Source organism: Gemmatimonadaceae bacterium, assembly GCA_020846935.1.
Taxonomy (GTDB): domain Bacteria; phylum Gemmatimonadota; class Gemmatimonadetes; order Gemmatimonadales; family Gemmatimonadaceae; genus RBC101.
On sequence record JADLCY010000002.1, the window covers coordinates 1 to 56,517 of the forward strand.

The following is a 56,517-nucleotide window of genomic DNA, read 5'->3' on the forward strand; positions in this document are numbered from 1 at the left end:
CACGACCAGCCCGGCCCCGTCGCGGACACGAACGCCAGACCCGCGGGCAGCAGGTCGGTGACCGTGGTGGGCCCGGTGGTCGGGTTCGCCGACGGGTTGCTCACCGTCAGCGTGTAGCTCGCGTTGGAACCTACCGTGAAGGAGCCGGTGGCGACCTTGGCGATCGCGAGATCCGGATTGCCCGGAGGAGGGCCGGGGCTGACGGGCACGGTCACCGATGACGTGTCGTTCAGCGGATTCTCGTCGCGCTTCGTCGACACACGCGCGCGGTTGCGTACCGAGGGCACGGCCGCTGGCCCGACGTTGACGGTGAGGATCACCGACGACGTGACGCCAAGCGGGATCGGGGTGGTCGTCGAGCAGGTCACGATGTTCCCCGCCGCGGAACAGCTCCAGCCCGCACCTGTTGCCGATTGGTAGGTGAGGCCCGGGGGCAGCGTATCTCGCACCGTGACCGTGGCGCCGGTGCGCACCGTGCGGTTCTGCACGGCGAGCGTATACGACGCGGTGCTCCCCACGGCGAACGGGCCGTTTGCCGTCTTGGTGATGCCGACGTCGGCCACGATCTCGACCGCTCCCGCATCCACCGCGTGGTCATTCGACGGAACGCCGTCGCCCGGCATGCTCACGTGCGCCCGATTGGTCACCGCGGGCGCGGCCGGAAGGTCCACGTAGACAACAAGCGAAATGGAACTCGAGGCCCGGGCACCCAGCGGCGTGGAACGCTGGCAGGTCACCACCTGCCCCGTGGCACTGCAGGTCCAGCCGCTCCCGGTGGCGCTCACGAATCGGAGTCCAGCTGGGAGTGTGTCGACGACCGTGATCGGGGCCGGCGTCGGCGACGCGGTGGTGTTCGTGACACGCAACCGGTAGGTCTTGTTCCGGAACGTCACGAGGTTGCCGCTGTGCGACTTGTCGATCGCAACGTCGGGCACCGGGCCCTGGAGCGGCGGAACGATATTGGCGGCCGGTTCGGCGCCAGCCGCGGGCGCGAGCGCCACGACAGCCAGCAGCAGTTGGACGAAACGGCGGAGCGAGCGGGACATTGAGGCGGTCGACGAGACGAAGGTGCGGCACGGTCGCGGATCTCCGCGCTGGCCGAACTCGGCCCCCCTGTTCGGAGGGTACCGCCGATCACCTGAGGAAAGTCTCGTGCCACACGCTCGGTGCGGCCGTGCCCGTCAAACGGTCAACGTGCCCGGTCAGAGCGTCCCTGGGACCTGCGCAATGAGGCCGAATGCCGGTGAGCACGCTCCAATCGCTGCGCGCCCACCGACGTCCCACGCTGCCTGCTGCCTCTATGCTGCGAGGGCCAGCGACACGGCTCGGCGCGCGCCGCGCTTGAGGGCCCGATGAACAGCCCGCGCGTACCGCACAAAGTTGGCGCCGGCCCACGGGTATCGGAAAAAGAACTCGATGGGCAGCAGGTCGCCCTTCAGTCGATTGCAGCGGGCGCACGCCGAGACCAGGTTGCCGGGCGCGCTCGTCCCTCCGTGCGCGAGCGGATGGACGTGGTCGAGCGTTGCGACGTCGAGGGCGAGGCAGGTACCGCAGTAGACGCATCGCCGGCCGCAGTCGCGCATGGTGGCGTGCTTCAGCGCGCGCTTGTGGTCACGGAGTCGCACGTGGTGGGGGGTGGTCGCACGCGCGCGCTTGGCGCGCGGGGGCCGTGGGCGGAAGACCCGCAGGACACCGCGCTGGGACATGGCACCTCACGTGAAACGACGACACCCCGCACCGGGCAGGCCGGAGCGGGGTGTTGGGAGGAGGGGAGGCGATGCCACGGCCGCCTGGTGGCGGCAGTCGACGAGGGGCGTGGATGTGTCGATCCGACGCGTGCATTCGCCTCCGGTTGCCTGACGACCCCGTTAGGTGCCTGACGCGCACCACGGAGCCTGCTTAGTTATGCAGTCAACCTCCGGATTGCGCAAGGGCATGTTGCATCCGCGTTATGCACCGGCGGGCGCGTGTTCGCGCGAGCCCCGCTTCACGGGATCGTGCAGCTCCCCGATGATGCGGGCCGCCATCGCGTCCAGCAGGGTGCGATCGGGCATCTCTGAGCCGGCGAATGGCAGCGGCACGTCAAAGCCGTCGTCGGGGCGCCGCGGAATCAGATGCACGTGATAGTGAAAGACGTTCTGCCCGGCCGCTTCGCCGGAGTTCACCACCACGTTCAGGTCGTGCGATCGGGACAAACGCCGCACCACCGGGCCAAGGCGGAGCGCCACATCGAAGAGGTGCATCGCGAGCGCGTGCGGCACGTCATTCAGCGACTCGTAGTGCTCTCGCGGGACGATGAGCACGTGCCCGGGGTTCACGGGCTGGATGTCCATGAACGCAATGGCGCGATCGTCCTCGTAGCAGATACTGGCTTCACCGGCCCCGTGGACGATCTCGCAGAAGATGCAGTGGCGTGTGGCAGTGACGACTCCCATCGGGCCCTCGAAGGCAACGGATACGTGGATGGTGCATTCATGGATGGTGCCAGGCGACCCGGCACCGCGAACCCCATCAAGCAATTGCGCTGACGGGCTTTACGTTCGGCCGATGCGCCTCCCCGCGGCGCTGGTGCCACAACAAGGGCCCACCCTGTGGGAACCGAACCACGAGCGCCGGTCGCACGAGCCCCGACAATAAAGGTTCCACGGGCCCACGATCAGGGATGCCCATGGCTATACTTACCTCCGCCGCCCGATGTCCGCGCGCCCCCTCTCCCCGTCCCCGTGGCCACTCAGACCAATCCCGAGCGCAGCACCACCGCCGGCCTCGACCGTGACCAGCTCGTCAATGCCTACCGCGTCATGTACCTCTCGCGACGCATCGATGACAAGGAGATCCAGCTCAAGCGACAGAACAAGATCTTCTTCCAGATCTCGGGCGCGGGCCACGAAGCGGTGCTGGCGGCGGCTGGCCTGGTCCTGCGCCCGACCTACGACTGGTTCTACACTTACTACCGCGACAGAGCCCTCTGCCTCTCCCTCGGGATGACGCCCGAGGAAATGCTGTACGAGGCGGTTGGCGCCGCCGTGGACCCGAATTCGGGTGGCCGACAGATGCCATCGCACTTCGGGCACAAGGCGCTCAACATCGTGAGCGCGTCGTCGCCAACCGGTACACAGTTCCTCCAGGCAGTTGGCTGCGCTGAAGCCATCCATCGCGCCGCCTCGCTTGGCATGTCCGAGGGCTTCCGTGGCGACGAGATCGTCTACGTCTCCTCCGGCGATGGCACCACGAGCGAAGGCGAGTTCTGGGAGTCGCTCAACACGGCGTGCAATCTCCAGCTCCCCGTCATTTACGTCATCCAGGACAACCAGTACGCGATTTCGGTCCCCGTCGAGGTGAACACGGCGGGAAGCTCGATCTCGAAGCTGGTCGCGTCGTTCCCGGGCCTCTTCATCCAGGAGGTCGACGGGTGTGACTTCCTGGCGTCCTACGAGGTGATGCAGCGCGCCGTGCAACACGTGCGCGACCGAAAGGGGCCGGCCTTCGTGCACGCCCACGTGATTCGGCCGTATTCGCACTCGCTCTCCGACGACGAGGTGCTGTACCGGCCCGCCGAGGAGCGCGAGGCGGACGCCAGGCGCGATCCGCTGACGACTTACCCTGCCTGGCTCGTGGCCAACGGCCACGCGACCGAGGCCCAGCTTGCCGCGCTCCGCGAGGAGGTGGACGCGCAGGTCATGGCCGCCACCGATGACGCGCTCGCCCAACCGCAACCGGACGAGAGCACCGTCTACTTTGGCGTGTATTCGCCGGACGTGGATCCGACGAGCGAGCAATTCGACACCGAAGACGATCCGCAGTTCTCGGGCAACGAGACGACCATGGTCGACCTGCTCAACGCCTGCATGAAGGACGAAATGCGCCGAGACCCGCGCATCGTGGTCTTTGGGCAGGACGTTGCCGATGTCTCGCGCGAGCAGTACCTGGGCAAGGTCAAGGGCAAGGGCGGCGTCTTCAAGGTGACGCACGGCCTGCAGAAGGAGTTTGGCTCGGATCGCGTCTACAACACGCCGCTCGCGGAAGCCAACATCGTCGGACGGGCGATCGGCATGGCGCAACGCGGCTTTGTACCGGTGGTCGAGATCCAGTTCTTCGACTACATCTGGCCGGCCTTCATGCAGATCCGCGACGAGCTGGCCACGATGCGCTGGCGGTCGAACAACAACTTCGCCGCCCCGGTCGTCATCCGCACCACCTACGGCGGCTACATCCGCGGGGCGATCTACCACTCGCAGACCGGCGCCTCGCTCTTCACGCACAACCCCGGGCTCCGCGTCGTCTGCCCCGCCACCGCCCTCGATGCCAATGGGCTGCTTCGCACGGCGATCCGCTGCGAGGATCCGGTGATCTTTCTCGAGCACAAGCACCTGTACCGACAGACCTACAACAAGGCCGCATATCCGGGCGCGAATTTCATGATCCCGTTCGGCAAAGCGCGCATCGTGCGCGCCGGGACCGACGTGACGCTCGTGACCTATGGGGCCACGCTGCAGCGCGCGTTTGCCGCGGCCAACCAGATCGCCGACGAGGGCATCTCCGTCGAAGTCATCGACCTGCGCACGCTGTCGCCATGGGACCAGGAGACGGTGTACGCCTCGGTCCGGAAGACGAGCCGGGTGATCGTGGCCCACGAAGACTCGCTTTCCTGGGGCTACGGCGCCGAGATCGCCGCGCGCATTGCCGACGAGTGTTTTCCGTGGCTGGATGCCCCGGTTCGGCGCGTCGCGTCAACAGACACCTTCGTCGGCTACGCTCCACGACTCGAAGACGCGATCCTTCCCCAGATCGACGACTTTCTTTCGGCCTACCGCGAAATCGCGCGGTATTAGCCCACCGCAACTCGGCGCCTGTGAGTCTCCCGGGGCAGCGTACGCGCTTCCCCGGGGCAGACGTGTGACCTGACGCACCGACGCGTTGCCGCGGTCGGTTCGTATCGTCGGTGGTGGATCCCCACCACCGCCCCCATGCGTTCCATCCGACACGCCGTCCCCGCCATCCTTGCCACCGTCGTTGCGTGCAGCGGTGGCGCGGATAGCCCCTCCGGCCTCCAGTGCTCCGTGGCCTCGGTCAGCGTGGCCCCTGCCACGCAATCGGTCGTGGCCGGGTCGACCGTCGGCTTCGTTGCCTCCGTCGCGCAGTCGAACTGCGCCAACGTCGTCGTCGCGTGGACCAGCTCCAACGCCGCCGTCGCCACCGTCGCTTCCGACGGAACGGTGAGCGGGATCGCTCCCGGACAAGCCACGATATCCGCGGCGTTCCAGGGCTCCACCGGTACCGCCTCGATCACCGTGCTCGCCACCGCCACCTCGGTCACGCTCACCCCGGCGACGGTCTCGGTCCGTCAGGGCGCCAGCGTACAGCTCATCGCCACACCACGTGACGCAGCGGGCGCCGCCATCGCCGGGCGCACCGTGCAGTTCAGCTCCGGCGACGCCGCCGTCGCCTCGGTTAGCACCACCGGGCTGGTTACCGGCATCTCCGCCGGCGACGTCACTGTGACCGCTTCGATCGACGGCAAGGTCGCGACATCCCGCGTCAGCGTGCTCGGCGCGGTCGATCGCATCACCGTCGCCCCGGCCTCGGCGACCCTGCCCGTGGGTGGATTCCAGAATCTGAACGTTGTGATCCATGACGCGGCCGGCCATTTCCTCACCGATCGGACGGTCAGCTTTGCCACGAGCGACGCGTCGATCGCGACCGTGAGCCCGGCCGGACAGGTGACCGGCGTCGCGCCCGGTGGCCCCGTGACGATCACCGTCAGCGCGGAGGGCCGGAGCGCCTCTATGCAGATCACCTTCACCCCGGTAGTCGCCTCGGTCACCGTCGAAGCCGCCGCGACCGGACTCATGGGCGTCGGCGAGACTCGCACCTACTCGGCGGTCGTGCGGAACGCTGCCGGGACTGTGATTTCGTTTCGGCCGGTCACGTGGAGCACGTCGGACACGGCGATCGCGGTCGTGTCGTCGAGCGGCGTGCTGACACCGCGTCGGACCGGGACTGTCACGGTGCGCGCGGCGTCCGACGGCGTGCAGGGCACGCTCGCGCAGCAGATCGTCATCGCCCGTCCCGCACAGCGCGTCGCGTGGGCGCTCGTCCCGCTCGATGCCGCGGGCCAGACCCTCACGGCCTCTGCGCTCAATGCCACCGGCGGCGCCGTGCGGGCGGTTCGTACGGCGACGGGTGAGTACACCGTGACCTTCGCGCGGATGGCGCGACTCGATGCGACGTACGTCGACGTGACGATGATCTCGATGCTGGAGGGCGGCGGTGCGGCCACGCGGTGCCACGCGAACAGCACCCAGAACGCGCCGAACGGCGAGGACCTCGAGGTGCGGCTGACCTGCTATGCGACCGACGGCACCAGGCAGGACTCCTACACGTATGTGCTGGTCGTCGGCAATGGATCGCTCGACGGGCGCCACAGCTTTCTCACGTCGAGCAACGCGAGCGCGAGTCACACACCACCGGCGTCGCAGTCGTGGAGCAGCGCGGGAGCGACCAACAGCGTGTCACGCAGTGCCGCGGGCACCTACTCCGCGGCGGTGAACAACCCCCGGCCGGCGCAGAACACGCCCGAGAACTACTTCGTCTCGACCGTCGGCGATGGATCGACCACGTGCTGGAACGCCGGCTGGTCGTTCGGGACCTTCGTCAACGTGAGCTGCGACAACCTCTCCGCAGCGGGCGACGCCCTCTTCTCCGTGCTGATGCTCGAAGCGGGACGTCCCGGAGCGCGCTACGGCTTCATGTGGAGCCAGGACGCGGCCGGCACGCTCGATACCGATTTCACACCGAGCCTGACGTACCAGCGCACGTCGTCTGGCCAGCCGATCGCCATGCGGCGGACGGCCACGGGTCGGTATCGCGTGAGCGTTCCGGGTCTGAGCCCGGACGTGAACGGCCGGTACGCGCACGTGCAGATCACGCCGTACGGCCAGGAGAACGTGTATTGCAAGGCATCAGCGCCGGCGCCAGGGGGCGGTGACATCGCGATCGTCACGGTGAGCTGTGCCAATCGGGGGTCGCATGCGCCGGTGAACAGCCGTTTCACCCTCCTGCTGATCGACTGATCGAGGCTCTGCACGAGGCGCGCGAAGGCCCGCGCATCGACGAAACCCGCGTGTCGCGCACTGCATGCCGTGCTTGTTTGCCGATGGCTAGGCCAACGACAACCCCGATCGGCAACGTGTTGTCATCCTGCTGAACTTCGAATCCAACCGGCCGCGCCAGCGGAGCGAGGCGCAAGTCGAAGACAAACCGATCTCGTTCGTCTGTGGACAGGCGCCGCAGGGCATCGAGCTGGGTATCGGCAACGCCCAGGTGAAGCTCCATGCTCAGGCCCCTGAGGCGGCTTGCGCCGATGGGCGACCAGAAACTGGTAAGGCCCGCCCTGGACGACAAACGCCCAGGAGACCTGCGCGTCATCCACGCCATCAGCGGCTTCGAAGGCGATGCCTGCCTCGTCGAGCCACGACGACACCTGCGTCCGAAGCAATTCCGCGGTTACGCCTTCAGGCACCTGAACCGCTCGATGACTGCTCACGCTACCAAGGCCTGACAAGGGACCATTGTGGCATCAAGGGTCTCAATCGCCCTCGTGGACATCGCCCTCGCCGGCCCGTGACAGCGCGACGCTGGCCTCGCCGTATCGAAAGGACACCGTCCGACCCGGGACGCAAACGCGTCGTGATGCAGGTTCGGGTGCGTGCGCTTATTCCCCTCCTGGCGACGCTGATGCGCCAGCGTGGCCTGGTCCTCGACCACGTATACGACTACTGGGGAGCGCCTCCCGGCGCCGGGGAGCGTACCGCCCGTCCTCACCCCTGTCGCAGAGGCCCGTCACTCGGGGTTCCCCGAGTTTCCCGCCGCGCGAGGGCTCCCCATCGTGAATGCGTTGCGGGACGCGACTTTGACGCGAGAACCGGGAGGATCGGGGCATGGAGCCGCAGGGGGCACGAGGTATGCAACGGACGACTGGCATGTGGGTGAATGAGGCGCAGCGCGAGCGGATCTTCGAGATGATCGGGACGCACACGGTCACGTATCATCGCGTCCGGAACGCGCGTTTGGAGTTCCAGCGGCGGGTTGCCATGGGCGTTCTGCTCGGCGGGGCGCTCCTCTGGGTCGTCGTCCGGGTCGCGTAGGCCCGAGCGGCCGAAGTCCCGCGGACTGCCGCCCCTCGAATCGTTAGGCGGCGCCGGCGACTCGCGCCCCACCCCCGCCAGCGCTTAGAATCCGGGCTGACCACCCTCGGCCCTCCCCGATGACCGGCCCCTCCCGGCTACGCGCGCTCCTCAGCGGCATCATCGCTCGGCTCACCCTGTACTACGCCGCCCTCTTCGGCCTCGTCTGGGTCGCGTGGAACGTCATGCCGGCCCCCGTGCGCGACTTTCTCGCCCGGAACCTCGGGCCCGTGATGGGAGAGACGCGCATCTCCCGCGACCTCACCGCGCCGCTCCCCTCGGCTCTCCCCTCGATGGAGAGCAGCCACGAGATGGCGATGCTCGCCATTCTCGTTGGCGTGAGTGCCCTCGCCCTCGCCCTCCCCATGGCCTGGGTCTACATGCACACACGACAAAAGAAGGGGTACCAGCAGTCTGTCGTGCATACGATCGTCCTGCTGCCGGCGGTTGTGGCGGCCGTGGCCCTGCTGGTGCGCAACAACATCGGCCTGGCGTTTTCCCTGGCCGGCATCGTCGCCGCCGTGCGCTTCCGCACGACGCTCGATGATTCCAAAGACGCCGTCTTCATCTTCGCGGTCAGTGCGCTCGGCCTGGCGTGTGGCGTGCACCTGGAGTTCGCCGCCGCGCTTTCGCTGATCTTTACGGCGTTGGCTCTCGGGCTCTGGTACACGGACTTCGGCCGCACGCCGCCGGGGCTCGAGGACGCGCGCGCCGAGCAACATTTGCAGCGCGCCTTGCAGATCGCGAACAGGACGAGTCAGTTCGTGGCGCGCATCGACCGCGAGATCCTGGAGGGCATGGCGCCCGCCCAGCTGGAAGCGCTGGCGCAGCGCGTCAAGCGTCGAAAGAACGAAGTTTCGGACGGCACGACGGAGCGATGGGACGCGACCATGCTGATCACGATATCGGACGACGCCGGCCGGCCCGCGGTCGAGCGCATCCTGCAGGAGCGGGCCAAGCGCCATGAGTTTGCCCGTGCGGAGTTTCTCCCCGGTGGGACGCGCCTTACCTATCAGGTGCGGGCGCGACGAGCCATTCCCATTGCCGACCTCGCGACGTTCATCGAGAACGACGCCAGTGAACACGTGACCTCCGTCGAGGTGACCGAGACATGACAGATCACACCGTGGTTCGCGCGGGGCACTTGAGCCGAGCATGGCTCCTCGCGGCGTGCATCGGCGCCGGCTTCCTGCCGGCGGTGTTGCTGGGACAGTCGGAAAAGGGCGCCGGAAAGGGCAAGAAGGACGACAAGCCCATGACGGCGGCGGACAGCGCGCGCGCGGAGGAGGAGAAGCGCATCGACCGCGCCCGCAAGGCGGCATCGCGAGCGCTCTTTGCCAGCACGGATCCGGTGGAGTTCACGCTCATCGCGAACTACGGCGCCATCTCCCGCGACCGGGACACGCTGAGTACCAAGCGGTTCGACGGCGTGGTGGTCGTGAAGGACTCCTCGGGGGCAGACCGGCGAATTCCGGTGCGGCTGCGCACGCGCGGCCACTTTCGTCTGATGGCGCGCAATTGCCGCTTTGTGCCGCTGCGCATCGACTTCCCCGACTCGGGGCTCAAGGACACACCATTCGCCGGACAGAAGGGGATCAAGCTCGGCACCCACTGCCAGAACAACGACGACCGGTACGACGAATACACGCGGCGCGAGTACCTCGCCTATTCGCTGTTCAACGCCGTCACCGATCAGAGCTTCCGGGCGCGGCTCGCCATGGCCAACTACGTGGACTCCGCGTCGGGAAAGAGCGTGGCACGGCGCGTGGCCCTGTTCATCGAGAGCGAAAACGACGTCGGCCGCCGACTGCAGGCCAACGTGCGCGAGATGCGGGGCGCGCTGTTCGACGATCTCGACCTCGACCAGCTCATGAACGTCTCGTTCTTCGAATACGCCATCGGCAACACCGACTTCTCGATCTACTCACTGCACAACATCCGCGTTGCAGCCACAACGACGGGCAGGGTCATCCCCCTGGCCTATGACTTTGATTTCTCCGGGTTGGTGGGGGCGCATTACGCCACGCCGGACCCGCGCATGGGGCTACGATCGGTACGCGAGCGCCGCTATCGCGGCCCGTGCCGACCAATCGAAGCATACCAGGCCGCCGCCGCCCGCTTCATCGCGAAGAAGCCGGCGATGTTTGCGGCCATCGAGGCGGTGCCGGGTTTTTCACGCGATGAACAGAACAACGCACGCAGCTACCTGCAGGATTTTTTCTCGGTGATCGAGAACCCGGGTCGCCTCAAGCGCGAGCTGTTCGATCAGTGCGAGAAGAAGGCCGGCGTGTAGCCTCTCGCAGGAGCGCCATGCAGCCCGCCACGATACGGCGCACGCCGGCGGGCACTTCGCTGTGAGGCGCGAGGCGCCACCCTCTTCCGTTGGCGGCGCCTCGGCTTATTCGAAGCTCGGTTCGTAGGCCTCGGCCGCGCGCGGGCGCATGTTGCCGTGGCGCTCGAGCGTTCGGACACAGGTGTTCCAGCGCAGGATCGACTCATCGTTCCCGGCCGGCCGGATCGACTCCGCCTTTTCGTACCAACCCAGCGCGCGGTCGATCCACTCCCAGGCCATCTCTTCGGCGCGCGGCAGCGCGCGGTGCTGGATGCCCTTGGCCCACCGTTCGCAGATGATGCCGCTGTAGTACGCCTGGCGATACGGATCGGTGAGTCGCGCGACCGCGTCGTTGGCGCGTTGCAGGTCCGCGCCCCGGCCCTCGCCAAACTGGTCCGTGATGGAGAGGACGTGCATGACGATCGCATCGGCGTTGTCGGGCTCGACCGCCAGAACGTCGAGGCAGATGCTCTCGGCCGCAACCGAGTCGTTCAGGACGCGATACCGATGCGCTTTCTGCAGCGCCATCGGCACGCCCTCGCGGGTGATCGGCTTGAGGTGAGGCACGGCGTTATTCGGTGAGAGTGTGGTCAGTCGATGGGCCGATGCGGCGTTCTGTTTCGGCGCAGCCCGCGTGCTCGCCGCGCAACGCGCGTGGTAAACGCGAGCCGCCCGATCCGAGTGAGCAGCGGAGCAGACATCAGTTCCGGATTCACCCTCGAGTGCCCTTGGCCGACTTGCCCCTGAACAGTCGCACCAGCTTGACGACGGGATCGTAGAACTCGTCGACCACACGCTCCTTGAGCGGAATGATCGCGTTGTCGGTGATCGTGATGTGCTCCGGGCAGACCTTCGTGCAGCATTTCGTGATGTTGCAGTAGCCGATGGCCTGGTCTTCCTTGAGGTCCGCGAGCCGGTCTTCGGTGTCGAGCGGGTGCATCTCGAGCGCCGCTGAGTACACAAAGAAGCGCGGCCCGATGAACTCGTCGTGCTTGTGGTGATCGCGCAGGACGTGGCACACGTCCTGACAGAGGAAACACTCGATGCACTTCCGGAACTCCTGCACCCGGTCGACGTCGACCTGCTGCATGCGCCAGGTGCCGTCGGGCGCGTCCGGCGTTCGCGGTCTGAACTTCCTGATCTTCTTCTTGACCTCGAAGTTCCACGACACGTCGGTCACGAGGTCGCGCACGTGCGGAAACGCACGCATCGGCTCGACCGTGATCGGCTTGTCCGTCGGCAGCTCATCCATGCGCGTCATGCACATGAGCCGCGGGCTACCGTTGATCTCCGCCGAGCATGACCCGCACTTGCCGGCCTTGCAGTTCCAGCGGATCGCCATGTCGTTGGCGTGCTCGGCCTGGATCTGGTGCATGGCGTCGAGCACGACCATGCCTTCGGTGACCTCGGTGGTGTAGTCCCTGAAGCCACCGTTCCCGCGTTCGCCCCGCCAGATCCGGAACTGAGTGTTCGGCATGGTGACCAGTGATTGAGCGTCTCCCCGTCCCTCCGCTACCCCGCCGTCCAGCTGACTATCCGTCCATCCGTCACGCTTTCTGTTCCTCGATGATCGCCTTCAGCTCATCCGGCATGGGCGGAATGGGCCGCCGCTCGAGATGCATGGACCCGTCCGCCCCTCGCTTCACCACGATGTTGAAGCTCGCGTATGCCGGGTCCTTCTCGGGATAGTCGTCACGAAAGTGGCCACCGCGACTCTCCTTGCGCTCGATCGCCGCACGGCCGATGGCTTCCGAGATGATGAGGAGGTTGTCCAGGTCGAGCGCCGTGTGCCATCCGGGATTGTACTCACGGTTCCCCTGCACGCCCACGCGGGCGGCGCGTTCGCGGAGCCGAGCCACGCCAGCCAGCGCGCGTGCCATTTCGTCTTCGGTGCGCACGATGCCCACCAGTTCCTGCATCATGTCCTGCAGCTCGTGCTGGATCTGGTAGGGCGCTTCGCCGCCCGCGCCACGATCAAAGGGCGCGAGCGCGGCGGAGACGGCGGCGTCGACCTCTCCCTGGTTCACTCGCGCCCCCGGATTCTCCCGGGCGAACGTAGCCGCGTGTTCTCCGGCTCTCCTGCCAAACACGAGAAGGTCGGAGAGGGAGTTTCCGCCGAGCCGGTTGGCCCCGTGCAGGCCGGCCGCGCACTCGCCGGCGGCAAAGAGCCCGGGCACCGTGCTCATCTGTGAATCGCCATCCACTCGCACGCCGCCCATGACGTAGTGGGTCGTCGGTCCCACCTCCATGGGCGTCGTGGTGATATCGATGTTCGCCAGTTGCATGAACTGGTGGTACATCGACGGCAGCTTCTTGCGGATGTGCTCTGGGGCGTTCGGGATCCGCTCCTTGATCCACGCGATGTCGAGGAACACGCCGCCGTGTGGGCTCCCGCGCCCCTCGCGCACCTCACGCTGGATGCACCGCGCCACGTGATCGCGGGTGAGGAGTTCGGGCGGGCGACGCGCCGCCTTGTCGCCCTGGGTGTAGCGCCACCCCTCTTCTTCGCTGTCGGCCGTCTGGTTCCGGTAGTTCTCGGGGATGTCCTCGAACATGAACCGTTTGCCCTGCGAGTTGCGAAGCACCCCGCCTTCGCCGCGCACGCCTTCGGTCACGAGGATGCCCCGCACGCTCGGCGGCCAGACCATGCCCGTCGGGTGGAACTGCACGAACTCCATGTCCATCAGTTCGGCGCCCGCGCGCCAGGCCAGCGCGTGGCCGTCGGCCGTGTATTCCCAGCTGTTGCTCGTGATCCTGAACGCACGGCCCACGCCGCCGGTGGCGAGTACGATCGCCTTGCAGGCAAACACGCGAAAGCGGCCTCGCTCACGATCGTACGCGAGTGCACCGGCCACGCGACCGCCGTCCATCAACAGCGCGCTGACCGTGACCTCCATGTGCACGTCGATTGCCTGGTGGATCGCGTGGTCCTGCAGCGTGCGGATCATCTCGAGACCGGTCCGGTCGCCAACGTGGGCCAGCCGCGGGTATCGGTGTCCTCCAAAGTTGCGTTGCAGGATGCGCCCATCCGCCGTCCGATCGAACACCGCACCCCAGGCTTCGAGTTCGCGCACGCGATCCGGCGCCTCCTTCGCGTGCAGCTCGGCCATGCGCCAGTTGTTGAGGTACTGTCCGCCGCGCATCGTGTCGGCGAAGTGCACCCGCCAATTGTCGCGATCGTCGACGTGACCCATCGCCGCAGCCATGCCTCCCTCCGCCATGACCGTGTGCGCCTTGCCGAGCAGCGACTTGCACACGAGGCCGACGCGCACCCCGGCATCCGCGGCCGCGATCGCCGCACGCAACCCTGCGCCACCCGCCCCGATGACCAGCACATCGTGCTCAATGCGCTCGACCGACATCTACAGGATCCTCAGGTCGGTGATGACGCCCATCGAGCACAGCCGCACGTACACGTCGGTGAGGGCTACGGAGAACAGGCTCGCCCAGGCCCAGTTCATGTGGCTCCGGTTGCAAACGCTCGAACAATCGTACGCCAGCTTTCGCACCGGTGACCCCGAGATCCGGTTCAGCATGCCGCCGACCACGTGCCGCATCGAATGGCATCCGATCGTATAGCCGGTGAGCAACACGACGTTCGCGACGAGCACGATCGAGCCCACGCCGATGCCAAAGGTCGTCTGTCCGCCGGGCGTGGCAAACCAGAAGCCCTTCCACGCATCGTGCCAGAGGAAGATCAGGAAGATGAACGCGAGGAGCAGGCCATAGCGATGGACGTTCTGCAGGACGAGCGGGAAGTAGCGCTCACCGAGATAGCTCCGGCGCGGCTCACCGACCGCACATCCCGGCGGATCCGCCCAGAACGCCTTGTAGTACGAGCCGCGGTAGTAGTAGCAGGTGAAACGGAAGAGCGCCGGAATCGGCAGGATGATCAGCGCGGGTGAAAACGGGAGCCACACCGGCCACCACCCCGGCTTTGGACCAAACCAGGCGTGCGGCGAGTCTCCCCACAGCTCGGGCGAGTAGAAGGGCGAGAGGTAGGGCCCGTGGGTGTAGTGCGCGTTCTGGAAGGCGGCCCACGTCGCGTACACGAGAAAGCTCGTGAGGATCGTGACGATGAAGACGTTGGGCACCCACCAGGCGTCGCGGCGGAGCGTCTCTCCGAATCCGCGCGGTTCCATCACCGGCAACGACCGCTGAGGCAGGGTCACGAGCGAGGACAGTGTGAGGGATTGTGGGCAGCAACCGGCAAGGCGCCGCAAAACAAGCATGGGGACGGCGCGCGGGTAAGAGGGCGTGGGGACGAAGCCTCGGGTCGAGCGCGCTCGAGCCCGTGACCACGCGATCGCACCACGCGACGCCTGGCGGCCACGCCCGTCCTGGCGCGGCGGCTTTCGCAGGGGTTCACGTACTCGCCTCGTCGGAAATACCGCGGCAATGCCATTGGCTGAGGGCACCCGCGGCCAGGCCCTTGCCCACCCGTTCCAGTCCGGCGTCCTTGAGCCGCACGGGAATCCCGGCCTGCGCCGCGACGCGGTCGATGAGAGGGGTCGTTAGGCTCCGGCTACCCCTCGGCATGTCCTTCCGTCACGCCAGCAATGTCTGGTCGCGGGTACGCGATGACAGCGCGCTTCGAGGGCTCGGAGAACCGCGGCTGTTGAACTCGCCCCGTGTCACCGAAGGGCGTACTATCTCGACATGCCTCCCCGAAGACCTGCGCCCGAATCCCCGGACGGCGAGCCACACGGCGCGGGTGACGCCGGCAGAGGACGCCGCGCACGGTCGCGCGCGCCCGAGGAGCTGATCGTCGTCGAAGGCCGCGAGGTCCGCCTCTCGAATCCCGACAAGATCCTCATCCCCGACGCGCGCGTCACCAAGCGCGCCCTCGTGGAGTACTACCTCGCCGTCGCGCCCGGGGCCCTCCGCGCCGCCGGTGGCCGGCCGAACGTGATGGTGCGCTATCCCAACGGTATCGGCGGCGAGTTCTTCTATCAGAAACGCGCACCCGGCAACCGGCCAGACTGGATCGACGTCGTAACGCTTCGCTTCCCCTCCGGACGCAGCGCCGAGGAGGTCGTCCCGCGGGACGCGGCGGCGCTGGCGTGGATGGCCAACCTCGCGTGTCTCGAGCTGCACCCGCACTCGGTGCGCGCCGATGACGTCGAGCATCCCGACGAGCTGCGCGTGGACCTGGATCCGGTGCCGGGCGTGCCGTGGGCACACATCCTCACGGTCGCGGCCGTGGTGCGAGAAGCCCTCGCGGACCTCGGCCTCGTCGGATGGCCCAAGACCTCCGGGTCGCGTGGCCTCCACATCAACGTCCGCATTCACCGCCAGTGGACGTTCGAGCAGGTCCGTCGCGCCGCGCTTGCCCTCGCGCGGGACGTCGAGCGACGCGCGCCGACGCTCGCCACGTCGAAATGGTGGAAGGAGGAGCGGCACGGCGTCTTCGTTGACTACAACCAGAACGCGAAGGATCGCACCGTGGCGGCGGGCTATTCGGTGCGACCCACTCCGGACGCTCGGGTGTCGGCGCCGCTCGCGTGGGACGAGGTCATGGAGTGTGACCCGGCGGACTTCACGCTGCACACCATGCCGGCGCGCTTCGCTGCGATCGGGGACCGACACGCCGGGATCGACGAGGTCGCCGGCTCCATCGAGCGGTTGCTGGAACTGTCGGCGGTCCACGAGCGTGCAGGCCACGGCGACGCACCCTGGCCACCGCACTATCGCAAGCAGGAGGGCGAACCACCGCGTGTGCAGCCGTCGCGGCGTCGGGTGCCGAGCAAGCCGCTGATCGAGATCGGGCGCGCGAAACGGAAAGTCGACGCGCTCGCGGGCCTCGATCGATGGAAGGCGCGACATCCCGCGGTGGCCACGCTGCTGCAGCCTTCCGACGTGCTCGTCGATGCCATGCGCGGTCGCTTTGCCACGTGGACGCGGATCCGCGTGAACCTCGAACATGTGCCTGACGAGTTGCGACCTCCTCAGGAACCGCTGGATCCCGACGAGAAGATCCTGCCGAGTTCGTACGACGGTACCACCTCGAGCTGATCGTACCGGCAGTCCGCCGGCGTCCGGTCGTGCCGCCAGCGGATGAACGTCGTCGCGTGGCGAAAGCGGCTCCCCTGCAGGTGGTCGTACTTCACCTCGACGACGCGCTCGACACGGAGCGGCTCCCACGAGAGATCCTTGCCTGCGGTCCAGCGACTCTGCCCTCCGGGCATGCGGCCGGTGGCGTGTGCCTGGGCGTCCGCCCAGGCGCGCCAGGGATGGTTCTCGAGCGCGTGCTCGCGCAGCGGCGCGAGTTCGGCCGCCAGCGCTCGCCGCGTCTGCATGGTGAACGAGGACGTCACCCCCACGTGGTGCAGCGTGCCCGCGTCATCATAGAGTCCCAGGAGCAGCGAACCAACCGCGTCGGTCGAATCCTTGTACCAGCGGAACCCGGCGACGGCGCAGTCGGCGGTTCGCGCGTGCTTGATCTTGAACATCGCACGCTTGCCGGGTGCATAAGGCGCATCGATCGGTTTGGCCATGACACCATCGAGTCCCGCGCCCTCGAACTCCTGGAGCCAGCGTGCGGCGAGGCCGCGATCACGCGTTGCCGGAGTGAGGTGGATTGGAGGCGCCGCCGTGGCCAGGAGCAACTCGAGCCGACGACGCCGCTCGCCCTGCGGTACCGCGCGCAGGTCGGACCCTTCGGCGGCGATGAGGTCGAATGCCACGAAGGAAGCCGGGGTCTCTTTCGCGAGTTTGGCCACGCGCGAAGCGGCGGGATGCAGGCGCGTCTGCAGCGCCTCGAAGTCGAGGCCACGTTCGCCGACGATCACGATCTCGCCATCCAGCACGCACCCGTCAGGCAGGTTGGTAAGCAGCAACTCGCGCAGTTCAGGGAAGTACCGGTCGAGCGGACGCAGGTCGCGGCTCTGGATCATCACGTCGCCCCGGCCACGGAACACGAGCGCACGAAAGCCGTCCCACTTGGGCTCATAGAGGTACTCGCCCTCCTCCGGCAGCGATTCCGCGGCCTTCGCGAGCATGGGCTCCAGCGGCGGCGGAACGGGGTACGTCTCATCGCTCATGGCCGGAAATCCCGCGTCGGCCGCTCCGCGCACGCAACGCCGTGGGGCGCGGAGCCAGTCTGGCGGTGCAGAGGATCGTTCTGAGGCATACGGGACAGCTTGTCACGGGGAGGATCCCTGACGCCAGCTGGCCGGGACGACACGTGAGTGCGACGCATCCGCGCGGAACCGACCGGGGAAGGCACCGGGCTCGCAACCTCCTCGCCCGTCCGAGGTACAACGAAATCCTACCGGACGCGAGGCTCCCGTGCAGGCCGTTCGTTGTGAGGCATGCGGACACAAGGCTCTCGTCGCCGCGTCTCAATGTCCGTTGTGCGGCCACCTGTTCGACTTGCGCGACAGCTTCGGCGAGCTGCTGCCGCTCGCGCACTGTGAGTCGTGCGGCTGCGACTACCCGCGGCGTGACGGTGCCTGCAAGTGGTGCGGCACCACGCCAGCACCGCGCCGTGTGACCGGTGCGGTGGTGCTCAAGGCAGGGGGCGCGCTTGCCTTTGTTGGTATGGCCATCGGCGTGTGGGCCACCCGAGACGCGGCAGAGGAATCTCCCGTGCCCGACGAGCGCGGGCGCGTCGCGGCGCTGGTCAACGCGCCACGGCTGGTAACACCGAAGAGCGAGGCATTCACACCCGCGGTTGTCTCGCGCGACACTTCCTCAACACGCACGCTCGACGCGCTCTCGCCGGGAACACGCGACACGTCCTCCGCAGGGGCACTCGAGGTTTCCTCGGCGCGAATGCCCTCGACGGGCGCGCCTGACACAACCTCCGCGACCGCGCTCGACGCGATCCCGCGAGCGCGTCCGGCGACCGCCGCCGCCGCTGAACCTTCGCTGCGTGCGACCCCTGTCCCGAGCGCGCCCGCAGGAGACACCGCCGCTCCTGCGCCGGCGGCACCGCTGCCCGTGCGACCTGCGACGCCCTCACGAGCCGCACGAAGCGGCGTCGCAGCCCGGGCACCAACCGCGGCGCCACGCACCTCGGCACGCACACCCGCGCGACGTTCGACCACGCGATGGCGAAGCGTGGTCGCGCGCGACTGGCTGATCGTGCGCGCGGCCCCCGCCCGGACGGCCCGCCTGCTCGGCTCACTCGGCCCGGATACACGCATCCAGCTCGGGGAATCGCGGGCGGGATGGGTGCGGGTGCGGATCCGCGGTCTTGCCGGCTGGGTGGATGAGTCGAGGTTGCTCGCGCGGGGTGCGCCCTAGCGCCGCGCAGCATCTGCACGATACACCACCTTTCCGCCCACGATGGTCAGCATGACCTGCGCGTCGCGCAGCGCGGCCGGCGGCGTGGTAGTCAGGTCACGATCGAGCATCACGAGGTCGGCCAGCTTCCCCACTTCGATCGAGCCCTTGTCCTTGTCCTCGAACGCGGCGAACGCCGACCCCATGGTGTGCGCCCGCAGGGCTTCCTCCACGGTGATCTTCTGCGCCGGCACCCACCCCTCGGGGTTTCGGTCATCGAGGGTCCGGCGCGTCACCGCGGCGTAGATCGCGAGCAACGGTTTGGGAGGCGCGACGAACCAGTCGGAGCCGAAGGCGAGCGTCGCGCCGCTGTCGATCAGCGACCGGAACGCGTACGTGCGCGACGCCCGCTCGGGACCGATGACCTGCTCGGCCCAGCGCCCGTCGTCGATCGCATGGTAGGGCTGCATGGAAGGGAGGACGCCGAGCGAGGCAAAGCGCCCCATGTCGTTCGGTCCGATGTGCTGCGCGTGTTCGATGCGAAAGCGTCGGTCGTGCGGACCGTGTTCGCGGGTCACGCGCTCGAAGAGGTCGAGTTGCGATCCGATCGCGCGGTCACCGATCGCATGCACGATGACGTGAAGTCCCGCGGCGTCTGCGCCTTTCACGTAGGCGTACATCGAATCGGGAGGTGTGACGAGGAGTCCGGTGTCCGAGGGCGCGTCGGTGAAGCCCTCGTACATCGCCGCGGTGTGCGACCCCAGCGATCCATCGACGAAGCCCTTGAGCGCTCCCCAGCGCAGCCATTGGTCACCGCGGCCCGCGGCAGCGACCGTGTCGCGGAGCTGTTCCCAGGTGTCGAGCGGCACGGCGGCGTAGATGCGCGTCGAAAGTCGGCCGCTCGCCGTGGCCCGCCTGAAGATCGCCAGGTCGTTCCAGCTCCCCATGTGGTGCACGCTCGTCACGCCCTGCGCCGCCACGAACGCCATGGCGGCATCGAGCGCGCGGTCTTCCATCTCGGGCGGAGGCGCCGGCATCACGCGCGTCACCAGATCCCCGGCGTTGTCCTTCAGCACACCGGTAGGCTCGCCACGGTCGTCACGAACGATCTCGCCACCCGGTACCTCGGCGGTCGCGCGACTGATTCCCGCCGCGCGCAGCGCCGCCGAGTTCGCGAGGTGCATGTGCCCGTCGAGTCGGTTGAGCCAGACCGGATTGTCCGGCGTCACCGAATCGATCCAGTCCGCCCGTGGGAGTTCACCACCCCACAGGGTATGGTCCCAGTCGCCGTTGGTGATCCACGCGCCCTTCGGGATGCCACGGGCAAAGTCGCGGACCCGGGATACGAACTCCGCCTTCGTCCCTGCGTCCCGAAGTTGGACCGACGAGAGCGCGAACCCCCCGAGCACGAAGTGCACGTGCGCGTCGACGAAACCCGGGACCACCATCTGCCCCTTCGCGTCGATCACCTCCGCCGCGCGTGCCGACTTGCGCACCTCCGCGCTCGATCCCACGAGCACGATGCGATCGTTGCTCACCGCAATGCCGTCGGCCCAGGGTCGCTGTGCGTTCCCGGTCCACACGCGCGCATTCACGATGGCGAGCGTGACCGGCGCGTGTTCGGGCATGGCGCAGGCAGTGAGGAGGAGAACGATTGTGAGGACCGCGCGCATCATTGGCGACTGCACGAGGGCGCGCGGCTCAGCGCCGCTCCATCGCATCCCGGATGTCGAGCAGGATCTCGAAGTACAGCTGCTCTCGCCGATACGCAAAGTCGAGGCTCTGCATCTGGCCGTCGTCGCCTCCGGCCTTGGCGCGCTCGAAAGCGTCGCGGTACATGTCGTCGAGGTTGGCGAGGACGCGTTCGCGGGAACGGGACATACGGGTTCTCTCGATGGCTCGGGAAGTCAATCGGGGCGGCTCATCCCGTGCCTCCGGGCGATCGTCCTTCTTGTCGATCGCATCCAGGAAGTACTTCTTGGCGGCCCCCATGAAGAGGCGGCGAGGACTGAGCGGCTCGGGCACGGCGAGAATCTAGGCGACTGGCGGCGTGGGCGGGCGGTGGGACCTTCGCGTCTGGGCTCCACGACGCATTGACCGACGGCAGCGCGGGTCAGGCCAATCCAACAGGGGTGTCCCGGGCGGCGCGGGCCCCCGCCCGTCTGGAACTTCGACGAACGACGGCGTATTCATTGACGCAGAAAGGGAGTAGCCACGCGGAACCACTACCGCGCGGCCGGTTCGTCAGGACTGCGTCCTCCGGGACGCACGGACCGGTCGGGTCCCCCTGGGATTCGGCGAGACTTTCGTACCCGCACGCGGCGGGGCGAATGGTCTCGCCGTCGTGTTAGCCAACCTGCCTTCCCAGGAGTCTTTCGTGAACAACGTCAAGGTCTTCGTCCTCATGGCGGGGATGACGGCGCTCTTTGCGGCCATCGGCCAGGCGCTCGGTGGCGCCGGAGGCGCCGTCATGGCGCTCGGTCTCGCCGCGGTCATGAACCTCGTCATGTATTGGGGGTCCAGCTCGATGGTGCTGCGCGCCTACCGCGCGCAGGTCGTCACCGAGCAGCAGGCCCCCGAGCTGTACGGCATGGTCGACCGACTCCGCCAGCGCGCCGGACTCCCCATGCCTACAGTCGCCATCGCGCCACACGAGCAGCCCAACGCGTTCGCCACCGGTCGCAGCCCTGACCACGCGGTCGTCTGCGTGACCGAGGGCCTGGTGCGCCTCGTCTCGCGCGAAGAACTCGAGGGCGTCATCGCGCACGAGCTGGCGCACATCAAGAACCGCGACATGTTGCTTCAAACCCTGACGGCCACCATGGCCGGTGCGATCAGCAATCTGGCCCATTTCGGGCTGTTCTTCGGTGGCAGCCGCGATGACGACGGCGGGAGCCCGGTGGCCGGCATCGCCATGGCGATCCTCGCACCGATCGCCGCGATGCTGATCCAGTTTGCGATCAGCCGTCAGCGCGAGTTCAAGGCTGATGCCGTCGGCGCCGAGATCGCTGGTCGACCCGACGGACTCGCGAACGCGCTGCGCAAGCTCGACGCGTATTCGAAGCGCATCCCGATGCAGGTGAGCCCAGCGGTCGCGCCCCTCGCCCAGGTGAATCCGCTCGCCGCCCATCGCGGCGGTGTGGCCTCGCTGTTCAGCACCCACCCGAGCACCGACGAGCGCGTGGCGCGGTTGATGGCGTAGCGAATGTGGGCGCGGGTGCCGATGGTTGGCGCCAGCGCCCACCGATTGCGCCGCCCGTCGACACCGGCTTGGTGTTCTTGCTCAGGGATCGCCGATGGCGTCCTGACCGTGACGGAAGAACACCGCGTCCTCGACCACGCGTCCCAGCTTGAGGTGTTCCGTCACGATGCGTTCCAGGAGCGCCGGGGTCACGTGCGCGTACCAGACGCCTTCGGGATAGACCACGACGATCGGCCCGCCGACGCACACTCCGAGGCACGGCGTTTCCCCGCGTTTGACGCGCGTGGGCCCAAAGAGCAGCCCCTCACGCTGAAGCAGCGACGCCAGCAGCGCATACAGCTCGCGGCCGCGGCGATCGGGTGAGCAGAAACCGCCCGTACAGACGAGCACGTGTCGCTCGTATGGCTCCATCCATGGCTCGCCGATCTTCATCGGGGGCACACGACGGCTTCGATGTCGCGCCGGGAGCGCGATCTGGCCGGAACAAGGCTCATGTGCGATTGCTGGGGGAAGGCGCCGCTCGGCTCCGCTCTGCGTCCGCAGTGACTGAAGCCGGAGGTGTATCTTACCCAAGCCTACGTCCCGGTACCGAGGTCCCCATGACCACACCATCCGTCGCACCAGAAATCGCCGCAAAGGGGTACGTGCACCCGGAGATTCTCGTGTCGACCCAGTGGCTGGCCGACCACCTCGACGACCCGAAGATCCGCATCCTCGAGAGCGACGAGGATGTGTTGCTCTACGACATGGGGCACATCCCCAATGCGCAGAAGATCGACTGGCACGCCGACCTGAACGATCGCGTCCAGCGCGACTACATCTCGCGAGAGGACTTCGAGCGACTCCTCCGCGCTCGCGGCATCGACAACTCCACCACGGTCGTCTTCTACGGCGACAAGAACAACTGGTGGGCCTGCTATGCGTTCTGGGTCTTCCAGCTCTTCGGCTTCACCAACGCCCGCGTGCTCGACGGCGGTCGCGTGAAGTGGGAGGCCGAGGGTCGTCAGATGGTCACGACGGTGCCGACGTACGCACCTTCGTCGTTTGTCGCGCAGGAACGCCACGATGATCGCATTCGCGCGTTCTACGTCGAAGTGCGTGCACACCAGGCGGCTGGAAGGCCGCTCGTCGACGTGCGGTCGCCGCAGGAATACACCGGCGAGCGCACGCATATGGTCGACTACCCGCAGGAAGGCACGCTCCGCGGTGGGCACATCCCGGGCGCGCGGTCCATCCCCTGGGCACGCGCCGCCAATCCTGACGGCTCGTTCAAGACAGCCGACGAACTGCGCGCCATCTACGAGCGCGAACACGGACTCACGCCGACAGATGATGTCGTCGCCTATTGTCGCATCGGCGAGCGCTCGTCGCATACGTGGTTCGTGCTGACGTACCTCCTGGGCTACCAGAAGGTCCGCAACTACGACGGCAGCTGGACGGAATGGGGCAACACCGTCCGCAGCCCGATCACCCTTGGAGCTGAACCGTGAGTGAGTTGACCACCCTCCCCGACATCCCCGTCGCCTTTCACAACAACGTCGCGATCTCGTGGCGCGGTGAGCATCGATTCTCCGCCGCCCGTCCCGGCTCGCCCTCGGTCACGATCGACGCCAGCGCAAAGGAAGGTCCGAGTCCGGTGGATGCGTTGCTCATCGGCCTGGGAACCTGCACGGCCGTGGACGTGGTCGACATCATGGCCAAGCGCCGCACGCCAGTGGCTTCACTCGACGTCGACATCGTGGCGGCCCGCGCCGACGCCGTTCCCAAGCGCCTCATCGGCGTCCTCATCACATACCGGATCACCGGAGAGGGCATCGAGCGCGTACACGCCGAGCGCGCGGCAGAGCTGGCGGTGGACAAGTACTGCTCGGTACGCATGTCGCTCGACCCGAACATGCCCGTGACCTGGCGTGTGGTGCTCAACGGTGAGGCGGCGGGCCCGGCGTAGACGCAGGAGATTCGTCTCGAGTCAGACCAAACAGACGAAATCCCTGCCTTTCGATACTCGAGTGCCATCCGTTGCTCGCCCGACATGGGGCGAGGGGCTCGCAGGAGGGATTTCACAAGGGTGCCTGAGCGGAAATGGGGGACGGGAGCGCGCGGCATGTTGGTGCCGGTAGCTCCCACCCCCCATCACTTCAGTTGCTCACTCCGCACCTCCGCCCGTCCCGACGACCCGCGGCGCACCCTACCAACGCACAGCCATCAGCTTCCACTCGCCGTTGCGGCGCTGAAGCACGGCCAGCTCCCCGCTGCGTGAGTTGATAGCACGACCGTTGTAGGTCCCTGTTGCCGTGTTCGTGCTGGTGACCCACGCGACGTCGCCCACCACCCGAACGTGCACGGGCCCGCGCACGCGCGGTACCGCGCGCGCAAAGGCCATGTCCGAGCCCAGGTGGCCTGCACGATACTCGGCCTTGGTCTGGCGCGCCCCTCCCTCGAGGATCTCCACCTCGTCATCGAGGAGCGTCAGGGCCGTCGCGCTGTCTCCGGACGCCAGAGCGGCGTGAAAGCGATCGAGCACGGCCAGCACGTCGGCGGTATCCGGCGCCGCGGCCGGCATCACGTGACCCGCGTGTGGATTGGCCTGCTGGGCCGCCGGAGTCGCCTGGTGCGCGGCGTGATCGCCACCCACCATCTCGCCGTTTGCGTCGTGTCGCATCACGACACCGCGTGTGACGGTGGGCGCGGGCAGCTCAGGCAGGAAGCCCACAGACGGGCCACCCTGGTTCTCGATGCCCATCGCCTGCGACATACGCTGCCAGCCTGCGACCGTCATCACTTCGGTGCTGTCGTCACGGTACCGCTGCGCAGCACGCAGGATCTCCGCACGCTTGCGATCCTTTGGCACCGACGGATTCGCCAGGATGTCAGAAATCACGTCGTGCATCGAATGCAGGTTGTCGAAAATGATGGCAAACTCGGGGTAGCGCGCTGCGAACATCGGCGCGATCGCCGCGGTCATCGGCATGACGTACGGCATGCGATCCGGCGCCTCGACGAGCATCTGCCGGAAACGCGTGACCGTGGCCTGCACCGCCACGCGGCGCTCGACGGGCTCGCGGGCCTCCATCAAGGGCTCGTACAACCCAACCTGAAGCCAGTGATACGCCCAGATGAGCCCATTGAACTTCGGGAAGTTCTCCCGGAACGCGAGCGAATACGGCTGCTCCTGCATCAGCGCCATGGACTTGGGCTGCTCGCTGAAGCGCAGGTCGCGCCGCGTGCGATAGTACGCGAGGATCTCCGCCATGCGCGCATCGCGCTCACGTTCGCTGAGGCGAGTATCGGCGAGGACGTCGTACGCCTGACGATGGAGAATGTGCGCCCATTCGAACATCGCCTTGGCCTCGGGCGCCAGCCGCGCGTAGCTCGGCTCGATCGCCATCTCCTCCAGCGGCACGCGTGGAGGCTTCACGAGGAGCTGCTCGGTGAGATACCTGTACTCGCGATCCTCGAGGCGAGCCACGTCGCCCGGGCGTGTCCAGAGCGTTTCGTAGAGGATCGCGTGGCCGTAGTCGAACGCGTTGAACAGCCGGTCGGCCTCGGGATACGTGTTGCGGAACGTCCAGTTGTGGCTCGCCGGGAGATAGAACGAGTCCCAGACCCGGGACCACTGCGCCTCGCCTGGGCGTGCCACGGCGAGAGCGACAACAGCCACCGCGAGGCGGCCAACGGTGCGCGTCATTTCACACCTCCAAACCGATGAAGTAAGCCAAATGAGAGGGCACTCCCTGCAGTCACGAACCATTCCCCTTCGCCCGTGATTCGACGACCCATGCCGAGATCGATCGCGGAACGCGGGCCCAGCTGACGGCGCATGCCGAGCGCCGCACTCCATTGCACATCGCCGCCGCCCAGCGGCCGTTCGGCGACCAGGTCGGCACCAACGAGCGTGGACTGCACGACGAACGTCCGGTCCCCGGCAATGCCGACCCGCCAGCGGCTCGCCTCGTCTGGCACGCGACCGCTTGCACTCCCGGGCGTCGCCGCCACGTTCACATGGATCCGCCCCGCGCGCAACGTTCGCGTCGCGATCGCACCAACGGTCGCCAGCGTCCGGTCCGGCCCGTACGGACCCGCGGGCGTGAGCGCGCCCAGCGAAATCGCGAGCGCGGGCCAGGTGATGGTCTCCGCGTTGAGCGCATGAAGGACCGAAACGTCTACGCCGGCGGCCCCGATCACGTGACCCGGGCCAGCGCCCCTGACCACCGGGACGCCGATCTCGACCTGCGTGCGAGGCAGCGCTCCCCACGCGAGTTCGGGCTCGACGGCGAGGCCGGTGCCACGCCAGCGAATCCCGCTGAACCGCAGCGGCGCCACCTGCCACTCGAGGGCGTGACGCTCGATCACGAGTGCGTCCTCGACACGGAGTGGTCGCCCGGCATCGAGGTTGTAGTAGTCGGTCTGCGCGTTTGCGGCACCGGGAGCAACCGTCGCCAGCACGGCGACCGCTCCCGCGGCCCACCACGAGACGCGTCTGAAAGTCCAGAACATGAATGTGAGATGGAATCGGGGTCGCCACCCGGCCATCAATGCGACGGCTGGCGCACGACCTGACGCAGCTTCACGCAACGCCAGTGGCGCTGCGGAGGCGTCACCCCCTCGGAGGAGGCAGCTCCGGTACCCTCGTCACCGACGCCCACGCCGACGCGGGCACCGCGATCCGCGGGTCACTCGCCGTCACGCTCGCATCGACCGCGGCGCTCGACGGCATCAGCATCACGACCAGGCACATGGACGTCCCCGCACAGCCGGGAAGGCGCTGATGTTCCGGCGCCGAAGGCACGCCGTGCGAGGCGCCGTGTCCGGCTACGTCGTGCGTCGCCGCGACGCGCACGCCCGACGTGGACAACACGCAACGCGTCGCCGCCCCGACCAATGAGAACTGGGCGAAGAGCACGAGGACCAGCATGGAAGCCACGCGGCGAGACATCACGACCGGAAAGCTATCGGTGCAGATCAGCGGACGCTGCGGTACATCAGGTTGATCAGCTCGTCGTACATCTCCTCGGCTTCTTCACTCTTCCCGGAGCGGATGGCCGAGGTCGCACAGTGCTTGAGGTGGTTGCGCATGAGTTCGCGGCCCACCGAGCGCAGGGCCTCCTGCACGGACGAGAGCTGCGTCATGATGTCTGCGCAGTATCGGTTTTCCTCGACCATGCGCTGCAGGCCGCGCACCTGACCCTCGATGCGACGGAGCCGTGTGAGATTGGCGGCCCGGATGTCGGCATCCACCGCGACCGCCGTCCGACCCTCTCCGGCTTCGACACCGCACCCGCAATGCGCGTGATCCGCCGTCGTCGAATCTGGTTCCATCGGGCTACGCCTCTTCGGCTTCGTAACCGGCGTCAGCGACCGCGTCGATCAGCGCGCCAACGGGAACCCCTTCGGCGAGTTGAACGCGAGCCTGGCCGACGACCACCGACTCGACCTGCGCTCCCTTCACCTCGCGCAGCGCGCGCTCGACCGCGCTCACGCAGTGTCCGCAGCTCATGCCTGCCACTTTCAGTGTCACTTCTGTCATACCATTCCCCGAGGCCTATACCTATGGGGGGTATTATACAAGATAGGACCCAGGGGTATCAAGCCTAGGCCATCAGGCCGGCGTTCCGGAGCGTGTCCATCACGCGCCGGCGGAGCGTGTCTGGCATGGGGTCGGCGCAGCGGCATCGCCTCAGGGCTCCCAGGAAGTGCTCGGCGAAGGCCGCGTGCGGGTGGCAGGACTTGCAGCCAGCGAGGTGGGAACGGATCTCCACCATGTGCTCTTCGGTGAGTTCCTGGTCGAGGAAGTCCCAGAGCTGCGCCATCGCCACGCGACAGTCGACGTGTCCCGTGCCTCTATGCATCGTCGCCTCCGGTTTGCGGCGCGCGAGCGCCCGCGAAGCCGGCATCCCGCGCGTATTCGGCCAGCATTTCCTGCAACTGCCGCCGGCCGCGGAAGAGCCGGGAGCGAACCGTGCCAATCGGGACCTCGAGCACGGCGGCGGCCTCTTCGTACGACTGGCCTTCGACGTCGACCAGGACCACCGCCGAACGGAAGGGCTCGTTGAGCTGGCCAATGGCCTCGGTCAGCGCCGGGGCGAGGTCGACCCGCGCGAGCAACTGGTCGGTGCCGTCGGAGGCGAGCCCGGCGTAATGCTGGATCGCGCTCATGGCATCCGGGTCGCCGTCGTCGAGCGACACGTGGTGTCGCTCGCGCTCCAGATTGCGCAGGAAGGCATTGCGCGCGATGGTGAACAACCAGCGGCGTGCATCACTCCCCGGCTGAAAGGTCAGCCATGAGCGGAACGCGCGCAGGTAGGTCTCCTGCACAAGATCCTCGGCCTTGCCTGCGTCGCGCGTCAGGGACATTGCAAAGCGATAGACGTCATCCATCCACGCAAGGACTTCGCGGTCGAAGTCCTCACGCACCGGAGAAGCGGCGGGCTGGCTGCCTGTCTCCATCGTTGACGTAGTCGCGAGGGGCGTGGCGGGTTCCGCGTCGGAGAATAACCGACAGGGCGCGCGAGGGACACCGCCCGGAGTTGACGATACATTGCCGGATCATGGATCTCTTCGACCTCCGCCGCTCGTACGCGCTGGCCACGCTGGACCTCGCCGACGTCGACGCGAATCCGATCGTGCAGTTCCGGGCCTGGTTCGATCAGGCCCTGGGCGCCGGCGTGATCGAGCCCAACGCGATGACCCTGGCCACGGCCACGCCCGACGGCGTGCCCTCGGCGCGCATCGTCCTGCTCAAGACCGTCGATGACGACGGCTTCACCTTCTTCACCGACTACCGCAGCGCGAAGGGCCGGGAGCTGGACGCCAATCCCCACGCCGCCGTCGTCTTCCTCTGGAAGGAGATCGAGCGACAGGTGCGCATCAAGGGCCTGGTGGCGCGCACGAGCCCGGAGGAGTCGACGCGCTACTACGACGCTCGCCCGTTAGGCAGTCGCTACGGCGCGTGGGCGTCGACGCAGAGCGCGACCGTCCCCGATCGCGCGGCGCTCGAAGCCGCCATGCAGCACGTGGAAGCCAGGTATGCCGGCAGCGATCCACCGCGGCCGGAGCACTGGGGTGGCTACCGCCTGGTGCCTGACGCGGTCGAGTTCTGGCAGGGTCGTCCGAATCGCCTGCACGACCGGCTGCGCTACCGACGTGTCGGCAGCGCGTGGCAGCTCGAGCGCCTCTCGCCCTGACCCCTTCGGCCTTCGCGGTCCGTCAGTGGTGCACGCGACCGACTGCCCGGTGCGCCGCCTCGAGCAGCGCACGCATGCCCCGCGGCGTTACCACTCCTGCTCCGTCACCGCGACCTCTTCGCGCAGCTTGACGTAGCTCGCATACCGATCCGCGGTGATCGTGCCCTCGTCGACCGCAGCCCGCACGACGCACCCCGGCTCCGCGAGGTGCCGACAGTCGCCAAAGCGACACGCGCCGAGTCGCACCTTGAACTCGGGAAAGCACTGGTCGAGACTCGCCGAGGGCAGCCCCCAGAGCCCGACCTCGCGGAGGCCCGGCGTGTCCATCACATAGCCGCCATCGGGGAGGGGATGCATGTGGGCACCTACCGTCGTGTGACGGCCCTTGTTCACCGACTCGCTGATCGCGCCCACCCGCAGATCGAGCCCGGGATACATGGCATTCATCAGGGACGACTTTCCCACACCGGACGGGCCGGTAAACGCCGAGGTGGCTCCACGAAGCACGTCGTGCAGCGCGTCGAGGCCGACGCCCGTCACGATGCTCGTGAGGTGCAGCGGGTAGCCGAGGGCTTCGTAGTGGCCAAAGCGACGCCGCGCTTCCGCCTCGCTCTCGAGATCCGTCTTGTTCACGACGATTCGCGCCGGCAGGTCGTCGGCCTCGGCAATCACCAAGAACCGGTCCAGCATACGCTCGTTTGGCTCCGGCTTGACCATCGCGAACACGATGATGACCTGGTCAAGATTCGCCGCCACGATGCGCTCGCCGCGTTGCCCGCCGGGGTTGCGACGCGCGAGCTGCGTGCGGCGTGGTTCGATGCCCACGATCGCCAGCGCCGAGTCGCGGGAATCGCGCTCGACTTCCACGCGATCACCCACGGCCAGCTTGCGTTCCCCGTCGTGCTTCACGCGGCCACGCAGGGCGGCGATCGCGATCCGGCCGTCGTCGAGGTGCACGCGCCACTGCCCACCGGTCCCGGCGAGCACCACCGCACGCTGTGGATCGCTCACTCCTCCTCCCGCATCACGTCCCACCAGCGACGACCGGTGCCGCCACCGGCGGCGAGGATGGCGGCATCGAGCGCGACCCTCACCTCGGCGAGCGGCCACGCGCCGAGCGCGGCGCGAGCCGCGGCCGCGGTGGCGCCGTAGACGAGGAAGTCCGTTTCGACGTGCCCTTCGACCCCCTGACCACCCATGCGTCGCCAGCGCAGGAACAGGAAGTACGCCCCCCAGGGCCGAGCCTCCTCGCCGGTCGCCTCCACGTCGAGCGACACCGAATACGACATGCCGTCACGTCCCTCGAACGCTGCCGGGCGGCCGTGGACCGCCTCGTAGCCACCGATGGTGTTGGCGTCCCCGCGGTCATGATCGGGCGGGAGGTGCCGACCGGGCATGCCTAACGCGTGCGGCGCAGGGACTCCTTGACCACGCTCCCCACCATGAACGCGAGGTTCGCCGGCCGCTCGGCGAGGCGGCGCATGAGGTACGGATACCACTGGGTGCCGAACGGCACGTACACGCGCATGCGATAGCCGTCGCGCACGAGGGCCTGCTGGAGGTCGCGACGCACGCCGTAGAGCATCTGGTACTCATACCGGTCGGCCGCGATCCCCTGCTCGGCGGCGTAGCGCTTCGCCGCGTCAATCAGGGCCTCGTCGTGCGTCGCGAGGCCGGGATAGTTGCCCGCCGACATCAGACGCTGCATGCAGGTCGCATAGTTGGCGTCGACGACCGACTTCTCCGGAAACGCGACCGTCTCCGGCTCCTTGTAGGCGCCCTTGCACAGTCGCACGCGACACTGGAGCGTGATCGACTGCTCCACATCCGCCGCGGTGCGCCGCAGGTAACTCTGCAGCACGATGCCTACGTTGGCCGGGTAGGCCGGGTAGAGTCGCCGGGTGAACAGGTCGAGCGTGCGCTCGGTATAGGCACTCGACTCCATGTCGAGCCGGACGAACGTGCCATGGTGCTTTGCCCGCTCGAGCACACGCGTGATGTTGGCGACGCACAGCTCCTCGGAAATGTCCTGACCCATCGCCGTGAGCTTGAGCGAGACGTTGGCGTCCAGCCGCTCGGCCGCGATGCGGTCGAGCATCTCCACGTATTGGTCGGCGGTCGCGGAGGCTTCGGCCGGACTGCTGACGCTTTCGCCGAGCAGATCGAGCGATGCCGTGATCCCCTGTGCGTTCAGGGCGCGGACGGCGGCGATCGCCGTCTCGAGCGTTTCACCGGCGACGAAGCGGGACGCGAACTTTCGTGCGAGACGGTTGTTGCGGATGAACCGGAAGACGCCATGCCGGTTGGAGAGCCACAGGAACGATTGTCGGAGCATCGAACGGGGAGCGGTGGGGTCGGGCGTGCGTCGCGGCATCGGCACACGCCCTCACACCGCGACGCCGAAAGATATACGCCGGTCATGACCAAGCCCCGGCCGTTCCGGCGGTACGTGATTGCCTGATGACGGCCCGGCGGTCGCCCGCCCACCTGCCGCGCCGACCCGAACTTCGGGTGGGCGACACCGGCGAGAGGCGATTCGCCGATCACCAGCCCCTTGAACACACGGCGACCGCCGGCTCAGGGTCGCGGCGACACCCGGTCCATCGGCGCGCCGGGATCACGTGCGAGACGCGTCATGAGGAGGCCCGCCGGGTCGCTGGTGGCGCGACCACTCACGTCCCATGTCACAATGCCGTCGTCGCTCTCCGGCTCCAGCAGCACCATCGCCAGCACGCCGAGGGGCTGTGCGACCGGCACGATGATCGTGCCCGCAGCGAGCGAAGTCGCACGCGGCACCTGCCGAACCACCAGGCGGACCTCTCGACGACCCTGGAACGGCCGAGGCGCGATCACCGTCGAATCGATCGCGTATTGCGGACCCGCGTCTCCGCTCCACGGCGAGCGCAGCCGGTGCATCTCCACGCCGTGGCGTGCGAGCAGGTCGATGACGGCGGTATCCGTGGCCGGAATCGCAAATCCCCATGGCGCGGGGCGTGCGATCGTGGGCGTGAACCGATCGAAGATCGGCATCGTTTCGGTGACAAACCGCCCCGTGCGTCGCATGCCTGCGCGCACGCCAGGTTCGCGGCGTGTGGTGTCGGTCGTGCGCTCGAGCACCTCGTACACGACGTCGCCGGTCCACGGTGTCTTCGTCATCTCGGCGCGGAGCGGCACCCGGGTGCCGCCAGCACGCCAGGCGCGGAGTGCGGCATCGCTCCGCGCCGCGATGCCGCGGAGTGCGGCACCGCGCTCGGCGGCCAGCGACAGGAGTTCACGAACGAACGCATAGGTCGCGCGCACCCGCGTCTCGAACGGGTCGTGCGAATACGCCTCGGAGAGCACGGAGACGCGCCCTCGCAGGGCGTAGTAGTTGGTGCCGAAGCGAGGTCGGTGGTCGTACGTGAGCCACCCCTTCGGCACCGAGGCGCCTTCGTCCTGCGCAAAGTTGCCATAGGCAAACGTCGCGATGTTGTGGCGGGCCCTCACGCGACGCTGGACTTCCGGGAGGAGCGAGTCGCGGGCCCAGGCCGCCCCGAATGTCGCACCTTCCAGCTCCGCTGCGGGGTGCAACGATGGCGCGTACGTCAGGGCGTAGCCGTGGTAGCTCCCGTTGGTCGTGTGCAGATCAACGAAAAGGTGTGGATCCCAGGCATTGAACATCGCGAGCGAAGCTCGCGTCTCGGGCGCCTCGGCCTTGATGTAGTCGCGATTCAGGTCGAGCCCACGAGCATTGGGGCGCTGGCCGACCATCTCCGGACCGTTCTGGGCTCCGCGGTTTTTTGCCTGGTGATCGAAGCGCTCGTTCCCGTCGCCGTTGTAGATCGGCACGGCGATGAGCACAATCGAATCCAGCACGTTGGGTCGGCGATCGAGCAGCAGATCACGGAGGAGCGCCTGCAGCGCTTCCTTTCCCTCGACCTCACCCGCGTGGATGTTGCCCTGCACGTAGACGATGGGACGCCCGGAGCGTCGGGCAGCCTCGGGTGTGTCGTAGAGCGGTCGCGAGGCGATGACGTAGGGGATGTCCCGACCCTCGGTGGTCGTGCCAATCGACCCTCGGTGCATCGGGGCGCCCATCGTGCCCAGCGCATCCAGGAACGCGAGGACACTCGCATGCGTGGACGTCTCGGTGAAGCCCGAACGCTCCGCCTGCGTGCGCGGCGGAGAGGCCGCAGTGCGCAGCGTGGTCGATGGGGCGCAGGCAGTGACGACCGCCACGAGGACGGTGGTCAGGCGGCGGACGGAGGCGGGGCGCGATGAGGGCATTCGGGACGCGTGGGGATGTCGCGGAAAATGCCCGTCGTGCCGGGCGCGCACCAGCGCCGGTGCCGATCGATCGCTCCGGGGGCGACCGAGGGGGAGTCGCCAACGGTGCCCTGGCGCCACGCCTAACGGTGATCTGCATCGCATCGACGGGGTGCATCAGGCACGCGCGATGTGGCTCGGATCAACGCGTGCGCGGCGTCACCGACATTTCGCGCGCGCTGTGACAGACTCCCGCGCTGCAATCGTCCGTCCTTCCGCAATCCTCCTCAGCACCCGATGCCCCGTTCCCGTTTCGCGGCACACCTCGTCGCCGCCCTTGTTCTTGCTGCTACCGCGTGCGTCGATCCTTCTGCCCCGACCGACGCGCGCTCGCCGGCCGACGTGGCGTCACCTTCGCTCGAGGTCGCGCTGGCGCCCGCGCCGGCGCCAGCGAGCGTCCTCAACCTCGCGTACGCCACGCGTTCCACGGCTGAAAAGCTCGACCTCTATCTCCCAACGGGCAAAGGCCCCTTTCCCGTCGTGCTCTGGCTGCACCCCGGTGGCTGGCAGACCGGCGACAAGAAGATCTCGAGCACGTCCGTCCAGATGAAGCTCCTGGCGAACGGCTACGCATTGGCGAGCGCCAACTACCGACTGTCTGGCCAGGCGAGATACCCGGCGCAGATCCAGGACGCCAAGGCGGCGGTTCGGTGGCTCCGCGCGAACGCGGCACTGTACAAACTCGACCCAAAGCGCATCGGCGTCTGGGGCCTTTCGGCGGGTGCTCACCTGGCCGCCCTGCTCGGCACCACCAGCGGTGTCACAGCCCTGACCGATCTCTCACTCGGCAACGCGGGGCAGTCGGACGCCGTCAAAGCCGTCGTCGCCATGGCCACGCCGGTGAACTTCCTCACGCTCGACGCGCTCCTCAAGCAGGATGGCTGCAAGCTCTACAACGGTACCGGGCACAACGCCGCCGGTTCGCCACCGTCACTGCTGATGGGCGCCCCGATCCAGACCATTGCGTCGAAGGTCGCGACCGCAAACCCGCAGCAGTATGTGAGCGTGGGCGACGCGAAGTTCCTCATCCAGCACGGCCAGGCCGACTGCACCATCCCGTGGCAGCACGGCCAGACGCTGCACCAGCGCCTGCAAGCAGTCCTCGGCGCCTCTGCGTCGCAGCTCGACCTCTTCCCGACGGGGAAGCACGGCGGCACGCACTTCACGTCGGACGCGAACTTTGCGCGCATCCTGGCGTTCCTCAGAGCCAACCTCTGACGGCGCGCCATCACCACCGCCGTTCGGACGAGGCGCCCCGACGGGCGCCTCGTCTTGCGTTGGTCACCGGTCGTGCGCCACCAGCCGCACGCGGCGGCCCCAGTCGGTACGATAGAGCCCGGCATACGCAAACCGCCGCCCGATAGCCGACGCACCCACCTGCGGCGTATACGCGCCCGCGGCATCCGAGCGCAGACGGATCATGGCCTCCACGGTCCGTTGCACGCCGTCCAGGACGTATTCGCTCTCTGCATCACGAAACACGACCCACGCGTGTCGACCCTCCACCCCATCGACGCGCCGATGCATGCCGACCACGAAGTCGGCGTCGTAGCGCGCTTCGACCAGTTTGCGCCACGCCCACAGCGAATAGTCTTCGCAGTCTCCGCTGCGCACCACTTCGAACGTGCACGGGTGCTGCCAGTAGTCGTGCTCATCGAGCAACGCCGCGTCGTCCGCGTAGCGACATTCGAGCAGCCAGCGCGCCACCTCGTCCGGTGACTTCACCGCCACGCGTGACGTGCCCTCGAGGTAGTGCGGGAAGTCATGGCCCGCGCCGGGACCAAAAGCCGGGAGCGGTGGCGACATTGGCAGGCGAACCCACGGATCCCCCAGTGCCAATCGCTCAGGGTCCAGCCGCGGGGAGCCACGAAGCCAGCGCCAGAGTCCCATGGCTACTTCACGACGACGACGCCGACGGTTCCGCTGAAGTCGTCGCGCACCGTGGCCAGATTGCGCGGAACCGCCATCTCGCGCCGGTCGAGCCGGAGGTTGAGGCGATGCAGTCCCGCGCGCACGTAGTAGTAGCCGCGCCACTCCCCGTTCGGCTGCCTCACCAGCGGCACCGGAATCCAGTCGACGAAATCGGCGAGGAGTTCCACCTCGCGCACCCCGGGCGCCCAGACGCGAATCTCGCGGATCTCGAGTGAGTCGAGTGCCGGACCGATCACGAGCGTGAGCGGTTCCGTCGTCGGCAGCTCGGGGCGCTCCGGCGCGATGGGCACGATGCGCGGTGGCGGGCTCGATCGCAGCGACGGGAACCGACCCCCCGGGAGTCGCAGGGCGAGCGCGACGTATCGACCGCCCGGGAGTCCCTGGATCAGATCCACCGGGTAGCTCCCGATACTCGCCGTGCCGTAGAGCCCTGCGCGGAGCGGCCACGTGGCGGTAAACGTTCCCCATCCGGACGTCGCCTTGTCGGCCTCGCCGAGCCGGACGCCTAACGACACGTCGTATTCGCTGCGCCCGCGCACCCAGGACACACCGCCCTCGGTGTCGCCCAGGAGGTCGCCGAACTGCAGCTGCATGGGTCGCGTGGTCGCGTGGAGCACGGTACCCGGCTTCACCCGCCACCAGCCTCCGGCTTCGCCGATGACCGTGGACCGCCAGCCGACCCCGTCAAAGGTGCGTGCGAGGGCGGCACCGCCACGCACCGCATGATCCCTGGCGGTGAGGTGGAGACGGACTTCACCGTTGACCTGCAGCGTGGGCATGAACCCCTGTTGCGCGGTCGCACTGCTGTTGAGCGCCAGCTCGCCCCGGAGGTCGGAGAACCAGCGCCGGAAGATCCCGCCGGGCGCCATCGGCGCCGAGAAGCGCGAGCCAGCCAGGAGGCCCTGCATGCTCCAGCGACCGTCGTCAAAGAGCGAGAGCAGACCGTTGGCGACCAGGCTCCCGGTGGAGCGCTCGATGACGGCCGTCTCGTTGAGCGTCAGCGCCGTAAAGGTGCGTCCGTTGTCGTAGGAGACCGTGGCCACGCCGACGTCGCGCGTGCGCTGCGGTACCTGGGCACCGGCCGCTGGCGACCGACTCCCGGCAGCGACAAGGACCAGAAACAGTCGCGCGGCGGGGGCAAAGGCCCCGCCGCGCAGCAAAGGACGCGGAATACGGCGTGGGGGTGCTTACGGACGCTGCTTCGGTTTTGGCTTGCCGCGCGGACCGGCCGGACGCGCTCCGTCGCCCGCTCCGGAGACGTTGGCATTGCCCTGCACCGCGCCCACTGCCTGCGGATTCGCCAGCGGATCAGCCACACGCGACTGACCGCGCACCGAAGGTAACGCGGAGCCCGGACCGCCGCTATTGCCGCCTCGCTCGGCGAGCACCTGTGCGAGCCCCATGCCGCGCAGCGATGCTGCGGTCGCGGCCGCTACGCCACCGGCCATGTCCCGCTCGATGTCCTGTCGCAACGTGAGCAGCTGTTCCTCGTTGGCCGACGCCATCACCAGCGTCACCACGCGCGGTGCGATGGAATCCGCCGGCACACCCTTGTTGATGAGGTAGCTCACCATGTCGAGCGCGGTCGAGACACGCACCGTGCTCCGCGCGAGGCGAAGGCGTTCGAGTTCCCGCACATTCACGCCGGCACGCAGCGCATCAGCGCCTGCGGCAATGTCGCGCGCTGTCGAAGACGGACCCAGCGCCGCGCGCGCCCGGCGCAGGTCCACCACCAATCCGCGCACGACCTGCACGATGACCTGGCCGTTCGCCTGCTTGCTGGCGCCCTCGAGCGCCTTGTCGATCAGCGGTTCGGTGGGCAGCCCCTCACCACGGGCCGCATCAACGACGGCAGACACCGCTTCACGCGTCCGCTCGTCGAGCCGACCCGCCAGACGGGGATCGTCACCGAGCCAGGTGTACGCACTGAGCGCGGCGACACCGGCCAACAGTGAGAGGGGACGTGTGAAGGCGCGCATGGGTTACTGCGGAATCTTGACGGTGACGACGGAGTTCGGCGATCCAAAGTCGCCCGAAACCATCGGGGCACTCGGGTCGATCGAATGGCGCTTGCCGTCGACAAGGAACTGGTACTCGTGGAGCCCCGGCACCAACGGGATGGTAACGATCCAGGCGCGATGGGTCGCGTCGTACGTCATGGGCGTCGCGCCGGCGTTCCAATCGTTGAAATCGCCGATCAGCGACACGGTGGTCGCCGTGCTGTCCGAAAGGATGAACTGCACCGGCTGCGCCTCGGCGGAGCGGTCGATCGGCGCATTGGCGACAGGTTGGAGCTCCATGCCGCTCGTGGCCGCGACCTGCGGAGTCGCGTCGGACTTGCGAGTCGCAAGGACACCAATCGCAGCGATGCCGGCGAGGGCGGCCGCCGCAGCGAGCCCACCCAGCGGGGCCGGCACGGCGAACGTGCGGCGATACCAGGGCAACGGCGCCAGGGGCGCACGCCTCGTCGCGATGGAGATGACGTCCGGATCCAGGGCGGCCATGACGCGCTCGTCGAAGCGCGCATCGAACCGCACTGGCTCCTTCAGCTCCTTCGCCAGACCATCGATGAATGGATCCTTCTCGTCAATCACCCTGAACCTCCTGCAACAGGACGCGCAGCCGCTCACAGGCCCGCTTGACCCGCATCTTCAGCGCCGAGACCCCGACTCCGGTGATCTCCGCAATCTCTTCGTACCCCAGATCCTCCACATGCTTCAGGAGGAACGCTTCCCGCTGCTCCGGTTCCAGCTTGAGCAGGGCTCGCTGGATCTCTTCGCGCCACGCATTTCGTTCCGCCGGGTGGTCGTGCGACGCGTCGAGGAGCGCAACGTCGTCGTGAACGAACGTGCGATCTCGCCGCCCCTTGCGCCCCCCCGCCGTCCGACAACGGTTGGCCAGAATGCGAAACAACCAGGATCCGAACCGCGCCGGATCATCGCACCTCGCCAACGATCGGTAGGCTCGGACGAAGGCATCCTGCAGCGCCTCCTCCGCATCCTCCCGCGACCCGAGCATCCGCACGGCATACCGCCCGAACTGAGCCCGGTACCGCGCCACGAGGGTGGCGTAGGCGGCAGTCTCACCTGCCAACACCCGAGCCACGATCGAAGCGTCGTCGTCGTTCTGAATAGGGAGACCCTGCGAAGGCGTCATTGGTCAACGTCGCAACACAATTGGCGAGCGGAGCCGTGAGGCAGAACTTGCGTAAAACGAAGCAAATACACGGCTTACGGACAGTGACGCGGGTCACGTTATTGGAGCAGGCCCAAGGGCCAACTGGCAGGTTCACGTTGCCGAGGGGACGCTATTCGGTTGGCGCCCGTCACCAGACACCGAGCGGCCTCTCGCTAACCCCTGGGACCGACTACCCACTCCCGACTGATGGAATCTGGTCCATGCCCACGGTAGAAGCGCTCGCCCTTCCTTGCCATTTGTACCAGCAGCTCGCACGGCAGGAATCGCCCGGGATAACGGAACTCCAGGTCCTCGAGGTGCTGAACGATCGACGCCGGTCCGATCGTGTCGATGTAGCGGAAGGGGCCGCCACGCATGGGCGGGAACCCGATTCCGAACACCGCACCCACGTCACCATCCCGCGGGCTGCGGATGATGCCCTCCTCCAGACACCTCGCGGCCTCGTTCACCATCACGAGGGAAAGCTGGCGCTGGATGTCAGCGATCGGCACCTCGTGGCGCTGGGCGCCCGTCGGCAACAGCGCGTACACCGTGGTGTCGACGTCACCCTTCGCTCCGGCCTCGTCGTAGTGATAGAAGCCTGACTTTCCCTTGCGACCGAGTCGACCGGCCTCGATCACGGCGCGCAGGGACTGCGATGGGGCCAGTCGGTCGCCAAAGGCCGCATGAAAGATCGCCCCCGACTTGCCGGCGATGTCGAGCCCCACTTCGTCCAGCAGCGTGATCGGACCAACGGGGAAGCCGAAGGCGAGCATCGCCTCGTCGATCGCCTCGATCCTCGCGCCGATATCGAGCAGGCGACCGGCTTCATTGATGTATGGCGACAGGATCCTGTTGACATAGAACCCGGGCGAGTCGTGCACGACGATCACGGTCTTCCCCAGCGTGCGGCCGAACGCCACCGTACTCGCGATCACGCCTGGCGCGGTCTGCGGGGTGATGATCACTTCGAGCAGCGGCATCTTGTGCACCGGCGAGAAGAAGTGCATCCCGATCACGCGCTCGGGACGCACCGACGCCTCGGCGATGCGGCCGATCGGCAGGGTACTCGTGTTCGACGCGATGATCGCGTGCGCCGGGACGATGGCCTCAACCTCGCGAACGACCTTGTGCTTGGTGTCGAGATCCTCGAAGACGGCCTCGATGATCAGGTCAGTTCCGCCAAAGCCCGTGTAGTCGATCGTGCCGCCGACGAGGAGCATCTGGTCGTCGAACTGCTGGCGGGTGATGTGGCGCTTCACCAGGCGTTCCTGCAGCACGTCGCGCACCGCGGCCAGGCCCTTGCCCACCCGTTCCAGTCCGGCGTCCTTGAGCCGCACGGGAATCCCGGCCTGCGCCGCGACGGCCGCGATCCCTGACCCCATGAACCCGGCGCCGAGCACGCCTAACGCGTTCACGTCATGCGCCACGGCGACCGCACTCGCGCCGTCCGGCGCCCGCACGCCGTTGTCCTTGCGGAGCGCCGTCGTGGCGAAGAACAGGAAGATCAGCTCTCTGGAGGCGGGCGTCTCCGCCATCTCCCCGAACAGCCGCGCCTCTTCGGCGAATCCGCGCTCCCGACCCTGGTAGCCCGCCGCCACGGCGTCGATGGCGGCGAGCGGAGCCGGGTACAGGCCCCGCGTCTTCTTCATCGTGACCTCGCGCGCCCGACGCAGCACGATGGAGCGGCCGATGGGGTTGTCATCGAGCAGCAGGCTGCGCGCCGAGCGCGAACGCGCGCTGGCGTTGCGCCGACGCTGGCCGGCCGCGAGCTCGCCCGCGCGTTGCACGGCAATCGTCCGCAGAATCGCGGGATGCACGAGGTCGTGGACCAGGCCGAGTTGTGCCGCCTTTTTCGCGCGCACGTTCTTGCCCGTGAGGATCATGTCCAGGGCGGCCTGCAGACCGATCGTCCGCGGCAACCGCTGGGTACCCCCGGCGCCCGGAACCAGCCCGAGCTGCACCTCGGGCAGGGCGAGCACCGTTTTCGGGTGGTCGGTCGCCACGCGCCACGCACACGCGAGCGCCATTTCGAGCCCGCCGCCGAGACAGGCCCCGTGGATGGCGGCCACGACGGGGAGCCGCCCGCGTTCCAGGCGTGCCAGCATCGCATGGCCCTCGCTCGAAGCCGCACTCGCCTGCGCCCCGGTCGTCCACTGCACAAACTCCTCGATGTCGGCGCCGGCGATGAACGAATCGGGCTTCCCGCTGAGGATGACCGCGGCCTGCACTCGCGGATCCGCCTCGAGTCGGTCGAGCAGCGCCATGAACTCGTCCTTCACCGCGCGCGAGAACTTGTTCACCGGCTCGCCGGGGAGGTCGAACGTGATGACGGCGATACCGTTCTCGTGCACGACCTGCAGGGCCGGTGGCATCCGGAGCGCGTGAGGGGAAGGCGAATGCCGCTCGTCAGGCACGTTCAACGACCATGGCAAAGCCCAGTCCTCCCGCGGCGCACACAGTCATCAGTCCGAACTGGCCGCCACGACGCGTGAGTTCGTTGCAGAGGGTCGTGGTGATGCGGGCGCCGGTCGCCCCGAACGGATGCCCGATCGCCACCGATCCGCCCATCACGTTCAGTCGGGACCGATCCACTTCGCCCACCGGGGACGAAAAACCCGCACGTTCGGCCCACGATCTCGACGCGAGCCCCCGGAGGTTGCACAGCACCTGCGCGCTGAACGCCTCGTGCATCTCCACGAGATCGATGTCGGCGAGCGTGAGCCCGGCGCGCTGCAGCGCCACCGGCGCGGCGAGCACCGGCGCCATGAGCAGCTGCTCCCCGGGATCGAGTGCGGCGTATGCGTACGAGCGAATGAATGCCAGCGGCGAGAAACCGAGGGTCCGTGCACGCTCCTCGCTCATGAGCAACACCGCCGCCGCCCCGTCGGTAAGCGGCGAAGCGTTGCCAGCCGTGACGGTACCATAACGTCGGTCGAAGACCGGTTTGAGCGCGGCAAGCTGTTCGAGGCTCGTGTCTTCGCGAATGCCGTTGTCGCTCGCCACGGGCGTGAACGCGGGTGGCACCCACATCGGCGCGATCTCGGCGGTGAGCCGTCCGTCGACCGTGCCCGCGTGTGCCATTCGATGCGAGCGCAGCGCGAACTGATCCTGCTCGTCGCGCGTGATCCCGTTGATCTTTGCCATCTTCTCCGCAGACTGCCCCATCGTCTCGCCCGTCGTGGGTTCGGCAATGGCCGGCGTCACCGGCACCAGGTCGCGCGGGCGGAGGCGTGCCAGCGCGCGCATTCGTGCAGCAAGCGTGCGCGCCCGGGACGCGGCCACGAGCGCATCCGAAAAGCCGCGCGAGTGCAGGATCGGGACGTTCGACAGCGACTCCGCGCCGCCGGCGATGGCCACGTCCGCATGGCCAAGCACGATCTGGTCCGCGGCGTCCGTGATGGCCTGGTTGGCCGACGCGCACGCGCGGGAGACACTGTGCGCCTGCACCCCCTTGGGGAGCAGGGGAATCAGCGACACTTCGCGCGCGATGTTCGGAGCCTGCACCGAGGGGACAACCGTCCCGAACACCAGCAGCTCAATCAGGTCCGCGTCGACGCCCGAGCGGCGCAAGAGCTCTGCGACGCACTGACGACCAAGCTCGATCGCCGAGAGCGACCTGAGGATGGAACCCGACTTTGCGAACGGCGTCCTGACGCCGGCGACGATTGCCACGCGTCGCCCGTTTCCGTAGGGGGCCATGCGCCGAAACATACAGGCCCTCGCCTGAACGCGAGGGCCTGTGAAAAACGTGGGGCCGTGTCGGGGAACTACCGGATCAACGTCTTGACCGCGGCCACGAGGCGCCGCGCATCGGCCTCGTTGAACTGTTCGAGGAGCGTTCGATCGTTGTCGCCCTTGAGCTGCTCGAGCTTGATGAGCCCCGGACCATCGCCGTGCTTGTACCTGACGACGATGCGCTTGTCGCGGTACTCGATGTCACGAATCTCCGACACCGGCACCACGATCTCCTTCTGCATCAGTTTGTTCACGCTCGAGCGGACGACGTCTTCGATCATCGCCCCGACGTTGCCATGGCTCTCGTTCTCCATGCCGCGCTTCATCGCCGAGTCCACGTGTTCGCGAAGCGAGTCGGAAAGGCCAGCGACGAGATTGTTGTCGCGCAGGGAGAGAAAGGCAGCCCGATTGTTCGTGAAGATGCGAACCTGATGTGCGTCATCACGGGCGAGCGACACGGACGTGACGGGTGTCGAGGGGGCCAGGGGAACCTCAGGCGGTTCCGGCGGCTCGGGAGCTTCGGGAGCTTCGGGAGCTTCGCTCACGATGACACGCTCGTGCCGATCGCCGCGAAAGGCCTGGCCAATCTTGTAGACCCCGAGAACGCCGGTGAGGACCACGGCGAACACGAAGAGCTTGGTGATGAAGCGCATAAGGCCTCGTGAGCGGGAAGGTCAGAGGGCGCCGACCCAGGTCAGCGCCCCTTGTCCTACGGTCCCTTGTACGACGGAGTGTCAGCCCAGGCTTCACGCGCTCGCCCCATCCGTCCAGCGGTCACCGGCGCGCCCGTACCCTCCCATCCCGTCCGTCGGACTCAGCGGATGGAGAACCTGCTCGAGTAGACCATGACCACACCAAACCGGCTGTTGTCGAAACGACGGGTGTCCATCACCGTCGTCCCGAGCTCATTGCCGCGAATCGCCAGGACGGCCTCGACATCGGTGAGAAAGATCTGGTCGGGGCGCAGGTTCACCGGAAGCTCATCGAGGAAGAGCTGCCCGCAGTAGCCTTGTCCCGAGAACCGGACGCAGCCGCTTCCCGTCCCGTTGGGCATGCTCACACCCAGCAGGCGCCCGGTCCGGATCAGGTCGGCGAGGGTGATGTTGCGCTCGCGAAGTACGGCGAGCGAGTCCGGCCCGATCCAGCGCGACATGCCGGACATCGCTGACGCGCCAAACACGCGGCGCAGGCTCTCGTTGAGCGACTCCTTGACCCCCATCTCGGCCTGGCGTCCGGTAAGGAACACCGTATCGGTGAGCACTTCCCCTTCGGGGAGTTCGAAGGCTTCGGTGGTCATGGGGAGGAAGCCCTTGCGCCGCACCATCAGCGTGTACTTCCCGGGCTTGTCCGCCTTGACGGCGAATCCGCCAAAGACATCGGTGGTCGCCGTGTCCACCAGCGCGTCGCGCTTGCCGAGGAGGGCGACCTGAGCGCGCTGCGCCGCCACTTTACCTGCCCCGACAACGACGATGCCTTCAAAACGCTGGGCGGCCAGAGGGCCGGCGAGGGCGAGTGACGCCGCGACGGCCAGTGAGATCGTGCGCATCTTGTCCGGTCCGTTGTTCGTGTACGGTGATACACCATACCCGGGCCGAGCCCTACGGTTGCCGGGCGTCGCCCCTATTGGCCGTGGATCGTGACCAGTTCGACGATCTTGAGGCGCCGAGTGCGGGCCGGGAGCTTGAGGAACGCGACCTCGCCGATGGCCTTCCCCACCAGGGCGCGGCCGATGGGAGACGCCATGGTCACGTGACCGTCGTCAAAGTTGTCCGAATCGCCAAAGACCAGGTGGTAGGTCTCCACGGACCTGGTGTCCTGGCACTCCACAATGACCTTTGAGCCGAGCCCGACCTTGTCCACCGGGATCTGGGCCATGTCGACGGAGGCCAGTTTGCTCAGCCGCTGGCGGAGCTGACCGAGCCGAGCCTGCACGAACTGCTGACGTTCGAGCGCGGCCTTGTATTCGGAGTTTTCACGCAGGTCGCCCAGCTCGACAGCCTTCCGGATCTCGTTGGGCAGCACGACGTTGAGTTCGTGCTGGAGCTTCTCGGCTTCGGCGGAGAGCTTGGCCTTGAGTTCTTCGAGCATCGGACGGGCACCAAATAAAAGGGGAGCGCCCGGCCTTTCCGGGCCGGGCGCCACACGCACAAGGTCAAGCTAAGGCGTGACCCCCGGCATTTCAATTCGGTCCGCTGGGGGCTGGGGCAGCGCCGGTGTGGGGTGTCGTGCATGATCCGCACCAGTGCAATCGCGTGGACCAGTCGTGCGTGAGCACGGGGCGGGACGTGTGACCGCGACGGTCGAGAGTCGCGTACTACCCGGGCTCGGTTCGTCCCTCCACGCAGGTTCCACCTAGCGGCCACACGGCCGCCCGGCCAATTATCTCCGCGTGAACCCAATCCAGCGCAGTGCCGGCCTTGCCCGGTCCCTTCTCGTCGTCTTTGGCCTGGCCGCGTGCAAACTCGACGACCTGAGTTCGTCCCTGGAGCCGGAGGTCGGTACCGGTCAGGTCTACACGCTGGTGACGGTGAACGAGCGTGCGATTCCGCTGACGTTGACGGAGAACGGGATCAGCTTCGAGATCCAACGCGGCGCACTGACGCTGGCGGCGGACTCTTCGTGGATCCTCTCGTTCGTGGTCCGTCAGGCAGGCGCCGGTGCCAGCCAGCGCACCGTGTCCACGCAGCGCGGCCGGTATACACACCCGCAGGTCAATACGGTGCGGCTCACGCCATCGCCCACCGACACGGTGGCGAGGTTCCTCGGCACGTACAGCCCGACGGCGGTGGTGCTCACGGATCAGTCGGTGCCTAACGGCGACCGGCTCGGCTTCACGAAATAGTCGTCCGGCCCGCGCGGCCGCGCTTCACCCGTGTGCTCCTCGGCGTGACGCCGCGGCGAACTCGTCCCGCAGCGCCTGCATGAGCGCGTTGCGGCGCTCGTAGAGCCGGCGAGGCTTCCGCTTCTTTCTCCTGGCCAGCGCGTACGACGCGAGCAGCGGCAGCGCCACGGTGGAGTCGAGGTAGCAGACCACCGCATCGGGCAGACGATCAGGGTCGATCTTCCCCCAGCTCACGGCCTCGGCAGGCGTGGCGCCGCTCAGGCCACCGGTGTCCGGGCGTGCATCGGTGATCTGCAGGAAGTAGTCGTGCCCCTTTTCGTCGATGCCGAGCACTTCCTGGATCTGCGGCTCCGTCTGGAGCGCAAAGTTCTTGGGGCTGCCGCCACCGAGGATGACGATGGCGCTGCGGCCGCCACCGCGCTTGGCGTTCAGCACGATGGCCGCGGTCTCGTTCACATCGGCGTTTGGATCGATCACGCATTTGTTGCCGTCGAGCGAGAGCGCGGCGACGTTCATGCCGATGGAGGAATCGCCGGGAGACGACGTGTAGATCGGCACACCGTGCTTGTAGGCCGCACTCAGCAGCGACTTCTGGCCGATGCCCAGCTTGCGCTCACGTTCGGCCACGTATTTCCCGCACAGCCAGTGGAACTCGGCGCTCGACATCGACCGCTGGAACTCCTTGCCCTGGACGATCGCGCGAAAGAACGCGTCGGTGGACAGCAGCACGTCGTAGTCGAAGAAGATGTCGTAGATGCGCACGACGCCTTCTTCGCGCAACACGACGTCGGAGATCATCGGATTCCCCCGGTGCATGGAGAGGCCGAGGCCGAAGTGCGTGTCGTGGTAGAGATTGGCGCCGGTGGAGATGATCCAGTCGACAAAGCCTGCTTCGATGAGGGGGATCACGGCGGCCATCCCGAGGCCAGCAGGCGTCAGCGCACCGGTCATCGTGAGGCCGATGGTGACGTCGTCGTCGAGCATCTTGGCGGAGAACAGCTGACAGGCCTCGCGCAGCCGGCCCGCGTTGTACGCGAGGAAGGTGCCCTCGATCAGGTCCGCGATGCGCTCCTTGCCATTGATCTTGCGCGGATCGATGCTGCCGCCACGGAGGAATCTCGAGGCCGGCGCGGTGGCTGCGCCCTTGCCCGCTGCTTCGCGGGCTTCGGCCGCGGCCTTCTGTGAGGCCTTGGGCCCGGAGGCCGAAGAGCGCTGCACATGCGTGCCCACGCGCGACGCCTTGAGTCCGAGCAAGCGGCCTCCGTTCGCCTTCTTTGGTTTCATTGCGTCTCCGTCTGGGGTCGCGACGTGTCGACCAGTGCGTCGTACGCCGCGATGACCGCCGTTGCAGCTACCTGCGGGTCGTCGGTGATCAGCATGAGGTCCATGTCCCCGGGCGAGATCTTCCGCTCACCAAGGACGCGCGACTGCACCCAGCGCACGAGACCGGCCCAGTAGTGCGTGCCGAACAGGATGACCGGGAACTGGTTGATCTTGCCGGTCTGGATCAGCGTCAACGCTTCGAACAGCTCATCGAGCGTGCCAAACCCACCCGGGAAGATGATGAACGCGTTCGAGTACTTGATGAACATCGTCTTCCGCACAAAGAAGTAGCGGAAGTTCACGAGCGTATCCACGTACGGGTTGGCGCCCTGTTCGAACGGCAACTCGATGTTGCAGCCAATGGATCGCCCGTTGGCGAGGCGCGCGCCCTTGTTGGCGGCCTCCATGATCCCCGGCCCGGCACCGGTGATGATCGCGAAGCCAGCCTCGGCCAGGAGTCGCGCGGTCTCCTGCGCGGCCTGGTACTGCGGATCGTCGGGCCCCGTGCGCGCCGAGCCGAAGATGGTGACGCCCTTGACGACGTCGGCTAGCACGTCAAAGCCCTCGACGAACTCCGAGGTGATGCGCATGACGCGCCACGGGTCGGTGCGGGTGAAGTCGTCGCGCGGCCCGGGCTGCTGCAGGAGCTTGGCGTCCTCGGTGATGGCGAAGGTGTCGCGGATCGAGGTGTCGATGGCGCGATGTGCACCGCTCGTCCTGGCCGTGGACACTTCCGACGGCGGCGTGCGGCCCGCGGCGCGGTGCCCCTGCTCGGTGCGCTCCTTGAGCCCCTCCACTGCTTCCTGACTCGCACTTCGGAGCGTAGATGGGTTCATCGAGCGTCCGCCGGCCGTCTTTGGGCCACGAATGCGCGGTTTCCGGTTTGCCATCGATAGCTTTGGAGTGGAGTATTGCCGTGCCCAAGCGCGCCTGAGTTTAATCTCCCACCACATGCCCGTCATCATCCTCGTCGCGGACGGGGCGCGTCCGGACACCCTCGCCGCCGCGATGGACCGAGGCGAGCTCCCGGCGCTGACTCGCCTGCGTGCCGAGGGCGGAGCACACACGATCGTGACGGCGTGGCCTTCGGTGACGGGGGTGGCATACACACCGTTCCTGATGGGCCGCTATCCCGGCCCGGTGGGGCTGCCGGGCCTGCGCTGGTTCGACCGGAGCCGCCGCATCAGCGGGTTGTTTGGCCACTCACGAAGCTACGTGGGCTCCGAAATGCGGCAGGTCGATGGCGATCTTGCCACCGAGGCGCCGACGATGTTCGAGCTCACGAGCCCACGGCTCGGTGCGCTCGCCGTCATCCATCGAGGACTGCCGTGGCGCAGTCGGCTGGGCTTCGGTGCGCGGTTCGTGGCGAGGGCGGCGGTGACGCACTTTCGCGGGAACGTGCGCGGATGGCTGGCCATCGATCGCGATATCGGCAGCACGCTGGCGCGACGCATCCGGCGCGAACGGCCGGAGTTCGTGTTCGCCGCCCTCACCGGCATCGACAAGACGTCGCACTCCGAGGGCCACGACTCGACCGTGGTACGTGAGGCGATGCAGATCGTGGACGGGACCGTGGCGGAGATCCGGCACGACGCCGAGCGCGCGGGCACCTGGGAGCACACGCACGTGTGGGTGGTGAGCGACCACGGGCATTCGCCGGTGAGGTTTCACGACGACCTGGCCGAGCTGTTTCGCGGCAACGGATTCCGCACGCTGGCGCACCCGTGGACGTTCGGGAACTCGCACCAGATCGCCGTGATGGTGAGCGGAAATGCAATGGCGCACCTGTACCTCGACCTGTCCAGAAGGGATCGCCCGTTCTGGCCGCAGCTCGCAGGCAAGTGGGGCGAGCAGATCGACGCGCTCACCTCGAGGCCCTCGGTGGATCTCGTGGTGCTTCCGCTGTCACCCTCGCGATGCGAGGTGCGCGGCAACGGGCGCGGCGCGGCGATCATTGTCGCCGAGGGGGGTCGCTACAGCTACCACCCGGAAACCGGCGACCCGTTAGGCATCGGCGACGTGGCCTTGGTCGATGCGACGGACGCGTTCGATGCCACCTGGCAGAGCGACTACCCCGACGGTGTGGTGCAGATCGCGCACCTCGCCGCCTCCCCTCGCTGTGGCGAGGTGCTGCTTTCGGCCGCGCGCCAGTGGGACTTCAGGGAGCGCTACGAGCCGATTCCCCACGTGTCCTCACACGGGGCGCTGCATCGCGAACACATGCTGGTGCCGCTGGTCACAAGTCAGCCCGCATCGCGCGTACCGCGCCGGACCGTGGACGTGATGCCCTCGGCGTTGCAGGCGCTGGGCAGGGCCATTCCACCCGGGCTGGACGGAGCTTCGTTTCTCTGACGAGCGGGCCGCGACGGCCGGCGCGTGACGATCTCTTGACTGCGAGATCGAGGGACGACGTCGTGACTTCCTTCGGTGCGGATGCTGCGGTGCCGTCTTGCGGATGGGCCCAAAGCGTGAGAGGATCGATGCGTCGAGCGCGCGTCGCGCTCGGTTCACTCTGGAGACCACCATGTCGATGCGTCGTGTTTCGCTCGTCCTATTCTCGCTCGCGGCTGCCTGTTCGAGCAGCGGCGGCGCTGGCGGAACCGCCTCCGCGTCGGCGGCTGCGCCTGCGCGCCGCGGCAACGCGAATCTGATTTCGGAAGCGGAGGTGCAGGCGATCCTTGGACAGGCGACCAATGCCTACGACATCGTCGAGCGCCTGCGCCCGCAGATGCTGCGTCCTCGCGGCACGTCGATGGGCGCTCGATCCGACGGCACTGGCGCCGCAGTACAGATCGGCATCGTCGTCTACATGGACGATGTGCGCGTCGGCGAGGTCGGCAACCTGCGAACGGTCCTGGCCACTCAGGTCCGGGAGATCCGTTTCATCTCCGCCACCGACGCCACGCAGCGTTGGGGCACGGGTCACGGAAGCGGGGCGATCCAGGTCGTCTCCAAACGGTAGCCAACAGCGACGATAGCGAACGACAGGGACTCGAGGGCCGTGTGCCTTCGAGTCCCTGTTGCGTATCCGGCCGTGCGACCTTCGCTACGGAACCACCGCGGGCTTCGGTTCGATCTTCACGATCCACAACCCGTTGTACATGTCGTTCACGTAGGCAAGGCCGTCCTTCACCACGACACCCCAGGTCATCGCGGTGTTCTTCACACGGCCGTCCATGTCCGCCGTGTTGAGGTGGCCGATTTCGCGCCCCTGGGCGCGGAGGTCGCCTCGCAGCTCACCGCTCACGTCAAACGCCCGGAAGCCGCCGTTGTAGGCGCCCATGTAGAGCGTGTCGCCAGCGACCCATACGTTGTGCACGCCACCGAACTCGGGCTCGTAGTGCGCCACGGACCTGGGGTTCGCCATGTCGCTCACGTCGATCACCTGGAGCCGGCCATAGGCGCGACCCGCGGCCGCGTCCTTTGCCCCCTTTACGCCGCCGGCCGGGAAGACCTCGTCGGCGATGAAGACGTAGTTCTTGTGACGCCACGCCGTGTGGGTGCCACGAATGAAGCCCGGGCCACCCGAGGCCTCGACGTCCCGATACAGCGCATTCAGGTCGTACTTGAACTGCGACACGAGCACCGGATTGCTCGGACTGCCGCCCTTGATGCCGTTGCCCACATCGAGGATCACGAGCCCGTCGTTCCACCAGCTCCCGTAGAGCAGCCCGTCCTGAACATCGATGTCGTGCAGCGTACGGCCGACATCACCGTGCGCCTTGGGCGTCTTCCACTGTGCGACTTCCTTTGGCTTGTACGGATCGGAGATGTCGAGGACGTGCAGCGCACCGGTCCCGTCGTTGGTGAGGTAGACGTGCGTCCCGTACTTTGGCTGCTGGTGAATGAAGGCCGAGTGCACACCCGAGGTGACACCGTCGGTGAACTCGCTGATCACTTTGGGGTGCGCCGGATCCTCCAGCGAGCAGATCACGATGCCGTTCTTGCGGTCACTCGCGCCTTCGCGCGTGAAGACGAGGTACCTGCCGTCCGGCGTGGTCATCACGTCGTTGACGCGACGCGTGTTGGCCACGATGGAGTCGGTCACGGTGGGCTTTGACGGATCGCTGATGTCGATCGCGTACATCACGTCACCGCCACCGCCCGAGCCAAGGTACGCGAACTTCCCGTTCGGGTGGATCCACACCTCTTCGGTGGAGAAGCGCGTACGTGGCAACCGACCAACGACCGACAGCGGGCGACGCACGTCGCGCTCGGTGAGTCGGATGACCGCCTGCGCGGTGCGCGTCCCCTGGCTCGCGGTGATCACGTATTCGCCCGGCTCATAGCCGGTGAAAGCGCCGTCCTGGCCGATCACCCCGCCACCCGGCGAAAACGACCACCCGGTGGCGAGTCCCGCCAACTCGCGCCCGCGGGCATCCCGTGCGGTTGCCTTGAGTCGGATCACATCTCCCTGCCGCGCATCCACGCGTGCGGGGAACAGCTCGAGCGTGGACACTTGCCCGTTCACCACGTCCACCGGCACGGTCACGCGGGCAGCGCCAGCCGTTCCCGTCACATTCGCGCGCCCGGCGCTGACCGATGTGAGCATGCCGTCCTGGTCCACGCGGACGATCGACGGTGCGCTCGAGCGCCAGGAGACGCGCTCGTCTGGCCGTGGATCGCCGGTCCTTGAAAACACCTCGCCGCCCAACCGGAGCCGCTGGCCGATGGCCATGCGGACCGAGGCACTGCTGGGAGTGATCGAGGCGGCGGGCCCCGGCACCATGCGGACTTCGATGCGCTCGACCTTGGGGCGAGCGCCCGGCGCCAGCGCCACCACCGCGACCGGAAGCGTACCGGTCGCGCCCGCGGTCACGAGCCCAAGCGAGTCGACGTCACCCTCGAACCGAGCGCCCTGCGCCTGAAACCGCACGCGCACGCCGGGAATGGAACGCCCGGAGGCGTCGAGCGCTTGCGCCGTAAGACGCAGGGTGTCGCCCGCATTCACGACGGGCTTGGACGGGGAAACGACGATGCGGGCGACCTCGACGGTGCCTTGGGCCTGAACGACCGATGCGGCAGCGAAGAGGAGCGCGAGCGACAGCGACGGCTTCATGGGATCCAGGGTCGGATGGTGGCGGAGGCGGTGGAAGAATGGCAGGCGCGGCGCGGCGGGGCAACGCGCCGAGCCACGGATCGCCACCGACCGCTGCTCGGACAGAGCACCCCCGCATAGGTTGCTGGAGGAATCGGATGGAGTCCGCCGATGTCGCGTGCGTTTCTGAGAGATGATGCCGAAGGGGAGATGCCCCGTCGCAACTATGCGTTGCCGGAGCGGGATGATCCCGGGTACGATCGGGCGGCGGCGCGTGCGCTGCTCGAGGCCGCGCGTGTGAACGAAACGCAGCTCGCCGAGCGCGCCACGGGGTACTACTGGGGCGAGCCGAGCCTTCGCGTGCACGTCGAGGAAGCGCTGCGCGACGCCGAGCGCGAAGGCGACGATCGACTCGCACAGGTAGCGCGCCGCTTCCTGCGCTGAGTGCGCGGGCGGGACGATGCGAGACTTTCGCCTTCGCGCCGTTGGCTGCGCGGCCTGGATCGTTGCCGCCGCCTCGTGCGGGTCAACGAGCACCGCACCTGATCCGGGCTCCGGCGCGACGCCGGTCGGTGTCCGGATCAGCGAGGTGCACTACGACAACGCGGGCACCGACGTCAACGAAGCCATCGAACTGAACGGTCCCGCCGGAACGAGCATCACGGGCTGGCAGCTGGTGCTGTACAACGGCAGCACCGGTGCACCGTACGACACGCGCACGCTCAGCGGGACGATCCCCGCCACCTGTGCAACGCGGGGCGTGCGAGTGGAAGCCTATCCGGAGAACGGCATCCAGAACGGCTCGCCCGACGCGATCGCCCTCGTGAACGCGCTGGGCGTGGTCGTCGAGTTCATATCGTACGAGGGGACGGTCACGGCGGTCGGTGGCCCAGCGGATGGCTGGCGATCGATGGACATCGGCGTCGTGGAGCTCGGCAACGAGGCGCCGGGACTATCGCTGCAGCGCGATGCCGCCGGCGCGTGGTCGGGGCCATTCGCTGCCACGTTCGGAACCTGCAACGGCGCGGCCCCCCCACCACCGAGCCATACCATCAGCGTCAGCGGACGCTCGGCCAGCGACCCGCCCTTGCCCGTGGGCTTCGAAGACCAGTTGTTCGCGACGGTGCGGAACGCGAGCGGTCAGGTCGTGCCGACCACGGTGACATGGCGCTCGGAGACGCCGACGTTGGCGAGCATCGACGCGAACGGTGTGGTGCATGCACTCGGCCCAGGGGAGGCCGTGCTGCGCGCGACCGCCGCGGACGGCCTCACGACCGTCGCGTACACGCTGCCGACGCGCGTTGGCCTCCTGGGCGCCGCGGCGCTCTATGCAGGCAACACGGAGTTTGGTGAACCCAACGACGCGGACGCATCGGACGACGTCGTGGTCAGGCATCTGCAGTACACCGCATCGTACAGTCCGCGCCGCGGCACGCCGAACTGGGTGAGCTATGACCTCGAGGCGTCGCACTTCGGAGCGGAGGATCGCTGCGACTGCTTCACGTTCGATCCGGCGCTGCCGCCCGGCCTCACGCGCCTGACGACGGCGGACTACACCGGGGTCGGAGCGTTCCACGGATACGCCATCGACCGCGGGCACCTCGTGCGCTCCTTCGATCGCACGGCCGGGAGCCTCGACAACGCGTTCACCTACTACTTCACCAACATCGTCCCACAGGCCGCGGACCTGAACCAGGGACCGTGGGCGGCGATGGAGATCCACTTGAGCAACCTCGCCCGTCAGCAGGGCCTGGAGGTCTACGTCATCGCCGGGGTGGCGGGCAGCAAGGGCACGGTGAAGGGCGAGGGACGCATCGTGATTCCGGCGAGCACGTGGAAGGTCGCCGTGGTGCTGCCGCGCGATCAGGGGCTGGCAGCGGTGGAGGAGGCGGGTGACGCGCAGGTCATCGCCGCGATCATGCCCAACGAGCCCGGCATTCGGAACGTCGACTGGAACAGCTATCGCACCACGGTCGACGCCGTGGAAGCGCTGAGTGGGTACGACCTGCTGGCGCTTCTGCCGGACTCCGTCGAGAACGTGGTGGAGGGCACACGAGCCTCAGGCAGTGACTCGGCGCTCGGACGCGGCGCTGATGCGAGCCCTCGGCCGTCAGGTGGTGCTGTGGTTGAGCGCACTTCCGGAGTCTGGATCAGGGACCAGCATATCCGGATGGAGCCGCCGACACGTCGAGGGATGCTGCGGCGGTGAGCGGCGGCGGCCGGCTGGGGGCCACGATGCGAAGAGGGCCGGCGATGCGCGAAGCATCGCCGGCCCTCGTCATCAAGAATCCGCCGAAACGGAATCAGGACCGGATGCAGGCCCGCGGATCTCCGGCCGGCGCATTGCCATCGCAGTCCATGCCGATGCCGGGGATGAGATCGTCGCCGATGATGCGCTTGGTCGTTGCAAGCGGGTTGCGGCCAAGGGTCAGTTCGCGGAACGATCCGAACTTTTCGAGCTTCGGGGCCTCGTACATTGGTCTCCTCTGAGTCGCGGGTGAATTCGCGATGACACAATGCAAGTCGCGGGCCACAGCCCTCCAGATCGTCGCCCAATGGTCCCGCCCCCTACGACACGCAAGCCGTTATGCGACATGATGTTGGCGGCACGATACATCGTGGCAAACCGGAGACCGGGCAGGGCGTGCAAGGGGACCTTGTGCCCTGCCGTGCTGTGGCATGGAGCGACCCGGCGTGTGGTGCGTCGACAACACAGGGTGTGCGCCAGGTGCCTAACGGATTCTGGTTGTTGGCCTTGCGAGGGCGAGGGAGTACCCTCTGCGCGGTGGATTGCCTGACGAGAACTTCGACGGCCTCAATGGTCCGGTGGCTAGATTCGCGTCAGCAGCGGCCTCCTCGCGCCGCCGGCGCGCCTCTTTCCTCTTTATCGTGACCGCCTTTCCACGCTCCCTTCGTCGGTTCGGACTTCCTGCCCTGTTGGGCCTCGTTTCCGTCACGACGGGCTTCAACCCGCCCCCTGACGAGGCGGGCGCCGCGAGGGTTGTGGTCGGCGCGGACCGACTGCTCGGCGAGTTTTCACACCTGCTTCGCGGCAAGCGGGTGGCCCTGGTCTCGAACCACAGCGGCCGGCTCGCCGACGGGACACACCTCGCGGATGCCCTTCACGGGTTCCGCGAAACCACGCTCGCCGTGCTGTTCGGCATGGAGTACGACATCCGCTCGAACGACTACGCGGCCACACGGGATGGCGATCGGGCCATCGATCGGGCCACCGGACTCGTGAAGTACAACCTCTACGGCGAGCACCATCGGCCGACGGCAGACATGCTCCGCGGCGTCGACGTGATCGTCTTCGACATCCAGGAAGTCGGCGCGCGCTTCTACGAGCACATCAACATTCTCGGGTTTGTCATGGACGCGGCGGCGGAGTCGGGCATCGACGTGATCGTGCTCGACCGCCCGAACCCGATCACCGGCCTCAAGGTGGAAGGATTCGTCACCGACCCCGAGGCGCGCTTTCGATTCGGCTCCTACGCGCGCGTTCCGGTGGTCCACGGGATGACGATGGGAGAACTGGCCAGCATGTACAACGGCGAGCGGATGCTGCAGGGCGGGCGCACACCGCGCCTGCACGTGGTCCCGATGCAGGGCTGGAGCCGTGCCATGTGGTACGACGAGACCGGCCTCACATGGCGCAAGCCATCGCCAAACCTCCTCACGCTCGGATCAGTGCTTGCCTACGTGGGCACGTGCCTCTTCGAGGCCGTGAACGTCTCGGAGGGACGCGGGACGGATCACCCGTTCGAACTGATCGGGGCGCCGTGGCTCGATCACGTGCGCGCCGCCGAACTGCTGCGCGGCCTGGCGCTTCCCGGCGTGTCGATCGACACGGCATCGTTTGTCCCCGAGCAGAAGCCGTATCACGGCCGGCCGCCGGAGCTGGCGGGAGAAAGGCTCCGTGGCCTGCGCGTGCGCGTGACCGATCGCGACGCGTTCGAGCCCTACCGGACGGGCGTTGCGCTGCTGTGGGCGGTGCACCGCCTGCACGCGGATCGGCTCGTGTGGAACGACACCGTGCTGGACCGGCTCGTGGCGACGCCACGACTCAAGGCGATGCTCGTTGCCGGGCGAACGCCGGATGAGATCGTGGCCTCATGGCGCGAAGAGGTCGCGTCGTTCCAGCGGCTGCGTTCGCGGTACCTGATGTATCGTTAGGCCCGCGTCAGGCGGGTCGCACGCTCGGCGCTCCGCCGGGCCGGCGTGCCGTCGGCCTACGGCAGCGGAATCCTCAGGTCGACCTGCGCGGTCGGGGGCACGGCTCCGTTGGGCGCGAAGCGCAGCGTCACGCGCATCGTATCGAAATAGGCGGACCCGGTCACGTGCCGCGGGTACTTGGGCGCACTCGCCAGGACGACCACCGTGCCCGTCGCCGTGTCGGTGAACGCGCCCGGGCGCGCCAGCCGATACACCGTGGTGGTATAGACGCCGTTGTCGTCGCCTTCGATCCGCGAGAGTGAACACACGCACGCGTCGCTCAGGCGGACGAATCCCTCGATGGAGTCCAGGACGACGCCGCGCGTGCTGGTCACGCGGCCGGACACGTGGGCGCATCCGATTGCGTTCGGGTATCTGGCCGTCGCGGTGCACACGCTGCTCCCCGTTGGAGGGCCCTGGCTGTCGAAGCAGGCCATCACGACGATCGCTCCCGACCCGACCAGCATGCGACCAATGGACCGTCGAAGGCGCAACGGGGCGCTGAGGCGACGCTCCGCGGTCGACGGGCCACGACTCATGGCACGGCTCACGACCGCGCGCGCGGCCGCACCTGGCGCTGCGCCCTGGCCAGGTGCGCCTTGAGGAACTGCCCGGTGTGCGAGGCGCGGCACGCGGCGACGCACTCCGGCGTACCGGTCACCAGCACGCGGCCTCCCGCGTGGCCGCCCTCCGGACCGAGGTCGATGACGTGATCGGCGGTCTTGATGACGTCGAGGTGATGCTCGATCAGGATCACGGAGTGCCCGGCGTCCACCAGCTGATTGAGTGAGGCGAGCAGGCGCTCCACGTCCGC

General features: G+C 67.6%; 57 protein-coding genes (1 of these 57 only partly in view). 19 read left to right on the plus strand and 38 right to left on the minus strand.

The genetic code is table 11. The features are described 5' to 3' along the window. The 3 genes from IT361_03930 to IT361_03940 all read right to left on the minus strand — a co-directional run. Positions 1-1,046, minus strand: a 1,046-nt coding sequence (locus IT361_03930) for a DUF11 domain-containing protein (protein ID MCC6316819.1), incomplete at its 3' end; no start/stop codon positions are given. A 252-nt stretch (positions 1,047-1,298) separates the two neighbouring features. Further along, positions 1,299-1,625, minus strand: coding sequence for an HNH endonuclease (locus tag IT361_03935; GenBank protein MCC6316820.1), 327 nt, complete (start codon positions 1,623-1,625; stop codon positions 1,299-1,301). A 324-nt stretch (positions 1,626-1,949) separates the two neighbouring features. Then, positions 1,950-2,435: an HIT family protein gene (locus tag IT361_03940; GenBank protein ID MCC6316821.1), complete on the minus strand. Its 486-nt coding sequence runs from the start codon at positions 2,433-2,435 to the stop codon at positions 1,950-1,952. Positions 2,436-2,801: 366 nt separating this feature from the next. Here IT361_03940 and IT361_03945 point away from each other — a divergent pair, with 366 nt between their 5' ends. From IT361_03945 to IT361_03970, 6 genes are all read left to right on the plus strand, one after another. After that, positions 2,802-4,832, plus strand: coding sequence for a dehydrogenase E1 component subunit alpha/beta (locus tag IT361_03945; protein MCC6316822.1), 2,031 nt, complete (start codon positions 2,802-2,804; stop codon positions 4,830-4,832). Between the two features lie 135 nt (positions 4,833-4,967). Beyond that, positions 4,968-7,073, plus strand: coding sequence for an Ig-like domain-containing protein (locus tag IT361_03950; protein ID MCC6316823.1), 2,106 nt, complete (start codon positions 4,968-4,970; stop codon positions 7,071-7,073). Positions 7,074-7,333: 260 nt separating this feature from the next. Then, positions 7,334-7,561, plus strand: coding sequence for a hypothetical protein (locus IT361_03955; GenBank protein MCC6316824.1), 228 nt, complete (start codon positions 7,334-7,336; stop codon positions 7,559-7,561). Positions 7,562-7,964: 403 nt separating this feature from the next. After that, on the plus strand, positions 7,965-8,147 hold the full coding sequence (locus tag IT361_03960; GenBank protein ID MCC6316825.1) for a hypothetical protein: 183 nt from the start codon (positions 7,965-7,967) through the stop codon (positions 8,145-8,147). Between the two features lie 119 nt (positions 8,148-8,266). Continuing rightward, positions 8,267-9,301, plus strand: coding sequence for a DUF4956 domain-containing protein (locus IT361_03965; protein MCC6316826.1), 1,035 nt, complete (start codon positions 8,267-8,269; stop codon positions 9,299-9,301). After that, positions 9,298-10,479, plus strand: a complete 1,182-nt coding sequence (locus IT361_03970; protein MCC6316827.1) for a hypothetical protein — start codon at positions 9,298-9,300, stop codon at positions 10,477-10,479. Before IT361_03965 ends, IT361_03970 begins: the two co-directional genes overlap by 4 nt. Positions 10,480-10,584: 105 nt before the next feature. Here IT361_03970 and IT361_03975 read toward each other — a convergent pair whose 3' ends face one another. The 4 genes from IT361_03975 to IT361_03990 form a co-directional block, all read right to left on the minus strand. Beyond that, positions 10,585-11,085, minus strand: a complete 501-nt coding sequence (locus IT361_03975) for a hypothetical protein (protein ID MCC6316828.1) — start codon at positions 11,083-11,085, stop codon at positions 10,585-10,587. A gap of 145 nt (positions 11,086-11,230) precedes the next feature. Beyond that, the gene (locus tag IT361_03980) at positions 11,231-11,995 is read right to left on the minus strand and encodes a succinate dehydrogenase/fumarate reductase iron-sulfur subunit (protein ID MCC6316829.1); all 765 of its coding nucleotides are present in this window, start codon (positions 11,993-11,995) and stop codon (positions 11,231-11,233) included. A gap of 70 nt (positions 11,996-12,065) precedes the next feature. Continuing rightward, on the minus strand, positions 12,066-13,880 hold the full coding sequence (locus tag IT361_03985; protein MCC6316830.1) for a fumarate reductase/succinate dehydrogenase flavoprotein subunit: 1,815 nt from the start codon (positions 13,878-13,880) through the stop codon (positions 12,066-12,068). Beyond that, positions 13,881-14,660 (minus strand): succinate dehydrogenase, encoded by a 780-nt coding sequence (locus IT361_03990; GenBank protein MCC6316831.1) that lies wholly within the window; start codon positions 14,658-14,660, stop codon positions 13,881-13,883. A 517-nt stretch (positions 14,661-15,177) separates the two neighbouring features. Between IT361_03990 and ligD the strand changes: the two genes are divergently transcribed. After that, the gene (ligD, locus tag IT361_03995; protein ID MCC6316832.1) at positions 15,178-16,533 is read left to right on the plus strand and encodes a non-homologous end-joining DNA ligase; all 1,356 of its coding nucleotides are present in this window, start codon (positions 15,178-15,180) and stop codon (positions 16,531-16,533) included. Here ligD and IT361_04000 read toward each other — a convergent pair. Next, on the minus strand, positions 16,467-17,561 hold the full coding sequence (locus IT361_04000; GenBank protein MCC6316833.1) for an ATP-dependent DNA ligase: 1,095 nt from the start codon (positions 17,559-17,561) through the stop codon (positions 16,467-16,469). The two genes, ligD and IT361_04000, sit on opposite strands and share 67 nt — an antisense overlap. Positions 17,562-18,606: 1,045 nt before the next feature. Here IT361_04000 and IT361_04005 point away from each other — a divergent pair. Continuing rightward, on the plus strand, positions 18,607-18,768 hold the full coding sequence (locus tag IT361_04005) for an SH3 domain-containing protein (GenBank protein MCC6316834.1): 162 nt from the start codon (positions 18,607-18,609) through the stop codon (positions 18,766-18,768). On the opposite strand, the gene IT361_04010 is transcribed toward IT361_04005, so the two are convergent. Together IT361_04010 and IT361_04015 are read right to left on the minus strand one after the other, a co-directional pair. Next, positions 18,765-20,420: an amidohydrolase gene (locus IT361_04010; GenBank protein ID MCC6316835.1), complete on the minus strand. Its 1,656-nt coding sequence runs from the start codon at positions 20,418-20,420 to the stop codon at positions 18,765-18,767. The two genes, IT361_04005 and IT361_04010, sit on opposite strands and share 4 nt — an antisense overlap. A 28-nt stretch (positions 20,421-20,448) precedes the next feature. Next, the gene (locus IT361_04015; GenBank protein MCC6316836.1) at positions 20,449-20,772 is read right to left on the minus strand and encodes a hypothetical protein; all 324 of its coding nucleotides are present in this window, start codon (positions 20,770-20,772) and stop codon (positions 20,449-20,451) included. Between the two features lie 379 nt (positions 20,773-21,151). On the opposite strand from IT361_04015, the gene IT361_04020 reads away from it, so the two are divergent. Further along, positions 21,152-21,949 carry a zinc metalloprotease HtpX gene (locus tag IT361_04020; GenBank protein MCC6316837.1) on the plus strand — a complete coding sequence of 266 codons (798 nt, stop codon included), beginning with the start codon at positions 21,152-21,154 and terminating at the stop codon, positions 21,947-21,949. Positions 21,950-22,030: 81 nt separating this feature from the next. On the opposite strand, the gene IT361_04025 is transcribed toward IT361_04020, so the two are convergent. Next, positions 22,031-22,381, minus strand: coding sequence for a (2Fe-2S) ferredoxin domain-containing protein (locus IT361_04025; GenBank protein MCC6316838.1), 351 nt, complete (start codon positions 22,379-22,381; stop codon positions 22,031-22,033). A gap of 167 nt (positions 22,382-22,548) precedes the next feature. On the opposite strand from IT361_04025, the gene IT361_04030 reads away from it, so the two are divergent. Next, entirely contained in the window at positions 22,549-23,439 is an 891-nt protein-coding gene (locus IT361_04030) for a sulfurtransferase (protein MCC6316839.1), read from the plus strand. Then, positions 23,436-23,897: an OsmC family protein gene (locus tag IT361_04035; protein ID MCC6316840.1), complete on the plus strand. Its 462-nt coding sequence runs from the start codon at positions 23,436-23,438 to the stop codon at positions 23,895-23,897. Before IT361_04030 ends, IT361_04035 begins: the two co-directional genes overlap by 4 nt. A 240-nt stretch (positions 23,898-24,137) precedes the next feature. Here the strand turns inward: IT361_04035 and IT361_04040 are convergent, their stop codons facing one another. The 7 genes from IT361_04040 to IT361_04070 form a co-directional block, all read right to left on the minus strand. Further along, positions 24,138-25,637, minus strand: a complete 1,500-nt coding sequence (locus tag IT361_04040; protein MCC6316841.1) for a nuclear transport factor 2 family protein — start codon at positions 25,635-25,637, stop codon at positions 24,138-24,140. Beyond that, entirely contained in the window at positions 25,634-26,446 is an 813-nt protein-coding gene (locus IT361_04045) for a hypothetical protein (protein ID MCC6316842.1), read from the minus strand. Before IT361_04045 ends, IT361_04040 begins: the two co-directional genes overlap by 4 nt. Before the next feature lie 100 nt (positions 26,447-26,546). Next, positions 26,547-26,885 carry a hypothetical protein gene (locus tag IT361_04050; GenBank protein ID MCC6316843.1) on the minus strand — a complete coding sequence of 113 codons (339 nt, stop codon included), beginning with the start codon at positions 26,883-26,885 and terminating at the stop codon, positions 26,547-26,549. A 26-nt stretch (positions 26,886-26,911) separates the two neighbouring features. Further along, positions 26,912-27,268, minus strand: coding sequence for a metal-sensitive transcriptional regulator (locus IT361_04055; protein ID MCC6316844.1), 357 nt, complete (start codon positions 27,266-27,268; stop codon positions 26,912-26,914). Between the two features lie 4 nt (positions 27,269-27,272). After that, positions 27,273-27,476: a heavy-metal-associated domain-containing protein gene (locus IT361_04060; protein ID MCC6316845.1), complete on the minus strand. Its 204-nt coding sequence runs from the start codon at positions 27,474-27,476 to the stop codon at positions 27,273-27,275. Positions 27,477-27,540: 64 nt separating this feature from the next. Then, a complete protein-coding gene (locus IT361_04065) occupies positions 27,541-27,798 on the minus strand; it encodes a zf-HC2 domain-containing protein (protein MCC6316846.1) in 258 nt (85 codons plus the stop codon). Beyond that, positions 27,791-28,396, minus strand: coding sequence for a sigma-70 family RNA polymerase sigma factor (locus IT361_04070; protein MCC6316847.1), 606 nt, complete (start codon positions 28,394-28,396; stop codon positions 27,791-27,793). Before IT361_04070 ends, IT361_04065 begins: the two co-directional genes overlap by 8 nt. 98 nt (positions 28,397-28,494) lie before the next feature. Here IT361_04070 and pdxH point away from each other — a divergent pair, with 98 nt between their 5' ends. After that, positions 28,495-29,133 carry a pyridoxamine 5'-phosphate oxidase gene (pdxH, locus tag IT361_04075; protein ID MCC6316848.1) on the plus strand — a complete coding sequence of 213 codons (639 nt, stop codon included), beginning with the start codon at positions 28,495-28,497 and terminating at the stop codon, positions 29,131-29,133. An 87-nt stretch (positions 29,134-29,220) separates the two neighbouring features. Here pdxH and rsgA read toward each other — a convergent pair whose 3' ends face one another. The 4 genes from rsgA to IT361_04095 all read right to left on the minus strand — a co-directional run bounded on the left by rsgA (position 29,221) and on the right by IT361_04095 (position 33,399). Next, positions 29,221-30,120: a ribosome small subunit-dependent GTPase A gene (rsgA, locus tag IT361_04080; GenBank protein MCC6316849.1), complete on the minus strand. Its 900-nt coding sequence runs from the start codon at positions 30,118-30,120 to the stop codon at positions 29,221-29,223. A 20-nt stretch (positions 30,121-30,140) separates the two neighbouring features. Beyond that, a complete protein-coding gene (locus tag IT361_04085) occupies positions 30,141-30,530 on the minus strand; it encodes a hypothetical protein (protein ID MCC6316850.1) in 390 nt (129 codons plus the stop codon). 2 nt (positions 30,531-30,532) lie between these two features. Further along, the gene (locus IT361_04090) at positions 30,533-31,468 is read right to left on the minus strand and encodes a proline dehydrogenase family protein (GenBank protein ID MCC6316851.1); all 936 of its coding nucleotides are present in this window, start codon (positions 31,466-31,468) and stop codon (positions 30,533-30,535) included. Positions 31,469-31,710: 242 nt separating this feature from the next. Next, complete coding sequence (locus IT361_04095; GenBank protein ID MCC6316852.1) at positions 31,711-33,399, minus strand: M14 family metallopeptidase; 1,689 nt, start codon at positions 33,397-33,399, stop codon at positions 31,711-31,713. Between the two features lie 276 nt (positions 33,400-33,675). Between IT361_04095 and IT361_04100 the strand changes: the two genes are divergently transcribed. Next, the gene (locus tag IT361_04100) at positions 33,676-34,656 is read left to right on the plus strand and encodes an alpha/beta hydrolase (protein ID MCC6316853.1); all 981 of its coding nucleotides are present in this window, start codon (positions 33,676-33,678) and stop codon (positions 34,654-34,656) included. Between the two features lie 63 nt (positions 34,657-34,719). On the opposite strand, the gene IT361_04105 is transcribed toward IT361_04100, so the two are convergent. The 10 genes from IT361_04105 to IT361_04150 form a co-directional block, all read right to left on the minus strand. Continuing rightward, the gene (locus tag IT361_04105) at positions 34,720-35,244 is read right to left on the minus strand and encodes a transglutaminase-like cysteine peptidase (GenBank protein ID MCC6316854.1); all 525 of its coding nucleotides are present in this window, start codon (positions 35,242-35,244) and stop codon (positions 34,720-34,722) included. 86 nt (positions 35,245-35,330) lie between these two features. After that, entirely contained in the window at positions 35,331-36,530 is a 1,200-nt protein-coding gene (locus IT361_04110) for a hypothetical protein (GenBank protein ID MCC6316855.1), read from the minus strand. 27 nt (positions 36,531-36,557) lie between these two features. Further along, complete coding sequence (locus IT361_04115) at positions 36,558-37,349, minus strand: hypothetical protein (protein MCC6316856.1); 792 nt, start codon at positions 37,347-37,349, stop codon at positions 36,558-36,560. A 3-nt stretch (positions 37,350-37,352) separates the two neighbouring features. Beyond that, positions 37,353-37,964, minus strand: a complete 612-nt coding sequence (locus IT361_04120; GenBank protein MCC6316857.1) for an isoamylase early set domain-containing protein — start codon at positions 37,962-37,964, stop codon at positions 37,353-37,355. Beyond that, on the minus strand, positions 37,957-38,526 hold the full coding sequence (locus IT361_04125; GenBank protein ID MCC6316858.1) for an RNA polymerase sigma factor: 570 nt from the start codon (positions 38,524-38,526) through the stop codon (positions 37,957-37,959). The genes IT361_04120 and IT361_04125 overlap by 8 nt, the downstream gene beginning before the upstream one ends. 194 nt (positions 38,527-38,720) lie before the next feature. Then, positions 38,721-40,922, minus strand: coding sequence for a fatty acid oxidation complex subunit alpha FadJ (gene fadJ, locus IT361_04130; GenBank protein ID MCC6316859.1), 2,202 nt, complete (start codon positions 40,920-40,922; stop codon positions 38,721-38,723). Positions 40,923-40,956: 34 nt separating this feature from the next. After that, positions 40,957-42,249 (minus strand): acetyl-CoA C-acyltransferase FadI, encoded by a 1,293-nt coding sequence (fadI, locus tag IT361_04135; GenBank protein MCC6316860.1) that lies wholly within the window; start codon positions 42,247-42,249, stop codon positions 40,957-40,959. 68 nt (positions 42,250-42,317) lie between these two features. Next, complete coding sequence (locus tag IT361_04140) at positions 42,318-42,938, minus strand: hypothetical protein (GenBank protein MCC6316861.1); 621 nt, start codon at positions 42,936-42,938, stop codon at positions 42,318-42,320. A gap of 161 nt (positions 42,939-43,099) precedes the next feature. Next, positions 43,100-43,831, minus strand: coding sequence for a carboxypeptidase regulatory-like domain-containing protein (locus IT361_04145; protein ID MCC6316862.1), 732 nt, complete (start codon positions 43,829-43,831; stop codon positions 43,100-43,102). 74 nt (positions 43,832-43,905) lie between these two features. After that, complete coding sequence (locus tag IT361_04150) at positions 43,906-44,373, minus strand: GreA/GreB family elongation factor (protein ID MCC6316863.1); 468 nt, start codon at positions 44,371-44,373, stop codon at positions 43,906-43,908. Positions 44,374-44,674: 301 nt separating this feature from the next. On the opposite strand from IT361_04150, the gene IT361_04155 reads away from it, so the two are divergent. After that, positions 44,675-45,127 carry a hypothetical protein gene (locus tag IT361_04155; protein ID MCC6316864.1) on the plus strand — a complete coding sequence of 151 codons (453 nt, stop codon included), beginning with the start codon at positions 44,675-44,677 and terminating at the stop codon, positions 45,125-45,127. 24 nt (positions 45,128-45,151) lie between these two features. Here the strand turns inward: IT361_04155 and IT361_04160 are convergent, their stop codons facing one another. Both IT361_04160 and IT361_04165 read right to left on the minus strand, forming a co-directional pair. After that, positions 45,152-46,411 carry a deoxyhypusine synthase gene (locus tag IT361_04160; GenBank protein ID MCC6316865.1) on the minus strand — a complete coding sequence of 420 codons (1,260 nt, stop codon included), beginning with the start codon at positions 46,409-46,411 and terminating at the stop codon, positions 45,152-45,154. Continuing rightward, positions 46,408-47,286: a TIGR00730 family Rossman fold protein gene (locus IT361_04165; protein ID MCC6316866.1), complete on the minus strand. Its 879-nt coding sequence runs from the start codon at positions 47,284-47,286 to the stop codon at positions 46,408-46,410. The genes IT361_04160 and IT361_04165 overlap by 4 nt, the downstream gene beginning before the upstream one ends. A gap of 115 nt (positions 47,287-47,401) precedes the next feature. Here IT361_04165 and IT361_04170 point away from each other — a divergent pair, with 115 nt between their 5' ends. Then, entirely contained in the window at positions 47,402-48,802 is a 1,401-nt protein-coding gene (locus tag IT361_04170) for an alkaline phosphatase family protein (protein MCC6316867.1), read from the plus strand. A 172-nt stretch (positions 48,803-48,974) separates the two neighbouring features. Continuing rightward, positions 48,975-49,412 (plus strand): hypothetical protein, encoded by a 438-nt coding sequence (locus IT361_04175; protein MCC6316868.1) that lies wholly within the window; start codon positions 48,975-48,977, stop codon positions 49,410-49,412. Between the two features lie 84 nt (positions 49,413-49,496). Here the strand turns inward: IT361_04175 and IT361_04180 are convergent, their stop codons facing one another. Further along, entirely contained in the window at positions 49,497-51,509 is a 2,013-nt protein-coding gene (locus tag IT361_04180) for an Ig-like domain-containing protein (GenBank protein MCC6316869.1), read from the minus strand. Positions 51,510-51,659: 150 nt separating this feature from the next. Between IT361_04180 and IT361_04185 the strand changes: the two genes are divergently transcribed. Further along, positions 51,660-51,932 (plus strand): hypothetical protein, encoded by a 273-nt coding sequence (locus tag IT361_04185; GenBank protein MCC6316870.1) that lies wholly within the window; start codon positions 51,660-51,662, stop codon positions 51,930-51,932. A gap of 16 nt (positions 51,933-51,948) precedes the next feature. Further along, entirely contained in the window at positions 51,949-53,697 is a 1,749-nt protein-coding gene (locus tag IT361_04190; GenBank protein MCC6316871.1) for a DNA/RNA non-specific endonuclease, read from the plus strand. Positions 53,698-53,791: 94 nt separating this feature from the next. On the opposite strand, the gene IT361_04195 is transcribed toward IT361_04190, so the two are convergent. After that, the gene (locus IT361_04195; GenBank protein ID MCC6316872.1) at positions 53,792-53,965 is read right to left on the minus strand and encodes a lasso RiPP family leader peptide-containing protein; all 174 of its coding nucleotides are present in this window, start codon (positions 53,963-53,965) and stop codon (positions 53,792-53,794) included. Positions 53,966-54,377: 412 nt separating this feature from the next. Here IT361_04195 and IT361_04200 point away from each other — a divergent pair, with 412 nt between their 5' ends. Next, on the plus strand, positions 54,378-55,664 hold the full coding sequence (locus IT361_04200; protein ID MCC6316873.1) for a DUF1343 domain-containing protein: 1,287 nt from the start codon (positions 54,378-54,380) through the stop codon (positions 55,662-55,664). A 56-nt stretch (positions 55,665-55,720) separates the two neighbouring features. On the opposite strand, the gene IT361_04205 is transcribed toward IT361_04200, so the two are convergent. Both IT361_04205 and uvrA read right to left on the minus strand, forming a co-directional pair. Next, positions 55,721-56,242 (minus strand): hypothetical protein, encoded by a 522-nt coding sequence (locus IT361_04205; protein ID MCC6316874.1) that lies wholly within the window; start codon positions 56,240-56,242, stop codon positions 55,721-55,723. A gap of 8 nt (positions 56,243-56,250) precedes the next feature. Continuing rightward, on the minus strand, positions 56,251-56,517 hold the 3' end of the coding sequence (gene uvrA, locus IT361_04210) for an excinuclease ABC subunit UvrA (protein MCC6316875.1). The gene runs 2,682 nt beyond the window's last position; only the last 267 of its 2,949 coding nucleotides appear in the window; its start codon lies beyond the right edge, outside the window — the gene reads right to left on this strand; the stop codon is at positions 56,251-56,253.

What these genes read in the sequence shown, in the direction of transcription:
- IT361_03940 (MCC6316821.1), bottom strand. Translation starts at nt 2,435, where the DNA reads ATGGGAGTCGTCACTGCCACACGCCACTGCATCTTCTGCGAGATCGTC.
- IT361_03945 (MCC6316822.1), top strand. Translation starts at nt 2,802, where the DNA reads ATGTACCTCTCGCGACGCATCGATGACAAGGAGATCCAGCTCAAGCGA.
- IT361_03950 (MCC6316823.1), top strand. Translation starts at nt 4,968, where the DNA reads ATGCGTTCCATCCGACACGCCGTCCCCGCCATCCTTGCCACCGTCGTT.
- IT361_03955 (MCC6316824.1), top strand. Translation starts at nt 7,334, where the DNA reads ATGCTCAGGCCCCTGAGGCGGCTTGCGCCGATGGGCGACCAGAAACTG.
- IT361_03960 (MCC6316825.1), top strand. Translation starts at nt 7,965, where the DNA reads ATGCAACGGACGACTGGCATGTGGGTGAATGAGGCGCAGCGCGAGCGG.
- IT361_03965 (MCC6316826.1), top strand. Translation starts at nt 8,267, where the DNA reads ATGACCGGCCCCTCCCGGCTACGCGCGCTCCTCAGCGGCATCATCGCT.
- IT361_03970 (MCC6316827.1), top strand. Translation starts at nt 9,298, where the DNA reads ATGACAGATCACACCGTGGTTCGCGCGGGGCACTTGAGCCGAGCATGG.
- IT361_03980 (MCC6316829.1), bottom strand. Translation starts at nt 11,995, where the DNA reads ATGCCGAACACTCAGTTCCGGATCTGGCGGGGCGAACGCGGGAACGGT.
- IT361_03985 (MCC6316830.1), bottom strand. Translation starts at nt 13,880, where the DNA reads ATGTCGGTCGAGCGCATTGAGCACGATGTGCTGGTCATCGGGGCGGGT.
- IT361_03990 (MCC6316831.1), bottom strand. Translation starts at nt 14,660, where the DNA reads ATGGAACCGCGCGGATTCGGAGAGACGCTCCGCCGCGACGCCTGGTGG.
- ligD (MCC6316832.1), top strand. Translation starts at nt 15,178, where the DNA reads ATGCCTCCCCGAAGACCTGCGCCCGAATCCCCGGACGGCGAGCCACAC.
- IT361_04000 (MCC6316833.1), bottom strand. Translation starts at nt 17,561, where the DNA reads ATGAGCGATGAGACGTACCCCGTTCCGCCGCCGCTGGAGCCCATGCTC.
- IT361_04010 (MCC6316835.1), bottom strand. Translation starts at nt 20,420, where the DNA reads ATGCGCGCGGTCCTCACAATCGTTCTCCTCCTCACTGCCTGCGCCATG.
- IT361_04020 (MCC6316837.1), top strand. Translation starts at nt 21,152, where the DNA reads ATGGCGGGGATGACGGCGCTCTTTGCGGCCATCGGCCAGGCGCTCGGT.
- IT361_04025 (MCC6316838.1), bottom strand. Translation starts at nt 22,381, where the DNA reads ATGAAGATCGGCGAGCCATGGATGGAGCCATACGAGCGACACGTGCTC.
- IT361_04030 (MCC6316839.1), top strand. Translation starts at nt 22,549, where the DNA reads ATGACCACACCATCCGTCGCACCAGAAATCGCCGCAAAGGGGTACGTG.
- IT361_04040 (MCC6316841.1), bottom strand. Translation starts at nt 25,637, where the DNA reads ATGACGCGCACCGTTGGCCGCCTCGCGGTGGCTGTTGTCGCTCTCGCC.
- IT361_04045 (MCC6316842.1), bottom strand. Translation starts at nt 26,446, where the DNA reads ATGTTCTGGACTTTCAGACGCGTCTCGTGGTGGGCCGCGGGAGCGGTC.
- IT361_04050 (MCC6316843.1), bottom strand. Translation starts at nt 26,885, where the DNA reads ATGTCTCGCCGCGTGGCTTCCATGCTGGTCCTCGTGCTCTTCGCCCAG.
- IT361_04055 (MCC6316844.1), bottom strand. Translation starts at nt 27,268, where the DNA reads ATGGAACCAGATTCGACGACGGCGGATCACGCGCATTGCGGGTGCGGT.
- IT361_04060 (MCC6316845.1), bottom strand. Translation starts at nt 27,476, where the DNA reads ATGACAGAAGTGACACTGAAAGTGGCAGGCATGAGCTGCGGACACTGC.
- IT361_04065 (MCC6316846.1), bottom strand. Translation starts at nt 27,798, where the DNA reads ATGCATAGAGGCACGGGACACGTCGACTGTCGCGTGGCGATGGCGCAG.
- IT361_04070 (MCC6316847.1), bottom strand. Translation starts at nt 28,396, where the DNA reads ATGGAGACAGGCAGCCAGCCCGCCGCTTCTCCGGTGCGTGAGGACTTC.
- IT361_04085 (MCC6316850.1), bottom strand. Translation starts at nt 30,530, where the DNA reads ATGCCCGGTCGGCACCTCCCGCCCGATCATGACCGCGGGGACGCCAAC.
- IT361_04090 (MCC6316851.1), bottom strand. Translation starts at nt 31,468, where the DNA reads ATGCTCCGACAATCGTTCCTGTGGCTCTCCAACCGGCATGGCGTCTTC.
- IT361_04095 (MCC6316852.1), bottom strand. Translation starts at nt 33,399, where the DNA reads ATGCCCTCATCGCGCCCCGCCTCCGTCCGCCGCCTGACCACCGTCCTC.
- IT361_04100 (MCC6316853.1), top strand. Translation starts at nt 33,676, where the DNA reads ATGCCCCGTTCCCGTTTCGCGGCACACCTCGTCGCCGCCCTTGTTCTT.
- IT361_04105 (MCC6316854.1), bottom strand. Translation starts at nt 35,244, where the DNA reads ATGTCGCCACCGCTCCCGGCTTTTGGTCCCGGCGCGGGCCATGACTTC.
- IT361_04115 (MCC6316856.1), bottom strand. Translation starts at nt 37,349, where the DNA reads ATGCGCGCCTTCACACGTCCCCTCTCACTGTTGGCCGGTGTCGCCGCG.
- IT361_04125 (MCC6316858.1), bottom strand. Translation starts at nt 38,526, where the DNA reads ATGACGCCTTCGCAGGGTCTCCCTATTCAGAACGACGACGACGCTTCG.
- fadJ (MCC6316859.1), bottom strand. Translation starts at nt 40,922, where the DNA reads ATGCCACCGGCCCTGCAGGTCGTGCACGAGAACGGTATCGCCGTCATC.
- fadI (MCC6316860.1), bottom strand. Translation starts at nt 42,249, where the DNA reads ATGGCCCCCTACGGAAACGGGCGACGCGTGGCAATCGTCGCCGGCGTC.
- IT361_04140 (MCC6316861.1), bottom strand. Translation starts at nt 42,938, where the DNA reads ATGCGCTTCATCACCAAGCTCTTCGTGTTCGCCGTGGTCCTCACCGGC.
- IT361_04145 (MCC6316862.1), bottom strand. Translation starts at nt 43,831, where the DNA reads ATGCGCACGATCTCACTGGCCGTCGCGGCGTCACTCGCCCTCGCCGGC.
- IT361_04150 (MCC6316863.1), bottom strand. Translation starts at nt 44,373, where the DNA reads ATGCTCGAAGAACTCAAGGCCAAGCTCTCCGCCGAAGCCGAGAAGCTC.
- IT361_04160 (MCC6316865.1), bottom strand. Translation starts at nt 46,411, where the DNA reads ATGAAACCAAAGAAGGCGAACGGAGGCCGCTTGCTCGGACTCAAGGCG.
- IT361_04165 (MCC6316866.1), bottom strand. Translation starts at nt 47,286, where the DNA reads ATGAACCCATCTACGCTCCGAAGTGCGAGTCAGGAAGCAGTGGAGGGG.
- IT361_04170 (MCC6316867.1), top strand. Translation starts at nt 47,402, where the DNA reads ATGCCCGTCATCATCCTCGTCGCGGACGGGGCGCGTCCGGACACCCTC.
- IT361_04175 (MCC6316868.1), top strand. Translation starts at nt 48,975, where the DNA reads ATGTCGATGCGTCGTGTTTCGCTCGTCCTATTCTCGCTCGCGGCTGCC.
- IT361_04180 (MCC6316869.1), bottom strand. Translation starts at nt 51,509, where the DNA reads ATGAAGCCGTCGCTGTCGCTCGCGCTCCTCTTCGCTGCCGCATCGGTC.
- IT361_04185 (MCC6316870.1), top strand. Translation starts at nt 51,660, where the DNA reads ATGTCGCGTGCGTTTCTGAGAGATGATGCCGAAGGGGAGATGCCCCGT.
- IT361_04190 (MCC6316871.1), top strand. Translation starts at nt 51,949, where the DNA reads ATGCGAGACTTTCGCCTTCGCGCCGTTGGCTGCGCGGCCTGGATCGTT.
- IT361_04195 (MCC6316872.1), bottom strand. Translation starts at nt 53,965, where the DNA reads ATGTACGAGGCCCCGAAGCTCGAAAAGTTCGGATCGTTCCGCGAACTG.
- IT361_04205 (MCC6316874.1), bottom strand. Translation starts at nt 56,242, where the DNA reads ATGAGTCGTGGCCCGTCGACCGCGGAGCGTCGCCTCAGCGCCCCGTTG.